The organism is Rickettsiales bacterium Ac37b (assembly GCA_000746585.2).
Classification (GTDB): domain Bacteria; phylum Pseudomonadota; class Alphaproteobacteria; order Rickettsiales; family Arcanibacteraceae; genus Ac37b.
Genome location: CP009217.2, coordinates 807,400 through 865,070, shown reverse-complemented (window position 1 = coordinate 865,070; position 57,671 = coordinate 807,400). Strand labels below are relative to the sequence as shown.

Sequence of the window (57,671 nt, the reverse complement as noted above, 5' to 3'; positions counted from 1 at the left end):
TAATACCAGCAACTTTTTCTGGTCTAAGTATAGAAGCAAGTAAAGCTAGCCACCCTCCCATGCTTGAACCAATAAAGATATGTTTATCTGTAGTAAGGTTATCAATAATAGAAAGGCAGTTTTCAAGCCATATCCCTATAGTACATTCATGAAAAATCCCTGAAGATAGCCCATGTCCTAAATAATCGAATTTAATAAAATTATAATTGTTATTTTGACAATATTCAGTTAAATTTCTAGCTTTGGTACCTTGCATATTGGAATTAAATCCAGAAAAAAAAATTATTCCTGGTAATTCATTTTGAGTTTTGCTATTTATTTTGCTATAAGCAATATAATTATTATTACTAAGTAAAAGTTTTTGAACATTAAAAGCTATATTCATTTTAAGCTCATAAAAGAAGAAATATGATAAATAATTCAAATAAAGATTCTTACCATAAAACAGGAATTTTGCAAGTTTTACCAGCCTTAATTTCAGGTGGGGTAGAGCGAGGGACCATTGAGATTACAGAAGCACTAATTAAAAATGGCTATAGAGCTTATGTTGTGTCTGCAGGAGGACCTATGATTTCGGCCTTATATCAGATGGGTGCAACTCACATAAAAATGTCTTTGGAAAGTAAAAATCCTTTTGTAATATACAAAAATAGCAAATTACTAGCATCAATCATCAAAGAATATAATATACAAATTATACATGCAAGATCAAGAGCACCTGCATGGAGTGCATATTTAGCTGCACGTAGGACCGGTTGTAATTTTATTACTACTTTTCACGGGGTGTATAAAATTACAAATTTTATAAAACGTGCTTACAATGCCATTATGACTAAGGGCCAATATATTATAGCTGTTTCAAATTATATTGATGATCATATTAAGAGAAATTATATAGTTGAGGAAAAAAATATTAAAGTAATTCATAGAGGAGTGGATTTATCATATTTTGATCCTAACACCATAAATGAACATAGAATAATGCAAATGGCAAAAAAATTGAATATTCAGTTAGATAAGCCATTAATCTTGTTACCAGCAAGAATTACGCGTTGGAAAGGACATTTATACCTATTACAGGCTTTAAGGCGATTGCCTGCAAATAGTTTTGCATGTATTTTTGTAGGAAGTGATAAAGGGCATGTAAGCTATAGAAAAGAAATAAAGCGTACTATAGCGGAATATGGTCTTAACCATGAAGTTGCTATAATAAATAATGTTTTAGATATGCCTGCTTTATATATGTTAGCTGATATTGTAATTTCGGCTTCAATTGAGCCTGAGGCTTTTGGTAGAGTGGTAACGGAGGCGCAAGCTATGGGCAGAATGGTTATTGCTACAAATTTGGGTGGTGCATGTGAAACTGTCTTACATGGAAAAACAGGTTGGCTTGTACCGCATGATGATGCAGAGATATTATACCAAACTATTGAAAAAGTTTTAAAATTAGCTCCACGTGAAAAAGATATTATTAGTGAAGCAGCTCGTAATCATATTAGGGATAATTTTTCTGTAGAAATGATGTGTAATAAAACAATTAACATTTATAAAAAGCTCCTTAAATGAAAATAAAGTTGCCTATTTCTGCCTTTATTATAGCTAAGAACGAACAAGATTTTATTGGTACAGCAATTAAAAGCTTAGTAGATTGGATAGACGAAGTTATAGTTATTGATAGTGGCAGTCAGGATAAAACTGTAGAAATTGCTACAAATTTAGGAGCTAGGGTTGTATATAATGAATGGTCTGGATATGTAAATCAAAAGATATTTGGTGAATCTTTATGTAGAAATAAATGGATAATTAATATTGATGCAGATGAAGAGTTTTCAGAGAACTTAAAAGAGGAAGTGTTTTTATTATTTTCCAAAAATACTTTAACTCCAAGCGCTTATTATATAAATGTAGTAATGGTGCACAGATTTAAAAAGAAATTTCTTTGTAAAATTGCCCCTAGAAATAAGGTTATTAGATTTTATAATATCGAAATAGCAGGATTTTGCTACGGGGATTTATCAAGTTTATATCGTGATTCTGTAAAATTAAACAAAAAAATGGAAGTTAGTCCTTTAGAGTTAAAAAATGTAATTTGGCATAGATCTTTTAGATCTATACAGCAAATGATGGATAAAATTAATTTTTATACTAATATTCAAGTTGAAGAAGATTTAAAAAAAGGTAGAAAAATAAATCCAATAAGGGTATTAATAGAGTTCTGGATGGTGTTTATAAAATTTTATTTATTGCGCAGATATTTTATTTACGGTATTGATGGTTTTATTGACAGCATGATATATGCGTTTTCTAGATTTATAAGATTAGCTAAATTAAGAGAAAAGACTATAAAAAATAAATATTGAGAGTGTTTCACGTGGAACAATATAACTATGATATAATAGTAATAGGAGGAGGTCATGCGGGTTGTGAAGCGGCAGCTGCTGCTGCACGTATGGGGGCAGCCACCTTGCTTATTACTTTAAAATATTCTAACCTTGGTGAAATGTCATGTAACCCAGCTATTGGAGGGGTGGCCAAAGGAATTATAGTAAAAGAAATAGATGCTCTAGATGGATTGATGGCTAGGGTAATTGATAAAGCTGGAATACATTATAAAATATTAAATAATAGTAAAGGTCCAGCTGTTAGGGGGCCAAGAGCTCAAGCAGACAGAAAATTATATCGTCATGCGATGCAAGAAGAGCTGTTTAATCAATCTAATCTTACTATAAAAGAAGCATCTGTAGAAGATATTATCTTAAATAATAATAAAGCTATTGGAGTGATTTTAAACGATAATGTAAAGATTTTTGCTCAAAAAATTATTTTAACTACAGGTACCTTTTTAAGAGGGTTAATTCATATAGGTAGTAAAAAAACATCTGCTGGTAGAATAGGAGAGCCTCCATCTCAAGGATTGTCTTTATTTTTGTTAAAAGCAGGCTTTAATTTGTCTAGATTAAAAACAGGCACTCCTCCTCGTTTAGATGGTAAGACAATAGATTGGAACCAATTGGAAGAACAAAAGGGTGATAATCCTCCAAAACCATTTTCTACCATGACAGATACAATACACATTCCGCAAGTTAGTTGTTATATAACTCATACTACATCAAAAACTCACCAAATTATAAAGCAGAATTTACATAATTCTCCTATGTATTCAGGGCAAATAGAAAGTAGAGGACCTAGATATTGTCCATCTATTGAAGATAAGATAGTGCGCTTTAGTAATAAAGAACAGCATCAGATTTTTTTAGAACCAGAAGGTTTAAATGATCATACTATATATCCAAATGGTATTTCAACCTCCTTGCCAGAAGAAATTCAATTAGAATTATTAAAATCTATTCCTGGATTGGAAAAAGCTTTAATGATTAGGCCTGGATATGCAATAGAATATGATTTTGTAGATCCTAGAGAATTGAAGGCAACTTTAGAAACTAAGCGTATAAATGGTTTATATTTAGCTGGCCAAATTAATGGCACTACTGGATATGAAGAGGCGGCTGGGCAAGGCATTATAGCTGGCATAAATGCAGCAGCTTCTCTTGCGGGTAAAGGAGATTTTGTGTTAGATAGAACAGAGGCTTATATAGGAGTTATGATAGATGATCTAATACATCTAGGTACAAATGAGCCTTACAGAATGTTTACTTCAAGAGCAGAATATAGATTAACTATGCGTCCGGATAATGCAGATCTTAGATTAACTGATAAAGGTATTCTGGTGGGATGTATTAGTAAAGCAAGGCAGGAAAATTTTGAAAATAAAAAAGCTAAGTTAGTTGAAGCAAAAGATAAAATGCGAGTTCTTTCTCTTACCCCTAATAAGCTTAAAAATTATAATATTAATATAAGTCAAGATGGTAGAATAAGAAATGCTTTTGAAATATTAAGTCATCCTAATATTTCAATAAAAAATATTGTAGATATATGGCAGGAAATAGCACATTTTAGCGATGATATTCAGGAGCAATTGGAAATTGAAGCAAAATATTTGTTTTATATAAAGCGTCAAGATGAAGATATAGAATTATTTAGAAAAGAAGAAAGTTTATTAATACCAAATAATTTTAATTATAAAATAATTAAGAGTTTATCTAATGAAGTTGTAGAGAAATTTATAAATTATCAACCTAAAAATATAGGAGATGCAAGACGTATACCTGGTATTACTCCAGCTGCAATAACAACTTTGATAATATATTTAAGACAATATGGAATTTAATGATTTTAAAGAATGTTGTAGGAAGCATGAGTTAGATGTTTCACGTGAAACATTTGAACAGCTGCGTTTATATATAAAATTACTTAAGAAATGGAATAATAAAATAAATTTAATAAGTAAAGGAACGATAGATGAAGTATGGTTACGTCATATAGTTGATTCTATGCAACTTCTCAAATATATTAATACTAAGAATTCTATAATTACAGATTTTGGTAGTGGTGCTGGGCTTCCTGGTGTTATATTATCAATATGCGGCATAAAAGAAATTCATTTAGTAGAAAGTGATATGCGTAAATCAGCATTTTTATTAGAAGCATCTAAATTAAGTAATCAAAAAATAATAATACATAATACACGAATAGAAAATTTGAAAGTATGGTATAACGATATAATAATAGCTAGAGCGTTTGCTCCATTAAAGAATATATTAGATATAAGTAAAGGTTTTATTGGTCATAATAAAAAATGGCTGTTATTAAAAGGTCATAATGTAATAAATGAGCTGAAAGAAGCAGAGAAAATATATAGTGTAGATTATATATTATATAATAGTATTACATTTGAAGATGCATATGTATTACAGATAAATTCTTATAAACATAAATGAGGAGAAAATGATGACTCAAATTATATCTGTAGTAAATCAAAAAGGTGGGGTGGGAAAAACAACAACAACAACAAATTTGGCAACAGCATTGGCTGCTGTAGGAAAAAAAACTTTGATTTTAGACTTTGATCCTCAGGGTAATGCTAGTACTGGGCTTGGTGTTACTAAAGAGCAGAGAATCCATACAATTTATGATGTATTAACTGACCAAATCAACATAGATGATGCTATAATTACAACAGAAATTCCTAAATTGCATATAATTACAGCGACTGTTGATTTATCAGCGGCTGAAATAGAACTCATAAATTTAAAACGAAGAGAATTTGTTCTAAAAAATAAATTAGATGAAAGCAAGCAACAATATGATTACATTTTAATTGATTGTCCACCGTCTTTAGGTATTTTAACTTTAAATGCTCTTGTCGCGTCTAAATCTATTATTATACCTCTTCAATGTGAATTTTTTGCTTTGGAAGGATTAAGCCATTTATTGCAAACAATACAACTAGTACGTAGTCGTCTTAATCCAATATTGGATATAAATGGGATAGTATTAACTATGTATGATAAACGCAATAAATTAACAGAACAGGTAGAATATGATGTAAGAGAATGTTTGGGTGAGAGTGTTTATAAAACAGTGATTCCGCGCAATGTTCGTATTTCGGAAGCTCCATCTCATGGAAAGCCAGCATTAATTTATGATTTAAAATGTTCTGGGGCTATAGCATATGTGCATTTAGCTAAAGAAATTTTAAATAAAGAACAGATGGTAATTGCAGCTTAATAGAGAGAAAAATATGATTAAAAATAAAGCATTAGGTAGAGGATTGTCAGCGTTGATTAGTGAAAATGTAGATAATAAGGATAATTATCTTGAGGATAGTATTGCTATTGAGATGATAATAGCTTCTAAAATTCAGCCAAGGCAAATTTTTTCAGAAGAACATATTTTGGAGTTAGCTGAATCTATTAAGAAGAATGGTATAATTATACCGATTATAGTTAGATTTTCAAAAATACATAATAAATACGAAATCATAGCTGGAGAGCGTAGATGGAGAGCAGCTAAATTGGCAGGATTATCGAAAATACCAGTCATTATCAAAGAAGTGGATGATAATCAAGCTTTAGAGATAGCATTAATTGAAAACGTACAAAGACAAGATTTAACAGTTCTTGAAGAAGCAGAAGGGTATAAAAAATTAATTGAAGAATTTAATTACACTCAAGAAAAATTATCAGAAGTAATTGGCAAAAGTAGGAGTCATATAGCGAATTTGTTAAGGTTGTTAACATTGCCAGATAGTATAAAAGAAATGATAAATAGGGGCGAATTATCTATGGGGCATGCTAGAGCAATAATGAGTGCTGAAAATATAGACGATGCTGCTAAAGAAGTAGTAAAAAACAAATTAAATGTAAGACAAACAGAATCGTTAGTAAAAAAAGAAAATAAATTATTCTCAACAAAATATGATAAAGCACATAATGAAGATATAATTAAATTAGAAGAGACAGTATCACAAACTTTAGGTATGAAAATTACAATAGAGGATAGTCCAGATGGTGGAAAAGTTACTGTTTTTTTCCAAGATTTAACCCAATTGGATACTATTTTACAAAGATTGAGCAATCATGGAATATAGTAATATAAAATCATATCAAGTATTATTAATAGACTTATTTGGAGTAATACATGACGGAAAAAACCTTTACCCCAATGTACAAAAAGCATTAGAAAGCTTTAATTATTATAATAAAGAAGTATATTTTTTGTCTAATGCTCCACGTAGAGCAAATAGCGTAAAGCAGGTATTAAAAAAATTAGGCATAGATAAGAGTTTGTATAAAGATGTAATTACTTCCGGAGAGTTAGCCTATCTATTATGCTTAGAATATAATTTATTAAAAGGAGATTATTTCTATATAGGTTTAAAGCAAGATTCTGATGTTTTTGAAGGATTAAGGTACAATGCTGTACAGAAAATTTCTGAGGCATTATGCATAGTTACCACAGGATTTTTTGATGATTACAAATTAGAAACTATCATACCGTATTTGAATGAAGCATTAAGTAAACAGCTAATAATGTTTTGTTTAAATCCTGATTTAGAAGTTATGAAACAGAATGGACAAAAAGAGTTATGTGCTGGTACTATTGCAGCCATTTATACTAAAATGGGTGGACAAGTAATTTATTTTGGTAAACCATATGATGCTATTTATGATTTTACCAGTAGAATTGCCAATATAACTAATAAATCTAAGATATTAGCAATTGGGGATGGCTTAGAAACAGATATTTTAGGAGCAAATAAATTTGGAATAGATTCACTTTTTATTGCAGGAGGAATGTTTAAAAGGGAAGTGTTAACTGATAATAAGATTGATCAACAACAGTTACAAAGGTTGTGTAAAAAATTTAATGTTATGCCTACTTTTGTAACTCCTTTATTATCATGTGATGATTGGGTCAATTTCGTATAAAAAGAAATTTTTGTAGATTATTTATGGTAAAACGATACAAAACTCTTGCGAGTAAGGGGATTAATTGGTATTAATTATATCAAATTAAATATAATGTAAAGATAGATGTATGGCAAAAGAAGAAGCAATTGAAACAGAAGGAACTATATTAGAATTATTACCTAATGCTATGTTTAGGGTTAAGCTTAGTAATAATTGCACAATTATTTGTTATACTTCAGGAAAAATGCGTAAAAACAGAATAAGAATATTAGTAGGTGATATTGTAAAAGTGGCAATCACGCCTTATGATAAGACCAAAGGCAGAATTACAGCTAGGAATAAAGAAGTTTATTAGTGATGTTAAGTAATAAAGAAGTGTTAGTATTAGCATCTTCCTCAGAAGGGCGTTTAAAATTACTTCACAGTATGCAAATTTATCCTGATCAAATATGTCATCCTGATATAGATGAAACACCTCTAAAAGACGAATTACCAAAAAGTCTTGCTCTAAGATTAGCAATAACTAAAGCTAAAAAGGTGAGTAGTGGTTTTTCTGATGCTATAATTATTGCCGCTGATACCGTGTCAGCATGTGGTAGAAGGATTTTACCTAAAGCATCATCGGATGAAGATGTGATGAATTGTTTAAAATTACTTTCAGGTAGAAGGCATAGAGTTTATAGTGCTGTTTCAGTTTTACGTATACATCAAGGTAAAATTGAAAAACAAATTTCTAAATTAACCATAAATATAATTAGATTCAAACAATTAGATGAGAGTGAAATTATCAACTATATACTCAGTAAAGAAGGTTTAAATAAAAGTGGTGGATGTAATATTGAGGGTATGGCGTCTGGATTCATAAAATGGATGAAAGGCACTGTTTCCAGTATAATAGGGTTACCACTTTATGAAACTATTTCTTTAATTAAGAGTATAAAGCACTTGTAATTAATAATAAATATAAAGTGAGTTAAAAGAGTGGCAGGTCATTCACAGTTTAAAAATATAATGCATAGAAAAAGTGCTCAAGATGCAAAACGAGCTAAATTATTTACTAAATTAATTCGAGAAATTATTATTGCAGTTAGGGAAGGTCAAGCTGATCCTGATTTTAATGCTAGATTACGTAGTGCGATATCTACAGCTAGATCATTGAATTTGCCTAAAGATAAAATAGAAAATGCTATTAAAAAAGGATCTACTATAGGAGAAGGCGATAATTATGAGGACATTCGCTATGAAGGATATGCGCCTGGGGGAATTGCCCTAATAGTGGAAGTATTAAGTGATAATCGTAACAGAGCAGCTTCAGAAATTAGATCATCTTTTACTAAATATGGAGGGAGCTTAGGTGAAACAGGTAGTGTAAGTTTTTTATTTGAACATATAGGTTTAATTATTTATCCTGCTAAGGTATCAACTGCAGAAGAAATGTTTGAGACAGCTTTAGATGTAGGCGCAAATAGTTGTGAAAGTGATGAATTAGTACATGAAATATGTTGTGAACCTGAAGCTTTTGGACTAGTTCAAAAAGAGTTAATAAATAAATATGGTGAACCTGAAGTTTGTAAACTAGCATGGAAAGCAAATTCATTAATTGATGTAGAAGGGGAACAGGCAGAAAAATTATTGAAGTTAGTTAGTGTACTAGAAGATAATGATGATGTACAGAATGTATATGGTAATTATAATATTACTGAAGAAATAATGAAAAAAATAGGATTGTGACTTTTATTTTAGGTATAGATCCAGGGTTAACTCGCACAGGTTGGGGAATTATTAGTAGCAATGGCCAGCATATTAGTTATATAAAAAGTGGTACTATTATACCTCCTGTTGTATCTGATATAAGCATAAAATTGGAGTTTTTATATAAATCCTTGACGGAAGTAATTCAAAATCATGAAATAGATGAATGTGCTATTGAAGAAAGTTTTGTAAATAAAAATGCTTCAACGTCTTTAAAACTTGGTTGTGCAAGAGGGGCTATATTATTAACTTTAAGATTAGCTGGGTTAGAAATAAAAGAATATGCTGCTAAATTAGTAAAAAAAACAGTCACAGGTGTTGGAAATGCTGAAAAAGTACAAGTTGAACTTATGGTAAAACACTTATTACCAAAGGCTATAGTAAGTTCAGCTGATGAAGCAGATGCTTTAGCAATTGCTATATGCCATTCTTCTTTTCAGAGAGTAAAATTATGATAGGTAAATTAACTGGTAAGGTAGATCATATTGACAAAGATACAGTATTAATTGATGTGATGGGGGTAGGATATATAGTATTTTGCTCTAATATGACAATTAAAAAATTATCTGTACAGCAGGAAAATGTTAGCCTTATTATAGAAACTTATGTACGTGAAGATCAAATTTCATTGTATGGTTTTTATGATACTCATGAAAAATACTGGTTTGGTGAATTAACAAAAATTAAAGGTGTGGGTCCTAAGCTCGCGCTTACAATTTTAGGCACTTTAACGCCAGACGCTCTTGTGAAGGCTATAGCTCTTCAAGATAAAACAAGCTTTGCTCCTATTACTGGTGTTGGGCCAAAATTAATTGAAAGACTTTTGACTGAACTTAAAAGTCATAAAAATATTTCAAATATTGTTATAAGTAGTGATGCAGAAACTCATGTAACTAATACTAGATATGACGCTCAAACAGATGCAATATCGGCTTTAGTAAATTTAGGATATGCTAAACATGAAGCTTATCAAGTTACTAATAGATTGATAGCCAATAATGATAACGTGACTACTGAGCAGCTTATAAAATTGGCTCTAAAAGAATTATCTAAATGAATACATTACCAGATTCCAGTAATTTAGTAAATTATAATGCGAGTGAGGAAGAAAAACAGCAAGAAAAGAAATTACGGCCACTCAATTTGAGTGATTTTATAGGGCAGCAAGGTACTAAAGAAAATTTACAAATATTTATTACAGCAGCAAAAGCAAGAAAAAGTGCTTTAGATCATGTTTTATTACATGGTCCTCCTGGTCTTGGCAAAACCACTATGGCACAAATTATTGCCCGAGAAATGGGAAGTAACTTTAAAGCGACAGCTGGGCCTTTATTAACCAAGGCTGGAGATTTAGCTGCGCTTTTAACTAACTTAGAGCAAGGTGATATATTATTTATTGATGAAATTCATAGGCTGCCTACGCAAGTAGAAGAAGTACTTTACTCAGCTATGGAAGATTTTACTTTAGATTTAATTATTGGAGAAGGGCCTGGAGCACGTAGTGTACGTATAGATATACCTCCCTTTACTTTAGTAGGTGCAACAACAAGACTAGGATTACTTACTAACCCATTGCGGGATAGATTTGGCATACAACTACGTATGAATTTTTATAGTTTTATTGAATTAGAACAAGTTATAGAAAGAGGAGCGAATATTTTAGGATTAAATACTACTATAGATGGTCATCATGAAATTGCCAAAAGGTCGAGAGGTACTCCGCGTATAGCACTAAGGTTATTAAGAAGAGTTCGTGATATTGTAGAAGTATATGAAAATGGTATAATTAATGCTAAGAGTGCAGAACTAGCATTACAAAGATTAGAGGTAGATAATTTAGGTTTGGATGTAAATGATAAACGTTACTTGAATTTTATTGCAGAGCATTATGGAATGAATCCGGTGGGTTTAGAAACCATTGCAGCAGCACTTTTTGAACAAAAGGATACAATTTGTGAAACGATAGAACCATATTTAATTCAACAAGGGCTTATTCAGCGTACTCCAAGAGGACGGATCTTAACTATACAAGCATTTAGTCATTTAGGTTTAGTGGTACCCGAGGTAGATAAGTAAATGTTTTATACATATCTAAAGTCAATACGTATCAAATATTTACCATTATTATTTGTATATTTTGCTAACAGTTTTTGCCTATTTAGCCAGATTGCTGAAACTTTTTGGTTTAAGAATGATCTTTTTCTTACAGCAGAACAATTAATATCAATTACGATTTGGGCTAACGTGCCATGGACTACCAAAATATTTTTTGGCCAACTCTTAGATTCAGTTAAAATATTCGGGAGCAGAAGACATATATATATAATAATAGCAGCTATTATAATGTTAAGTGGTAATGTTATTACTATATCTATAGCTAATCACTGGCCTTTCTTAAATCATTATTTTTCTACTTATCAATTGTTAATTATGTCTGGGGTCTTGATACAGCTAGGGTTAGTTATTCAGGACTTAGTAGCTGATACATTATGTTATGAAATTGTAGATAAGGTCGATAGTAGTGGTAATGTACGTAATGATGCAGAAATAAAACAAGAAATAGGGCATGTACAGATATTATCGAGAATATTTGAGATTACAGGTTCCATATTAGCTGCTTTAATTAGTGGAATTATAGCAAGTAAATTTTCTTATGGTACTATTAGCTATTTTATTCCAATAGCGTCTTTAATAAGTATATTGGGAGTATTAATAGCTAAAAAAGAACCGGCTAGTCAAACGGAGCCGGTTAATATATTATTATTTATTGCAGGGGTCATTTATTTAGTATTTATTGGGTTTATTTCTTTATCTAATTTTGAATATGGTCAAGAAATAATTTTCTTTACAGGTACAATTATAGTATCTTTGTCATTAAATATAATATGTAAACATCTTAGTGTGCAGCAAAAAAAAGAGATTTTTGGTATATTATTAGTGTTATTTACTGTGAGAATCATGCCTGTTTACAGTCCTGGGGTTGAATGGTGGCAAATTGATATACTAAAAATTACTCCTGAAGATTTTGCTATATTTAACCAAATTAGCATTATACTCGGTTTAATAGCAGTTATTTTTATTGCGAAGCGTGTATTAAGTTATAATTTGGTTATAGTATTATTATGTTTTAATATTATACACTGCATATTACAACTTCCTATGATAGGAATACATTTCGGATTGCAGGAATGGTCTATGGAGATCTTAGGTATAGGACCTAAGGTTTTTGTATTGCTAGATAAAATATCTGAAGGTCCATTTAAAAGACTAGAATTTTTGGTATTGTGTACGGTAATTACCTATTATTCACCCAAACATAACATAGCCAGTTGGTTTGCGTTAACTATGAGCTTAATGAGTTTATCCTTTGTTTCAGGTAGTAGAATTATAAAAAAGATGCTATCTAAAGAATATCTGATAGAACGAGGTTATTATGCTAATGTAGGTGAATTAATGATTACAACTACTGCTATTAATTTCTTAGTACCAACTATAGTCATTTTAGCAGTATGGTATACAATACTACGAGGCAAAAGGCATACTTACTTGAGTTCAGCTTTGCAAGAATAGCACGATTCATTCTGTATTCTTAAATAATTTTTAGTCTACGTTTGTGTGCGCTGCTTTAAAGTGCTCTGTAACGACAAAATAATAAATAATTACAGAAAATAATAATAAGACCAATAATACCATATATTGATGGCACTATTTTGGGGGTTATGGTTATTATATTATTAAAACCAATAAATAATACAATCATAGCTATTGCACATATAGAGGTAAAAGTTATGCGTTTAGCTTGTCCTCTACGACTAAAGTGACGTGGATATATAGCAATTAAAGCCATGATAGTTAATATAAAATTAAGTAGAGGCCAAGTTAATCTATAATGTGCTTCGGCCTTTAATTTATTGAACATTTCTGGTATCTCGTCTTGGGGAGGATATAAGAGTTCATTGAGGTAACGTTCTTGAGGTTCACGCCATCTTGTGGTGTAATTATTAGACTTTAGCTCTATATTATAGGAAAGATAATCAAAATATAGTATGTCTAATTCATTATATTTATTAACTTTCTGACGATTACCGTTATATAATTCAAAACTTATAAAATTATCTTTTGTAATTAATTTAGCAGTTTCTGCCATGAGAGTTGTGGTGTCCGTAGTACGAGCATCATAAATAAATATACCGTTGAAAGAATCATCCGCTGTGCGTTCAGCAATATAAATAGTGAGTCCCTTTTTTTCATTAAATACCCCATCTTCCAAGAAGATAGAGGTATAATTTTCTTTATAAAATGCTATTTTGTTTTTAAAAATATTATAAGAGATAGGTGATACATATAATGAAATGGTATAACTAATAATTAATATAACAAATGTCATAATAAAAGCTGGTAATGATAATGCAAATCTATTTAGTCCTGTACTGCTTAGTACTATTAATTCTCCATCCATAATGAATTTATTATAAACGTAAATAACAGATATAAAGCTGGCTATAGGTAATATTATCATTAATAAGTAAGGTACCATTAATATAGAGAGTTGTAAAAAATCTATAAAATATATACCATTATTTGTGACAAGAGTTAGATATCTTAATGATTGGCTAAGGAAAATAATTGCGGTAAGGGCAAAGCTTATCAATATTACTAAAGAAGTCAGTTCTTTTAAAATGTATTTAACATATAATTTCACGTAATATATCCTAAATAATATTATACATTTACTGCATTACAATAGTTTTTTGAAAACAGTTGGTGTTTTTGTTCTAGGTTAGCAGTTTATAAGGAACGCTACATTATAATTAGCAGAGTTATTATAGTCAAGCAGTCTGAAAATTTCTGAGCTATAAAGTAAATGAAATTTATACAGAGTTTATTTTAGGCTAAGGATATAATAGTGTTATATCCCAGTTCGTAGATTGTTTTACATATAAAATACGAGTATGCATTCTATTTTGGCCTTCATTCCAAAACTCTATAGATTGAGCTGCTAATCTAAATCCAGACCAAAATTCTGGTCTAGGTATATGCTTATTTTTAAATAAAGTTTCAAAGTGAGTGGTTCTAGACTGTAATTGTTCAAAATTAACTAATTTTGCTGATTGTTTAGAAGCCCATGAATTAATCTGAAAAGCTTTAGGACGGCTATTATAATATAGATCTGCTTCATCTGCAGAAATTAGTTCTATCTTTCCTTCTATGCGTATTTGTTTTTCAATGATAGGCCAATATATACATAAGGCCGCATGGGGATTAACATGTAATTCCTGACCTTTTCTACTGCTTAAATTGGTAAAAAAGACAAAGCCTCTTTCATCATATTGTTTTAGTAAAACAACTCGTGCGGAGGGTAAACCATCTTTAGTAGCTGTTGCAAGGACCATTGATTCAGGTCTTAAAGCTCCTGAACTTTCAGCCTCGTGTTTCCATTGTTCAAACAATAAGAAAGGATTGGTTTCAAAAAAGTGGTTATCGGACATATTTATATTGCAGCTTTAAATTATTATATATTATAATTTTATTTTAGGTATTTAAAACATTATGTCATTATTATTTTTAAATTATTTTTGAATGGTGTAAGATGCGTTGGGCAGATATTGAAGTAATAATAGAAGCTTTGGAAGAAAACTATCCTGAAGAAGATATAGAAAATTTAAGTTTACCTAGGTTACATAAACGTATTATATCTTTATTAGATTTTGATGATTATCCATCTACATCTAATGAGTTTATACTAGAGACAATTAAAAAAAAGTGGATAAAATTACGCGAAGATAATATTAACAACCAATAGATTGGTAGCGAAGGAGGGATTTGAACCCCCGACACATGGATTATGATTCCACCGCTCTAACCAACTGAGCTACTCCGCCATAGGAACTATACTTAAGGGTATAAATTTAGCTGATTAACATGTCAAGAGTTTACTATAAAAATATCACAAATTATATTTTTAAGTTCTAAAATGGTTGTCTATTTCATAAGTATTTTCGTTATATTTAATCAATAAAAGTTGCAGAAGACGGTTCAATAACTTCCAAATGTTGATCCAGAATTTTAATAATGGCTAAATTCCTTTCTGTAAGGCCATTGCTATTAAATCTAAATGTACCATCTACTCCTATAAATCCATTTTTATTTATAAGCGCTTCTTTGCTAAAATTCTTCTTATCGGCAAGTGTGCTAGCTAGTGCAATTGCATCATAAGCTAGAATTGATAAGCGAGGTGGTCTATAACCATACTCTCTATTAAACATGTTTTCTAAGAGTTCGCGTTCTTTATTATAGCTACCTGCGAACCACGCTCCATTTAATTCTGATATGGAAAAAGTGTCATAATCATCCCATTGACCAGTGCCAAGTAATTGTACTTGATCAAAATCTAATTTATACTTAGATAATAATGTTAAAATAGCTTTTAATTGATTTCCACCTTCTGGTATAAATAGTGCTTGTTTGTTGATGGAATCGTCTTGTCGGTTATTAAGATTATTGTTGATTGCCGTGACGATACTTTCTACGGCAATCTCGAGTTCAGCTATATTATGGGTATAAAATTCAGTTTTGACTATATTTCCACCGTTATTAATAACAATATCACGTAAAATTTGTGCAACAACACGCCCATAAGAAGTTGCAGGCAATAAGGTATAAAACTGATTAATGCCTTGATTCATAGTATACGCAGTAATTACCTTTATTTGTGCATCAGAAGAAAATCCTAATATAAAAATACCTTTATTGGTTAAATTAGGGTCATTAGAGAATGATATGAGATTTATTTTATTGTTTATTGCTATATCTTTAACTGCCATAGTAGTGTTAGAAAAGACCGGACCAATAATTAATTTTGCTCCATTATTTATTGCTTCTTTTATACGATTTTGTGCCATAAGAGTATCATCATTTGTATCGTACATTAAAAGCTTTATATTATTGTTATTTGTATGAAAAAGAGATAACTCTGCCATTTCTGACATAGCACGCCCTAGCTTTTGCGATTTACCTGAGAGAGGTAAGAGCAATGCTATCTTAACTTGTTCTTGGGTATTAGAAATGGGTTTAGACTTACTAGAAATAGAGTTAGATTTAGAAGCATTTTTTAGTTGGCAAGCAGGAAGTAATATTATACAAACAGCTAAAATAATCTTAATAACATATTTAAACATTATACATTCTATTATATAGTTAGTTCTAAAAATACTTTAATTAACATTAAAATGCTGCTTAATATTATGCAAGGTAAACTTACAGGATTATACATAGTTGCAACGCCTATTGGTAACTATGAGGATATTACGTTACACGCTATGCGTATTTTACGCTCTGTTGATTTTATTATATGCGAAGATACGAGAGTAACGGGTAGGTTATTAACCCATCTGAATATAAAAAAATCTATGTTTTGCTATAATGACTATAGTACAGATCAAGATCGATTTAAATTTCGTAAGAAACTTTCTGAAGGATTAAGTGCAGCGCTGGTATCAGATGCTGGGACACCTTTGATATCTGATCCAGGATATAAGCTAATTCAAACATTTAAAGAAGCTAATATAAAGGTAACGACTATACCTGGGCCTTCTTCTGTTATTGCAGCATTAACAGTTGCAGCGCTGCCCACAGATAGATTTTTATTTATGGGATTTTTACCTAATAAGCATGAAGCTAGACTTTCTAATTTGAAAGAAATAAAAGAGTTGAAAGCGAGTTTAGTATTTTTTGAATCAGCCAAACGTTTAAGAGTTACATTACAAGCAATGTTAGAAATATTTGGTTCGGATCGTAAAATTAGCATATTAAGAGAATTAACCAAGATTTATGAAGAGCATATACATGGCACTATAAGTGAGCTGCTTGAGAGGTACAATAATGTAGATGTTAAAGGAGAGATTGTAATTGTTGTTGGGCCTCCTATTATATATATAATTAAAGATGTAAATGATATTAATGCCCAAGAAATCTTAACATTACTTGCAGCAAATAGTGTAAAAGATACAGCAGCAAAATTATTAGCACGCTATCCTGATTGTATGAAAAAAGAAATCTATGACAAAGCATTATTGCTTTCTGGTAAAAAGGAGAATAGAAATTAGTAAAAAATATTATATAGTTGACTTGTATATGCTTTGGCACTTCCATGAGTGTTTAGGTCATTTAAGTTTATGTGTACCTAATATAAAAATAGTATTTTAAAAGTACCCAGTTTAACATTAATAATGCATTTCCGTTGTTTTGTTAAATAGTTTTGTTTCTATATAATTTTTAAATTGGGTATGATTTTCATATATACAATCTACGGCATAATCAGTAGGAACATGATTTCCATAATAAATTGCTGTACATGGTATATTTTTAGCACATTCTAAATCAAATTTATGATTACCTATAAGCCATATATCACGATTAAATGCACCTTCTTTATAAGTTATGCCGCAATTATTAAGTGCTTTAAATGCCATGTAAGGATCGGGTTTAATTTTATTAAAATCTTCAGCTCCTATTATAAATTTAAAGAACTGATTTACCTTTAGTAATTTTACTTCTTTATCAAGATATTCAAAAGGTTTATTACTCGTTAAAATTAAAGGTACATTTTGCTTTGATAAAAAATCTATTAATTCTTGCGCGCCTGGCTTGAAAATTTCCTCTATTTGTGTGTTTTCAAATGCGTTATAATATTTCTCTAAAAAAACTTTTTTATAATATTCATATTCGTCTTTAAAAGTTTCTTGAAATGTTATGTCAAATGAAGGACCGCGTAATTTCTGATCTAACTCTTCTTTTGTGCCATATTTACCTTGCGTTGTTTCATATACTTTAGTAAATGCATCATTTATGAATCTTAAGGTAGATACCAAAGTTTCATCGAAGTCGAATATAATAGCTTTGGGAGTAACTAATTCTTTACCTGGAATAACTTGCATTTTATTACCTCTATAATTGAATACAAACAAAACATTCCTTTCCCTTGATTTAATATCATATTTATAAATTTGGCAACTTAATGTTATTAAAATTGATTGATTTAAAGAGATAATTATGTCATTTTGAAAAAAATTTTATCATAAAAAGGAAAATGTCTATGCAGCAGCAATGGCAATTGCCACTACGTACAAATCAACATAAAAAAATAGCTTATATAAATGCTAGGTTATACGATCCAAGCACGGGGCTAGATGCGCAAGGAGCATTGCTCACTATCGGAGATCAAATTGCTGATTTTGGTAAGGATTTATTTCGAGATAATATACCGGATGGAATAGAGGTCATAGATTGTAAAGGCCATTTATTAGCGCCTGGTTTGATAGATATGCAAGTGCATTTTCGTGAGCCTGGTCAAACGCATAAAGAAACTCTTGCTACAGGTAGCAAATCAGCAGTGAGTGGAGGAATTACTACTGTAGTATGCCAGCCTAATACTGAGCCTGCTATAGATAGCGTAGAAGTGGTAGAATTGCTTAAAGCAAAAGCAAAAGATACTGCCTATCTGAATATATTAGCATATGCTGCAATTACTAAAAAAAGAAATGGTCAAGAGCTGACTGAGATGGGAAAGTTGGTGGAAGCTGGGGTAGTTGGGTTTACTGACGATGGCGGTCCGGTGATGAATCCTTTGCTCATGAGAAGAGCATTATCTTATTCAAGTATGTTTGGAGTTCCTATTGCCCAGCACGCAGAAGATCTCCACCTTTCTCAAGGTGGATGTATTAATGAAGGAGAGGTATCATTTAAACTAGGAGTTACAGGTATACCGAATATTTCTGAGTCAGTTATGGTGGAAAGAGATCTAGCTATTTTAGGAATTACAGGAGGCAAGTATCATGTATTACATATATCCACTAAAGAAGCTCTTAAGGCTGTAAAACGGGCAAAAGAAGAGGGATTAAAAGTTACCTGTGAAGTAGCTCCTCACCATTTTTTACTAACTGATAAGGCAGTTTTAGAGCATGGTAGCTATGCAAAAATGAATCCTCCTCTTAGATCGGAAGAAGATAGATTAGCTTTAATTCAAGGGCTCCAAGAAGGAATAATAGATGCCATTGCTACAGATCATGCGCCACACGATGAAGAAAGTAAGCAAGTGTCCCTAGCTAGTGCTAGTTTTGGTATAGTAGGTGTAGAAACAATGTTACCATTATCTCTGGAGTTGTATCATAATGGATTACTTTCTTTACAAGATGTATTATCAAAGATGACATCTAAGCCTGCAGAGATATTAGGTCTTCAGTCTGGAAGATTACTGAAGGGTAATAAGGCTGATTTAGTGTTAATCGATCTGAATCGTGAGTGGGTAATAGAGACAGAAAAATTTAGCAGTAAATCTAAAAATTCTCCATTTAATGGAAGGAAGGTAAAGGGCAGGGCAATCAAAACCATTGTTGGTGGAGAAATAGTATATAGCCTTATATACTAAAGTCATATATATTTGTTGCATTTTTAAAATATCAGTATACACAACCTTAGTTATTTAAATGAATTTTATAAATTATAGTCTTGTAATAGTTTCTTTTGTTATATATCTTGCTTAAAGATTTCTTTAATATTTTTACTAAATTTTCCTAACAAATTCTTATTATTTAAGCGTTGATTTCTTAAGTTGTTTTTGATATCTTAAATTAAGATATTAATTATATAATGCAGAAAAAGTTAATAATTTATGAAAAAAAAGTTTCAAAATATAATATCTAAAAAACCTTATAGCGCACAAAAAAGTATTCAGCCTGATGTTAGTAAGTCTGTATATGCTTCGCGAGAGCAAGATCAAGTAGATAACGTATTTGATTTACTAAATCAAGGTCAATATCAGGCAGCCTATGAACAATTAAAGGAAAAAGCAGGTTCTAAGGAGAAAAATATAGATAAAGGTAATATATATTTTACACTCGGCTTTATACTAGAATTTAATTTAACCAAGGATCGTAATATAAAGCCAGAAGACTTACCAGCTGTAATTAGAGGATATTATGAACAAGCTATAGATGCGGGGTGCATAGAAGCCAAGGCTAGAAAATGTTATTTTGATGAAAAAGAAAATATCTCTAATGTAAAAACAGAATATGAAAAATTAATATCAACATATGATAAGAAAAAAGATGATAAATCTGAAGGAGATAATTTAAAACTATTTGCAGGAAATGCGGCTTTTGCTTATTTTCGTCTAGGTAGAATGTGTGAGAAACAAAAACCAGTTGACGAAAATCAGGTAGACGAAGCATTATCTTATTATAAGAAATCTTTAGAACTTTATAATGAGTATGCTATTAATAATTTAGACAAAGCTAGAGTGCTGAATAGGATTGGTTGGATAGAAAGTGCAAAATTTGCAGAAAAATCTCAAAAATATAATACTGAAGAAGAATTTAATCGGGCTACAAAAGATATAGCCCTAAATTTTGAGAAAGCGCAAAAACTAAAGTTACATAAAGCTGATCTTGGCATATTAAATTTAAAAGTATTGCTCCATGAGCGTATAAATAAAAAAGTAAGCTTTGAACATTTAAAAACTAAAATAAATCAAGCCCTAAAAGTTTTTCCTACTCACATAAAAACTCTACTTAACAAGGCCAAGATTGAAGCTATAGCGCCTAGGTGTACAATTTCAAGGGTTGATGGAAGAAAAAAAGAGTATATAATAAGAGCTAGGGATATAATTAATTTGGAGGAATTGTGGGACAAATATTACATGGCTGCGCCACGACTACGCACGCAATTAGAAAAGAATTACAGCGATCGCAAGCTACGATCAAAGAATTAAGTGAACAATATAATATTAACCCTAAAACTGTGATAAAATGGCGTCAAAGAAAAGAAGAAGGAGTAGAAGATCGCTCTAATGCTCCTAAAAAAGCAACTACTATTTTGAAGCCCGAAGATGAAGCTTTGATTATTGCTTTTCGTAAGTCTACGCAATTACCTTTGGATGATTGCTTTGATGCACTTATTAAAGAAATACCTTATTTAACTCGTTCAAATCTTTACCGATGCCTTAAACGGTACGGTTTATCTTGTTTACCCAAAGAAGATAATATCAAAGAGAAGAAGAAATTTAAGGCTTATGAAATAGGATTTATGCATCTTGATATCACAGAAGTAAGAATTGGTGAGGGAAAATTTTACATATTTGTGGCAATATGTAGAGTGAGTAAATTTGCTTATGTTGAGCTGCATAATAATAGCAATGGCGATACTACAGTTAATTTTCTTGATAACTTGGTAAGTAGCTGTCCCTTTAAGATACATACCATATTAACTGATAATGGTGTTCAATTTGCTTACAATGGTTTAGCCAGGTACAGAGCTCCTAAAGCAAGACATAGATTTGATCTAAAATGTAAAGATTACGGTATCAGGCATCGCACAACAAGGCCTTATAGTCCAAGTACCAATGGTCAAGTAGAAAGAATGAATAGGACTATAAAAGAAGCTACTACTAAGAAGTATCATTATACTAGTAGAGAAGAGTTAGATAGTCATCTACAAGCTTTTGTTATGGCTTATAATTATGCTAAAAGGCTTTCTTCTATTGCTAGAAAAACGCCTTTTGAAATGATCTTGACTTGTTACACACAAAATGCTAATAATTTTAGAATTAATCCTAACCATCAACTACTGAAACCGTACAAGGCAAAGATTCGGACGCTTTGTGGCTCTAATTGAAAACACTTTAAAAAAAGTGTGTAATGAAGAAGTTCAATCTGAATTGGTTATGACTAAAGAGGAATATAAGTTAATGGATGCGCAAAGCAGGTTCCAGGCATTGATATGTGAAAAATTCAGAGTGGGTAGAGATACTATTGAAACAATAGCAGGTGGGAGAGCTTTACCACTTCCGGATACCATAGATGATATAAAATATATACTAGATCGTAGCCTTATGGCCATGAATATACCTCCTTTATGCTATATTGGTAATTTATTAGGAGGTAATGCGTTCACATACGTCATAGGTGCTTTTGCTACGGATGTAGCTTATAAATTTTATAAAGATGTTGTAATTAATGCTAATAAGGAAGTTGATGAAATGCTTCCACGAGGTCAAAAGTCACTAGATTTGATTGAAAAAATCTCAAAGGAATTAGCAAAAAAATATGGTTCTCAACTTGCAAATATTAAAGATGATAAATCACTAGAATTTCTTGCTGATGCGGCAGTAGAGCGAATGATGAACCATTTATTTTCTCATACAGGGATAATACAAAAGATAATGAAGAAAGTTGATCCAAAAGAGTGGTTTAATCGTATTATGGATAATGATCCGGTACCTCTGGATTATGAAAAAATGCTATATGAAGGTATATATAAAGGTGAATCAAATAATAAGAAAAGATTTTTATATACTGAAGTAGTACAAGGAAGATATGGTAAAGATTGGGTAGCAGACGGAATACTTAGTAAAGCTGGCGTCATGCTAGAGGATGGACGCATATTTGGTAAAGTTCGTGATATTGAAAAATATGGTTGTATTATAGGAACGGAAGATGAGGTTAAAAATAGAGGATTATCATCCATTAATCAAAGGGAATTATCGCCAGAGTTAATTGATGAAATAAATAAAGACCGTGATAAGCAAATTCACGCCCAAAATAAGTTAGAAAACATAATAAAGCCAGTCTCTAATCAGACCTGTATACATAAACAAGCTATTAAGCCTCGTCATAGTAGTAAAGCTCTCATAGCTGGTTTATTAGTGACAGGTTTATCATTGTTATTTTGGGCATTTCCAGAAGTTCCTATAATTGCTACCCTGATTCCAGGGGCTCTTCCCTTAATTGCCAATTTTGTTCCTGGAACATTTGTTTCTGGGATAGGAATCTCTGTATGGGGGTTAATAGGTAAAGTACGTAATACAGATGCGCCTCAAAATGTTAATGATGTAGAAAAAGCTCAGAATATAAAAGATGAGCCTTTAGAACTTATAGTACCTTTTATTAAAGAAAGGGTAAAAGGGCCAAGCTATGTTGATTTGGTAATGAAGAGTCGTGATAATAGTATGCAAGCTCTGATAAGCGGAAGTTAATGTGCTTAATTAAGGATATATAACTTAAAGATATATCCATATCAAAACCTAAAATTATTTATGAGATATTATTTACATTCAAGATCCCAAGCGTTTTTTATATGTACAGGCCATTTATAGGGAGATATGAAAATTGAAACGCATATTTGCGTTTATGAATTTCATATTAGTACTACTAAACAAAGTTGCTGCCCTAGTAATACGTTTTTTCTGTTTGTACGTTATTGCCTCATATAGATATACAGCGCTAGTTCTTAGCTTAACTTCTATAAAAATAAGTGTATTATTTTTATAAGCTATTATATCGATTTCTCCAAATTTATTACGTACTCTAGTTGCAATCACTCTATAAAGCTTAAATTTTAAGAACAATACAGCAAGTTTTTCAGATACTATACCTAAAAAATAATGCTGTTTCCGAGCATCATTCACTCTATTTATTAGTATTTTTGCGTCTTAAAAAAGCTGGTATATCAAACACATCTTCACCTAAACCATCTGCTGATACAAGCTCTTCTTCTCTTTCGTATGATTTATTGTGCTCTTCTACATTAGTACGTAATCCTACTGAGTTGGCCATACGCCCAAATAAACCTAAACGTGTATTTTTATCTGATAATTTATCATTAGCTTTTGAAGAAGCAGGAGTCGTATTATACCTAGTATTATATTTTTCTGTTTTTTTTACATTCTCACTATTTGGAATATCATATGAAAATTGTGATTCTACAGAACGATTAGATGAAAAAACCTCATTTTGATGCTCATAGCTATCAGTATCTTCTTCTGCTAATTTATTCTCATGTAATTCTGTAGTAGTAATTTTAGAAGATATTGCAGCTTTACTATTATTATCTACCATATCTTTGAGTAAATAATATTTATCATTTTCCTGATGGGAATGAGCATCTATTCCAGTCGCGACAACAGACACTCTTATACGCCCTTCCAATGCTGGGTTAAATGTAGATCCAAAAATAATATTAGCCTCTTCTGCATCTACTTCATCTCTAATACGGTTTGCTGCTGCATCTACCTCAAAGAGAGTCATATCAAGTCCACCAGTAATATTAATTAGGACTCCTCTTGCACCTTTCATCGAACAGTTATCTAATAATGGATTAGCAATAGCAGCTTCAGCAGCTTTAATAGCTCTATCCTCTCCTTCTGCTTCGCCAGTTCCCATCATAGCCTTGCCCATTTCACTCATCACAGCACGTATATCTGCAAAGTCTAAGTTAATTAATCCAGGCATAATCATTAAATCTGTTATACCACGTACGCCCGCATGTAACACCTCATCTGCCATACGAAACGCATCTGCAAAAGTAGTTTTTTCATTAGCAAGCCGAAATAAATTTTGATTAGGTATTACAATTAATGTATCAACATATTTTTGGAGTTCTAACAAGCCAAGTTCTGCCAATTTCATGCGATGTGCACCCTCAAAATGAAAAGGCTTTGTCACCACACCTACAGTCAAAATACCATGTTCACGTGCTATACGAGCAATTACTGGAGCAGCTCCTGTACCTGTTCCTCCTCCCATACCAGCAGTAATAAATAACATATTACTGCCTTGTAAATTATCTATAATTAGTTCAGCTGCTTCTTCTGCGGCTGCCCTACCTACTTCTGGTGAAGCACCTGCACCTAACCCTCTAGTAATAGTTTCACCTAATTGAATTCTGTTTTCTGAAAGTGAATATTCTAAAGCTTGAGCATCTGTGTTTGCTGTAACAAATTTTACACCTTCTAAATTAGCACTAATCATATTATTTACAGCATTACCACCAGCACCTCCAGCACCAAATACTGTAATACTAGGTTTTAATATGGTATTTTCTGGTAAACGTAAATTTATGCTCATAATATCCTCTAATTTAGAAACTTTTTACTATAATACTCAAAAATCGGTATTAAATACAAGTTTTATCTATAAATACTTATAATTTTGTATATCACTATATTCGTTATATCCTAATAAGTTATTAATGCTAAACAATCTAAGGGAAATTATTCCCATTCAATTGTACCTGGGGGTTTACTTGTAATATCATATACTATACGATTAATACCCTTAACTGAGTTTATAATCAAGTTACTTGTAGAACGCAGAAAATCATATGGGAGATCAAAAAAATCGGCTGTCATAGCATCACATGAAGTTACTGCACGTAAAGCACAAACATGCTCATAACTCCTACCATCTCCCATAACCCCTACTGTTTTAACAGGTAATAATACTGCAAACGCTTGCCAAATTTTATCATATAATCCTGCTTTTTTTAAAGATTCTATAAATAAATAATCAGCATTTTGTAACATAGATATTTTCTCTTTGGTTACCTCGCCTGGTATTCTAACTGCTAAGCCTGGTCCAGGAAAAGGATGTCTATTTAAATATTCATCAGAAATACCTAATTCTTTTCCCAGTAATCTAACCTCATCTTTAAATAATTCTCTAAGTGGTTCAATTAAAGTAAATGTCATATTTCTTGGCAATCCACCAACATTATGATGAGATTTTATAGTATTTGCTACTGTATGTCCTACTGAAGATTCTATAACATCTGAGTATAAAGTACCTTGTGCTAAGAAATCTATTTTACCTAATTTGGAGGCTTCTTGATCAAACGCCTCAATAAAAAGTTTACCTATGATTTTTCGTTTTTCTTCTGGGTCAGTAATACCTTTTAGGCTATTAATAAATAATTCGCTTGCATCAATATGATTGAGTTTTACCCCTAGTGATTCAAAAGTATTTTTAACTTCTCTAACCTCATTTTTTCTTAATAATCCTGTATCTACAAAAATACAATTAAGATTATCGCCTATGGCTTTATTTAATAAAATAGCAACAACTGTAGAATCAACTCCACCGCTTACACCACAAATAACTTTTTTATCACCAACCTTATTACGTATTTCATTTATAGATTTATCAGCAAAAGAAGCAATATTCCAAGAAGGGTTACATTTTGCAATTTTAATTACAAAATTTTCTAATAATCGCATTCCATTAATAGTGTGGGTTACTTCAGGATGAAACTGAACAGCATAAATACCAAGTTGCTCATTTGCAATTACCGCAAAGTTAGTGTGAGTAGTCGCTGCGAGCTTATGAAATCCTTGAGGAATTGCTACAACTAAATCACCATGACTCATCCATACATCATGTTGCTGACCTTTGGTCCATACATTATCAAAAAGTATAGAATCTTCAATAATATGTAAACTTGTTCTTCCAAATTCTCGGTGTTCTGCTTTCTCAACCTCTCCACCTAAAAGATGGCAAATTATTTGTTGTCCATAACAAATGCCGAGTATGGGTATACCTAAAGATAATATTTCTTTATTTAAGGTAGGAGAATTCTGTTCCAGTACAGATGCAGGACCACCTGATAAAATAATTGCTTTTGGATTAAATTTTTTAACTTCTTCAATAGTAATATTGTTTAATTTAATCTCTGAATAAATACCATATTCTCTGATTCTACGTGCAATTAATTGGGTAACTTGAGAACCAAAATCTAGAATTAAAACCTTATCTATAACTGTATCAATATTTAACATAGGTATAAAAATTTTGCTTAAAATTTAAGAAGAAAATTGAAACTAATTAATAGTTATCTTTATAACTCTTATGTAATATCAATATACGAGACATATTGCAATGCTAAAATACTAAATTTTAGTATATTTTAGAAAAATTATTTTTAAATAAAATACGTATTTTAATTATTATATATATAGATTATAGCGATATTTTCATCTTATAGTAAATAACGTTGAAACATGTATAAGATAGTTTCAAATGATGTATGGATTGTACAGCTACCGACCTACTACAAGTAAATAAAATGTAGCTCTGGACTATAAAAACATTTGAATTCTGGATGCAGTTAGCTCATAGTTTTCCTACTATTTGGATGTTTCGCTTATCGCTCCTAGCCTCAAATACAACTTAATTTACTAAATTTACTATATAATTTTTTAATTTAAATATGTGTGCGTTGTTCCTTGCAGATGTGCTAATTTTATACTATTCGCTACTCTCATGTTTCCTTCTAATTGAAATTACTTTACTACACTTTTACCCATAATCAATGAGATAAAAGCATCATATTGTGATTCCACTTTCAGTAGAAAAATTTTTGAATACAAAAGAGATTTATGAGCTTCCAAATGAAGCTCATAAGATGAAAAGAAAATTAACGTTTTGAGAACTGGAATCTCTTACGAGCTTTTGCTCTACCATATTTTTTACGTTCTACAACTCTACTATCTCGTGTTAAAAACCCACCTTGACGAAGTGGTTTATGTAAATTTTCATCAACTTGATCTAGAGCTCTGCTTATACCATGACGTATAGCACCAGCTTGACCAGATAATCCTCCACCTGTTACTGTACATAATACATCAAACTGCCCTACAGTTTTGGTAGCTTCAAAAGGCTGATTTACTATCATTTTAAGTACAGATCTACCAAAATAAGTATTTACTTCTTTACCATTAATAACAATTTTTCCACTGCCTGGGCTAATCCATACGCGGGCGACAGCTTCTTTTCTTCTACCGGTACCATATTTACGTAAAGCAGGCTCAACTTTATTAGTAGAACTCTTTTTTACTACTTTTACTGTAGATTTTTTAGTGGTTACTGCCATATATCCTCTTATTTTTTACTATTTTTATTATTCATAGATGCGATATCTAACAATTGAGGAGTTTGCGCCGCATGCGTATGTTGTGGTCCCTTATATACATAAAGATTTTTCATTTGTACTCTACCTAAAGGACCTCTAGTAATCATACGCTCTACAGCATCTCTAATGACTCGCTCGGGATATTTACCACTTAATATATCAGTAGCATTACGCTCCTTAATACCTCCAGGATATCCTGTATGATAATAATATTTTTTACCATGTTTTTGATCTGTTTTACGGCCAGACAAAAATATCTTTTCAGCATTAATAATAATTATATTATCACCACAATCCATATGAGGTGTAAAAGTAGGTTTATGTTTGCCACGCAACATCTTAGCAACTATTGTTGCCATTCTACCTAACACTAAGTCAGTGGCATCAACAACAAACCATTTTTTCTGAATATCAGAAATTTTTGCAGAATAAGTTTTTTTCATAATAAATTCTATTTACTCACAATCATTAATTATAAGGAGTAAATATTACAAAAACCCCCCACTTGTCAACCTATATTTTTAATTTGATGATTTTCTAATAGGTAATTGTCTATAATGTAGGGCTTCAGCAATATGTATTTTATTAATGTGATAAACATTTTCCATATCTGCTATAGTACGGGCAACACGTAATATTCTATTATATCCACGCATAGATAATTTAAGCTGCTCAGCAGCTTTATTTAACAAAGCTAATCCTTCTGTATTAGGGGTAGCAAATTCTAATAATAATTTACCATCTAAATCAGAATTGATTCTTATACCAAACCCATCATAACGCTTTTGCTGAATTATCCTTGCTTGTAGTACTCTATTTGCAATCGTTTTGGTATCTTCATTACTCACATTGTTAAAATTTCCAATATTAATATTGGAAAGTTCTACATTTAAATCTATCCTATCTAATAAAGGACCTGAAATACGTGATTGATAATCTACAGCACATCTAGGAGCTTTATTGCAATTACGCTCTATATCATCTAAATAACCACAACGACAAGGATTCATGGCTGCGATTAACTGAAATTTTGCAGGATATGTAATATGAGCATTCACTCTAGCTATCGATATCTCACGCGTTTCTATAGGTTGTCTTAAAGCTTCTAGTACTTGTGCAGGAAATTCTGGTAATTCGTCCAAAAATAATACTCCATTATGAGCTAATGATATTTCTCCTGGAACTAGTTTTCGTCCCATTCCTCCCCCTACCATAGCTGCTATCGAGCAAGAATGATGTGGATTTCTAAAAGGACGGATACGTTGTAATTTGCCATCTGATAATATACCAGCTATACTCGCAACCATACTACATTCAAGTATTTCTTTAGCATCCATTGGCGGCAATATTCCTTGCAATCTTCTAGCAAGCATTGACTTACCAACTCCAGGTGGGCCAGACATTAACATATTATGTCCACCACTAGCTGCTATTTCTAGGGCTCTCTTTGCTATTTCTTGACCTTTAATATCGTATAAATCTTGATGTTCTTCCGCATCCTCATATGGTGTAGTTTTAGGATAAGATAATAATTGCACACCTTTAAAATGATTAATTAAAGACAATATACTATCAGGAGCCAAAATATTCTCATTACCAGACCAAGCTGCTTCCTGGCCATTAGCCATTGGACAAATAATGCCTTTACCACGAGCATTAGCGCCCACAGCTGCAGGTAATACACCTACAACTTTAGAGATGCTTCCATCAAGTGATAGCTCTCCTAAAATAAAATAATTATCCAATTCTTCTTCAGGTAGAATATTTATGACACTTAGTAAACAGCAAGCTATAGCTAAATCGAAATGACTACCTTCTTTAAGTAAATCAGCAGGAGCAAGATTAACCGTAATACGTTTTGCAGGTAATTGTAATCCTATAGAACTAAGAGCTGCTCTTACTCTTTCTTTCGATTCAGCTATGGTTTTATCAGGTAATCCAACTATAGTAAAAGCAGGTAGTCCCGTTGCAATATGGGCTTGTACATTTACATCAACAACGGTTACACCTGCAAATGTAAGAGAATTTACATTAGAAGTCATAAAATTAATACTTATTTATAAATTATTTTATTTTAACAAAAATCCAATACTTGCTTTTATCACCAAATATTTATATTGCCTACAATTTTTTTTATATAACAATACTTACATTATTTTATTACATCACTTATTATTAATTCTACCCTTTCATTACCTTGCCATTTACTGATCTGTAATTGACCAATAATATCTAGGTCTCTACCCAAAGATGAAAGCAAAAAATTACCTATTAAAGTATTAACTGCATTAAAAATAATTCCTTTAATAACACCTGTACTACTTTGCGTTTTAAATAAACAGCTAATATGTTTGCCAGCTATTACATTTATTTTTATTAGCTTACTATTTTTGACAAGAAATTTTGGAGCAGGATTACTTGCACCATAAGGTTCAAGTTTATCTAATAATTTAGCTAACTCTAGAGTGATGGCTTCTAGTGATAGAAATCCTTCAAAATATCGTGTTCGACAATCATATTCTAAAAGAGCTGGAATATCTTGCAATTGCTCATTTAAAAATTGCTTTAATAAAATCACTTTGTCTAGCATAATAGTGAATCCAGCGGCCATAGCATGACCTCCACCCTCTATAACTAATCCCAAATTTTTGGCATTAATTATTAATGCTCCTATATCTATGCCAACAATCGAACGACATGAAGCTTTACCTATATTGTTTTCAACAGAAATAACTATAACTACTTTATCATATTTATCCTTTAATCTACTTGCTACTATACCTATTACTCCCTGATGCCACTTGTTACCTGTAATATATACAAATGGTAATTCTGATAAACTTTGCTCCGCAAGCACAAAGGCTTCCTCTAATGTCATGGTTTCTATAGCACGTCTTTCTTGATTTAAATGATTTAATGTCTTCGCAATATCATTGGCTTCATTAAAATCATCATTAGCTAATAATTTAGCACCCAGCCATGATTTACCTATTCTACCTCCTGCATTGATACGTGGACCTATTACATATCCAAGATGATAAATGTTCAATTCTTCGTTTATACCAGCTAGATCAATTAAAGAAGTTAATCCTATATTATTTCTCTTGGACATTACTTTGAGCCCTTGTTTAACAAAGGCTCTATTAAGCTCTATTAAAGGTACTACATCACATACTGTACCTAAAGCTACTATATCTAGGAATGATAATAAATCAGGTTCTGAAACCACCTTAAACCACCCTTTTTGTCTAAGTATAGAAGTGATTGCTACAACTAATAGGAAAGTTACTCCTACTGCAGCTAAATAGCCATATTTAGAAGTTTCATCATAACGATTTGGATTAACAATAGCTACAGCACGAGGCAATATTTCCCCTCCTAAATGATGATCAACCACAATAATCTCTAGACCTTTATCCGTTATTTTATTAATTGTATCAATTGCCGCTGTTCCGCAATCAACTGTAATCACTAATTTCACTTTTTCATCAAGCATTTGTTCAAAAGCTTGTAAATTAGGACCATAACCTTCTGTAAATCTATCAGGTATATAAATTGTATGATTATGAAAAGAAATTGCAGAAAAAAAGCGTTTTAATAATGCACTAGATGTAGCACCATCAACATCGTAATCTCCAAAAATTACTATCTTATGATTATATTCTATAGCTTCAACTATTCTATTTGCGGCCTTTTCCATATCAAGCAATATCATAGGATTGGGTAAAAAAGCACGTAAAGTGGGATTTAAATAATCATTTACCTGGTCCAGTTTCACCCCTCGATTAATAAGTAATTCTGCAATCATTGCTGGAATATTGTATTTTTGCTGTATATATGAGCAATTGCGTTCATCCACGTCTTTAAGGCACCAATAATGTCCTCTAATTGAATAATATAAATGATTTTTTATTTTTTCTTGCATAGTAAATATTTTAATTAAAATGTTATATAACAGTTTTGTCTCTATTTTCCTATTATATTTAGTTATCTGTTTACAATCATTACCACAATAATACCAATAATTATAAGTATAAAACTACTAAATATTATTTTTATTATTAATTTTCATTTATTTACTATTTGTTTACCATATATTAACGAATATTTATAATAATTATTTTTTGTTTATAAAAAATGTACAAAATAGCTTGGTGTATATTATGGCATATAACAGAAATAATTCTTGTTACATAGCAAAAGTTATATTGGGCAGAGAATTTGGTATATCATCAGATGTTTCAATTTTAGGAAAAATTCTTAATTTTTGGAATCAATCTTCAAATGTCAAGGTAAGCTTAGTCTTCCTTGGCACTTGGGATATAATCAATTCAAATAATTATGTTAATGTAAAATATTAAATATACATTAATAATATATTTAGTTTTATGTTTTAATGAAGAAAGGAGAAAAAATTGCTTGTTGTAAATACTATTTTTGGGCGCCGTAAAGGTGACATAGAACAAACATTTATTGATTATACAAAATGTTTAATAGACTTAGGTTGTAATACAGCACTCTTAGCGTATAAAGATGCGCCTATACTTAATGTTATTCCTAAAGATATACCTGTGCATACTATACCTAATTTTGGACAATGGGACCCGTTAGTAGGGTGGAAATTAAAAAATGCTATTCAAGAAATCAAGCCAGATGTAATAATAGCTCATGGCAATAGAACTAACTCTTTGCTTAATAAAACCATTACTGATATTCCAATTATAGGTGTATGTCATAATATCAATTTAAGGCAAGCAGCGGAACATAACCCTCTTATTACGGTTTCAGATGAATTGCGGCGTACATTAATTAAAAAAGGGCATAATCCTAATTATATATATACTATCCCACATATGGTATATATACCTACACATCTTACTGAAAAAAATAATACATGGCATAATCCGCCTGTAATAGGAGCACTTGGTAGGTTTGTGGCTAAAAAAGGATTTACTGTTTTCCTTAATGCGCTTAATATATTAAGAAATAGAAATATTCCTTTTAAAGCTATTTTAGGAGGAGATGGCATAGAAATGCTTAAGCTTAAACAATTAGCGCACGAGCTAAATTTAGAAAACCTAATAGAATTTCCAGGATGGATAGAAGATAAAAATAGTTTCTTTTCTGCAATCGATATATTTTGTTTGCCTTCTCTTCATGAACCAGTGGGCATGGTTATACTGGAAGCTTTTATGCATTCTATAACCGTTGTAACTTCTGATACAGATGGACCTATGGAAATAGTAAGGCCGCATATAGATGCCTTAATGGTTGAAGCAGGTGATGCTAATAAATTAGCTAATGCTTTGGAAAAATTAATACAAAATCCTAATTTTGCAACAAAGCTTGCTAAGGAAGGTTTTAATAATGTAACAACAAATTATGAAAGTAAAGCTATAGGTAAAAAATTATACAACGTTATTGAAAAAGTAATTAGTAACTATAATGCGTATAATAATGACATTTCTGCCAACAAAGAAAATTTGATGTCAGTATAGTAATCGATAGCCCCAACTATTAACTTGCTTTAGTGTAATAAGAGTTAAAGTAAGTTAATAGAATCAAAAATATTAATGTATTCATCCTATAATATTAATTATAGAATATTATAACTCTCGATAATGCAGGCATAAAATTAGGACATATATAGTAAATTGATTTGAACTTGCTGCGGATGGCGTCGCTCAATGTTCACCTAGCAATTAGTGGCTTTGCTCCTCATTTCTTGTATCAAACTTAAACTGTTTTTACTGTAGTTTTCTTATTATTCTCAGCGTCATTCTTGAGAACAATATAAAAAGGATGCTAATGAGCATTAATGAGATAAATGTACTGGTAGTAACTGTTTTTTAAGATAATTAAGATTTAAAAAAATCATCTTACCTATATCTTCATATTTACTTATCAGCATAAAAATTGCTTCTAGTAAACGGAAGATTTTTATGTATACTCGGTGGATTTCAAAAATAGACGTCGTCATCTTTGAAAATCTACGGTACTCACGTATCTATGTATGTCCCGTTCCTCGATTTCAAACTCCCTGTCTTTTATAAAATTGACCTTTGCATACTACTCTCTTCAGTTACTTGAGGTGTATAATAAGTTTTTGTTAAGACATTTTGTCAGATAAAGATTTATTATAAGTTAACTTCAGTTGATCTAACGTAATTTCTTCATCGTTAGCTTGAATTTTATCTCCACCAGTTTTACCTAAAATTTGATAATAAATATTATGTTCTTCTATAAGTTTTTCTATACCTGATAAGGATTCATTATTACAAGTAATAATATATCTACATTGATCTTCACCAAATAACCAATTATATTTATTAACATTAGAGGGAATTTGAATAATAGCGCCAATATTAGATTTCATAGCCATTTCTGCTAAAGATATATATAATCCGCCATCAGATACATCATGACAAGCAGTAATCATTTTGTGTTTTATAAGGTGTAATATAAATTCACCATATTTTTTTTCTTCAAATAAATTCACACTTGGTGCTTGCCCATCTTCCTCACCGTATATTTCACGTAAAAATAAAGAAGCGCCTAGATGTCCTTCTGTTTTACCAAGTAAAACTATAGTGTCATTCGCTTTCTGAAAACAGTTTCTTGTAAGCTTATCTATATCTTCTATCAAACCTACACTGCCTACTGTTGGAGTTGGATAAATTGCTTTATCATTGGTTTCATTATATAAAGATACATTCCCAGAAATTACAGGGAATTTTAATACTTTACATGCTTCTGCCATACCTTCTATACAAGCAACGATTTGCCCCATAATTTCAGGTTTCTCAGGATTACCAAAATTTAGACAATCTGTAATAGCTAAAGGCTTACTTCCTACACAAATCAAATTACGCCAGTTTTCTACAACTGCTTGTTTTGCGCCACCATAAGGATCTGCAGCACAATAACGAGGGGTGCAGTCACTTGTCATAGCCAGGGCTTTATTTGCATTTATACGTAACACGGCAGCATCCCCACCGGGGCCAGAGATAGTGCTTGCTCCTACTGTTGAATCATATTGTTCATAAATCCAGTTTTTAGCACATAAATCCGGGCTAGCAAGCAATTTTAGTAAAATATCATTAATATTATGATCTATATTAATATCTATTTTTATATCTTTCCTAGGAATAGGTTGTATAAATGAACGGTCATACTCAGGAGAGTTTTCATGCAAAGGATCGATTGGTATATCTCCAACAACTTGATTACCTGCTTTTAAAATTAATCTACCTGTAGTAGTAATAGTACCAACAACAGCAAAATCTAATCCCCATTTAGCAAAAATTTTATATGCCATTTCGACACATTCTGGTTTAAGTACCATTAACATACGCTCTTGGCTTTCAGATAACATGATTTCATATGGTATCATCTTAGGATCACGTACTGGTACTTTATCTAAATCTAATTCTATACCAGTCCCACCCTTACCAGCCATTTCTAAAGAAGCACAGGTGAGTCCTGCAGCACCCATATCTTGAATACCAAGAATAGCATCTTTAGACATTAACTCCAAGCATGCTTCGAGTAATAATTTTTCTGCAAAAGGATCCCCTACTTGTACAGTAGGTCTCTTTTGTTCTGATAAATCATCAAAAGAAGCTGAAGCCATAGTGGCACCATGTATGCCATCACGTCCTGTTTTTGATCCTACATAAACAACTACCGTACCCGGTATCGAAGCTTTTGAATAAAAGATTTTATCTTGATCAGCAATGCCAACTGTCATTGCATTAACTAAAATATTTCCATTATAAGAAGAGTGGAAAGTGCATTCCCCCCCAACCGTAGGTATACCCATAGCGTTACCATATCCACCTATACCAGCGGCAACACCTGCTAGTAAATACTTAGTTTTTGGATGGTTAAAATCTCCAAAGCGTAGAGAATTTAAATTAGCTATAGGACGGGCACCCATAGTAAATACATCCCTCATAATACCACCAACACCAGTTGCCGCACCTTGATATGGTTCAATAAAAGAAGGATGATTATGGCTTTCCATTTTAAAAATTATAGCCTTACCTTCGCCAATATCTATCACCCCTGCATTCTCTCCAGGGCCACATATAACCCACTCAGCTTCTGTAGGTAGCTTGCGTAAATGTAATTTGGTAGATTTGTAAGAACAATGCTCACTCCACATTACGGTAAAAATCCCCAGTTCCGTATAGTTAGGTTTTCTCCCTAATATCTCTAAAATCTTTTCATATTCTTCATTAGATAGACCTAATTCTTTAGCCACATCCTTGTTAATTTCTTCTAAATTCATCATCTTAGTTCTTTAGATAAATAGTTAAATAAATATTTGCCATCTTCACTGCCTGTTAAAATATCTACCGCTCTTTCCGGATGGGGCATAAGACCTAATATATTACCCTTTGCATTAATAATTCCTGCAATATTATTTAGTGAACCATTAATATTAGATTCTTCATTTACAACCCCTCGTTCATCAGAGTAACTAAATGCTATTAACTCTTGATCAATTAATTTCCTCAAAGTTTCCTGATCGGTAAAATAACACCCCTCTTGATGGGCAATTGGTATTTTAATAACAGGATGATCTTTATAAGCTTCGGTATATAATGACTTAGTTTTATTTACACGTAAATAAACACTTTTACTAATAAATTTTAAATGCTTGTTTCTAATTAATGTTCCAGGTAACAAACGTGTTTCGGTGAGAATTTGAAAACCATTACAAATACCTAAAATATATACACCTTTTTCTGCTTCCTTGATGACTTCTTGTATTATAGGAGAGTTAGCAGCAATTGCACCCGTACGCAAATAATCACCATATGAAAACCCTCCAGGTAATATTATTAAATCTAGCCCTTTAGGTAAAAAAATGTCATTATGCCAAATCTTTTGTGGAAAACACCCAGAATAAGATCCAAATACTTTAAATACGTCATGATCACAATTTGACCCGGGAAAAACTATTATACCTACTTTCATACTTTTCTCTCTTCTATGCTAGAATTATCCTAGTCTATAAGTTCTATCTTTAATCTCTTCAAATTAAGTTAGGTATTTTGTACAATTTCAAAATTATAATCTTCAATAATTTCATTAACTAATAATTTTTTACACATTTCGTGCACAATATCAGCAATTTTATCAGTGTTTTGTTCAGCTAGGGTTAATTCGAGTAATTTACCTTGTCTCACTTCTTGAAGATTTGAAAATCCGAGTGTGCTTAAAGAAGACATAATAGCCTTACCCTGAGGATCTAATACTTCTTTACGTGGCATTACATAAATTCTAACTTTCATATTTATCTTTATTCCTCTTCATTTGGATCAATATTCACTAATACACCTAATCTTCTAGCTACTTCTCTATAGGCTTCCTCTATATTTCCTAAATCTCTACGAAACCTATCTTTATCCATTCTTTCGTTAGTTTTAATATCCCATAATCTACAACTATCAGGACTAATTTCATCAGCTAGTACTATATGTTCCATATCATTTATATTGATACGACCAAATTCTATTTTAAAATCTATTAATCTAATGCCAACACCAAAAAACATTCCTATAAGAAAATCATTAATTCTAGTAGCAAAAGCCTTAATTTCTTCTAATTCTATTGGGTTAGCCCACCCAAATGTTATAATATGTTCTTCGCTAATGAGAGGATCGTTTAAATTATCATTTTTAAAACAAAATTCTATAATATTACGAGGTAACACCACGCCTTCTTCAAAGCCAAGCCTTTTTGCCATAGAACCAGCCACTACATTTCTTACAATTACTTCTACGGGTATAATATCAACTTTTTTGACTAATTGTTCTCGCATATTGAGCGTACGAATAAAATGGTTAGGAATACCAATCTCGCCTAATTTTAACATAACAAGCTCAGATATCCTGTTATTAATAACACCTTTACCTGATACTAAGCCACGTTTTTGATTATTAAAGGCTGTTACATCATCTTTAAAATGTTGAATGATAGTGCCAGGTTCGGGCCCCTCAAAAAGAATTTTCGCCTTACCTTCATATATTTGTTTCTTTTTAAACAAGACAATGCCTCTTATTATAAAATGATACATTAATTATTATTTAATGTAATAGCGGTATTTTTTTATTTAGTAAACAATTAATTATTACTTTGCTTTAATAAAAGTTATAGTATATTTACATCCTATAAAACTACCAAGGAGAAAAGAATGAATAAAATAGATGATCGTGAGCAAGCATATGAAAATAAATTTGCACATGATGCAGAAATTGAATTTAAAATTAATGCTCGTACTAATAAAATGCTTGGTCTTTGGGCAGCATCTCAAATGAAGATGGATCAAACTGCAAGTGATTCTTATGCAACAAAATTAGTTGAAGATAGCGTTAATAACAACTACAGTGAAGACGATTTAGTAAATAAAATATATAACGATCTTACCTCAGCAGGATTCAATATTGATATAAGTGAAATTAAATCTTCTATAGTACATATCAAAAAAGACGCAGAATATTATATTAAAAATTCATGAATTAACTTTCAAATGAAGATGCGTATGTCGTCATTAGTGCTTACCTAACAATTAGTAGGCTTCGATGCCTCATCCCTAATGTCATCTCCATTTGAAACTATTATACTTTCTCTTTGAAAATCCAGTATTATTATTTTTTATGGTTTCTACAAATTATGTTTTTTTTCATATTCGCATAAGTCTTGTACTATGCATTTGCTACATTCAGGTTTTCTAGCTTTACACGTATAACGCCCATGTAAAATAAGCCAGTGATGTGCTTTAGTTTTATATTTTTCTGGCACTACTTTACATAGTTGTTTTTCGGTATCCAGTACATTACCTGTATTTACCAAACCTAATCTATTACTTACTCTAAAAACATGTGTATCAACCGCTATAGTAGGATGATCATAGGCACAGTTTAAAAATACATTGGCTGTCTTTCTGCCTACACCTGGTAAACTATATAATAAATCAAAAGAAGCTGGTACTTGACTATTATAGTCTTCTAGTAATATTTTACTTAAAGCTATTATATTTTTAGCTTTATTATTAAACAACCCTATAGTTTTAATGTAATTTTTTAAGCCTTCTTCACCAAGAGTTAATATTTTTGAGGGCGTATCTGCGAATGCAAATAATTTAGCAGTTGCTTTATTTACACCTATATCAGTACTTTGGGCTGAAAGTATAATAGCTACAAGCAAGGTAAAATCATTGGTATAATTTAATTCAGTTTTAGGATCTGATAAACTCGCAGAAAACCTTGCAAAAATTTGTTCTATTGTGTTAGGGTGCATGTTCTCGTAGTATTTTCTATAGAAAGAATAATTTATATCACTATATAAATTTTAATTTAAATTAGCAATACTACTATTCTGGCTGAGAAATTAAATTTTATAAAAGTTATATTTACCTTGCCCATGCTCTTTTTCTTTCACTCACAAAATCTTGGTATTTTCTTTTACTTGTAGTGTCTAATTGATGGTTATCAATGAGATTTTTAATGTTGGTATCTTTTGAATTATATCTACCCTGTAATAATATGTTATCAAACACCGAGTGTGTCATTTTGGGTAATATTCTCTCTATTGTATCGTGGTCATTTTTTTCTATGCTTGTATTAAATTTTTTCTTTATTGTAATAGCGCTTCTTACGTACTTATCTACATTTTCTTCAAAAACGTTATAACCAAAAATTTTCTCTAAAATCATAACAGGCATAGCCTCTAAAAAAGGATATTTTTTATTTCCAAAATCTATGTTATTGATAGAAATCCCTGGTTGACATTGTTTCCTTACTTTTAAAAGTTCAAGAGTATATTTAGCACGAGCAGGCATCAATGCTTCTTCTACTAATTTAGTAGCTTCATGACTGCTGATATTGAATGAAGTTTCTTCTAATATATATTCTACTGCGGATTTCTGCTGAAAAATCGCTAACGTTTGTGTATTAGATAAAGATTTGTGTTCAATAATAAGAAGTGCTGTATTATAAGCTTGTATATTATTAAATTGCAAATATAATTCTTTCTCTATACAAATATTTTGAGATAATGATACCTTTAATAAATTTCTATTTTCTTTTAAAGCCCAAGCAAAAATTATTTCATCAAAAATATCTGTGTTTTTGTTATTACACTCAAGCCTACACAAAGTGCTGTTTCTAATGAGCGCTAATCCCAAATGCATGATCCATCGAGTAAAAGTATAATTATTATTTAAAATAAGAGATTTTAATCCTTTATTTACGGTTAACATCCTGGCAAGATGTTGAAAACCTTGTTCTCCTAAACACTTATTTTCATTAAAAATATCTGTAACACTTAAATCATTATCACTATTATCACCAAGACCTGATAAATCAAGAATTTTTAATGAATTATTTAGCTTTAGCGCATATGTAATAGATTGAATACTATCCTTACCGAGAGGGTTATGGCTTAAGTTTAATGCTTCTAAATTAAAATTATTGCATAACATATATGCTATGGTGGTTCCTATATCGTTAGATAGCATGGTATGTGATAAATCTAGACGCTGTAAGGCTTTATTATGTGCTAACGCGCTGATAATATTATCTATCCCACTCTCTTTTTTTTGAGTTATTCTGCATAAGTTTAATGATCTTAGAATATAATTTTTTCGTAACCCATCTGCTAAACAGATCATATCACTTTTATTTAAGAAAGTATTTTCTAGACTTAAATGTAATAATGGAGGATTAGTTATTAAATAATTTACTACAAACTGTATATTATTATAAATATTTGTACTATTTTTTAAATCAAGGTGTATTAAGGAACGATTAAACGACAAACTCTCCATTAGCATTTTAAGTTGTTCTCTATTGCATATACTATGATCAAACTTAAGGAATTTAATAGAATTATTTATTTTTAAAAATTGGCATATAGCTTCTATAAGCCAATTTTCTTTTCTATGTACTATATTTAGATGAGTTAAATTAGGAACACTAAGAGTTTTCTCAACTTGCTGCGGTGAATGGGTATGGTCAATAATATAAAGCATTTTAATTCCTATATTAAATAATTAAGAGTACAGCTATAATAGTTATTCATGAATAATGATTAACTATTGATCATAAAATATCAAAAAACTAGCAATAAAAAATATTATATGATATTAATGTCAAATATTCTTATCCAATATCATCATAAATGAGGCAACGTTATAGTGCATTTTCATCAAGTGCTAATTACTGAACAAGAAGCAGGATCACGCTTAGATCGTGTTATTAGAAGACAAGGTATAACTCAAGCTATTATAGAAAAAAGCTTGCGCAAAGGATTGATTAAAGTAAATAATATGCTAGCTCTTGCAAATGATCGTTTAAAAGAAGGCGATATTATTAATATTGATCATACTATAAAAATTCAAGCCCCTACGAGTATAAATCATCCTCAAATTGACTCCAAGTTACTTCAGCAAGTGAAAGATAGTATTTTATACAAAGATACTAATATTATAGTGCTTAATAAAGCTAATAATTTAGCTGTACAAGGAGGCAGTAAAATTAAATATAGTATAGATCATATGCTAGACCATTTATGTTTTGAATTATCAATGCGTCCTAAATTAGTACATAGACTAGATAAAGAAACTACAGGTATTTTACTGGTTGCACGCCATGCGAAAGCTGCGGCAATACTCGCTGAACATTTTAAAAATAAAAATATAGAAAAACAATATATAGCTGTTATCATAGGCAAGCCTAAAAATCGCGTTGGTAAAATCGTATCCACTATTGATAATAGTGAAGCTTTAACTCATTATAAAGTTTTAGGTTCAGTAAATAATGAATTTTCTATTGTAAGCCTATTACCTGTTACTGGCAAAAAACATCAATTAAGAATACATTGTCAGTTACTTGGATATCCTATTTTAGGGGATAAGAAATATGGAGTAAGAAGTAAAAAACCTCTACACTTACATGCATATAAAATACTATTAAATAATTTTATGAATAACAAATCTCTTGAATTCATAGCCCCTCTTCCACTGTATATACAGAATATGTGTGAATTAGCTGGTATAAAAATATGACCCAAATGAAATTAGGTATTAATATAGATCATGTAGCAACATTGCGTAATGCACGTGGTGGTATACATCCTGACCCAATACAAGCTGCGCAACTAGCTATGGCTCTAGGCGCTGATTTTATTACTGCTCATTTACGTGAAGATCGCAGGCATATAAAAGATCCAGATATAGCATTACTTAAAGAATTAAATATACCTCTGAATCTTGAAATTGCCCTAGCTGAGGAAATGCTGAATATTGCTATATATACCCAACCTATGTATGTTTGTATTGTACCAGAAAAGAGAGAAGAGCTTACCACAGAGGGAGGACTAAATGTTGTCAAATATTATAATCAATTAGAAAACTTTATAAAACAGCTCAAAGCTCAAGAAATTACTGTATCTCTTTTTATAGAGGCAGAACAGGAGCAAGTGAAGGCAGCAAGGGATCTATGTGCTGATATGGTTGAATTACATACCGGTTCATATTGTAATAGTAAACATCATGAACAGTTATTTCACTTTGAAAAAATAGAGAAAATGGCTCATTATGCCGTAAGCTTAGGTTTAAAATGTGCTGCTGGACATGGTTTAAATTATGAAACAACTTCGCAAATTGCTAGTATTTTACCTATCTCTGAACTAAATATTGGCCATTTCATAATAGGTGAATCAATTTTTAGTGGCCTAAATGCAGTAATACAGAAAATGAAAACTATTATAGCTACTGCACGAAATAATATATGATTGTAGGTATAGGCACTGATATCGTAAATATTGAAAGGATAGAGAATTTAATAACTAAATTTGGTTATAAATTCTTAAACAGAGTCTTTACTCATAATGAAATAATTGAAAGCCAAAAATTTTCCTCTCCAAAACGCTCTTCATATTATTTAGCAAAAAGATTTGCAGCAAAAGAAGCGTACGCAAAAGCTACAGGCCTTGGAATACGTAATAAAATAACTTTTAATCAAATTGAAATTTTGAATGATAGTTATGGACGCCCCTTTATTATTTTGCATAACAATACTAAAGAACAATTAACTAATGCTATGCCTTCAAATCATGTACCAAGAATTCACTTATCCTTGAGTGACGAATATCCATTAGCGATTGCATATGTGATAATTGAAGCTATATAATACTATAGTAAATTGATTTGAATCCGGGACGCGTTTATAGCTGTGGCAATTAAATATTACTTTGTTGTTCGTTGCCTACAATAGTATTTCTACGCTTTCTGCCTCACGCCTCGTATTTTTAAATTGCCTTTGCTATAGCTCAAAGCTCTACTAGTAATTGTAGGATTCGCTTATCCCTACTAGTACCAAATACAACTTAATTTCCTATAATGCAAGAGACAACATACTTAACAAGGTGGGCGATTGTAATCGCCCCAACTCTACTTTTAAAGACTTAGTAAATCACTTTTTTGCTATAAAATTAAATATCTAAGTTTAATACTTTTAGAGCATTATTTTGTATAAATTCACGTCTTGGTTCAACTAAATCGCCCATTAAAGTTGAACATAAGGCTTCTGCATCTTCCTCATGCTGAATTTTTACTTGCAATAATGTACGTGTTGTAGGATTTAAAGTAGTTTCCCATAATTGTTCTGGATTCATTTCACCCAAACCTTTAAATCTTTGCAAAGAAATACCCTTCTGGCCCCATTCAATCATAGTGTCTAAGAGTTGTAATGGTGAAGAAATATTAGCTTCATTATCTTTATATGATAAAGTTAATTGACTTTCTAATAATTTGCGCATTTCCTCCGCTAATTCATTTAATTCTATGATCAATGAAGTTTGTATAAAATGTTTTTCAATAGTATTTTGCTCAACAAATTCATTAAAAAACTGTTTGATTAAAATTTTATCTTCAAAAATCTCTATATCCCATTTGCTATCATTATTTATTTCCTGCATTTTTTTAATAAAATATTGTATTGATTGTTCCATTAAGGCCTTATCTTGCCAAGTCTTAATAGAAAATATTCTCGACAGAGCAAGATACTGTAATACTTCTCTATGTAATTTTATATTCATAGATTTGATAATATCACTAAACCTTTTAACTTTTTCGACAAATGAACTAAGTTGTATAGAGCCTATGTTAGTATCTGCACTAGAAATAGTAGCAGAGTCAATAATATGATTAAATAAATGATTACGTAAAGCTTTTTCATCTTTTAGATAAATTTCGCTATTTCCTCTCTTGATTTTGTATAAAGGAGGCTGAGCAATGTACAAATATCCTTTTTCTATAAGAGTACGCATTTGTCTGAAAAAGAAAGTAAGTAATAGAGTGCGTATATGAGAACCATCAACATCAGCGTCTGTCATAATAATAACTTTATGATAACGTAAATTATCTATATTAAATTCCTCGCCAATACTAGTACCAAGCGCTGAAATCAGCGTACCAATTTGTTCAGAACCGAGCATTTTATCAAAGCGAGCACGTTCAACATTTAGTATTTTACCACGTAAAGGCAAAACTGCTTGATACAACCTATTTCTACCTTGCTTAGCAGAACCACCAGCACCATCTCCCTCAACAATAAACAATTCGCTTAAAGCTGGTTGTTTTTCCTGACAGTCACCCAGTTTTCCAGGTAAATTAGATATTTCTAACACTCCTTTGCGTCTTGTTAATTCACGAGCACGTCTTGCAGCTTCTCTAGCGCGTGCTGCTTCAACTATTTTTGTAATAACAATTTTTGCTTCGGCGGGATGTTCTTCAAACCATCTTTCTAATTTTTCATTCACTATTGATTCAACTACGGGTCTTACCTCGGAACTTACAAGCTTATCTTTAGTTTGGGAAGAAAATTTTGGATCTGGTACTTTTACCGATAATACGCATGTTACGCCTTCTCGTATATCATCACCAGAGAATTCTATTTTTTCTTTTTTTAGAACATTATGGGTTGAAACATAGTGATTCACTGCACGTGTTAAAGCAGCTTTAAACCCTATAACATGTGTTCCTCCATCGCGTTGTCGAATGTTGTTAGTAAAACTCATCAAATTTTCATTATAGCTATCATTCCATTCCATAGCTATCTCGACAACCATATTATTTTGTTCTCCGTTAATCACGATAGTTGGGTGTAAAGCATTTTTAGATCGATCTAAATATTTTGCATAAGCCTCTACTCCTCCTTCATAAAATAACTCTACTTCTAAGGTTTCTGCGCCGCGCAGATCTCTTAAGATAATATGTACTCCTGAATTTAAAAAAGCTAATTCTCTAAGCCTATGTTCTAATACAGAAAAATCAAAATTAATATTGTCAAAAATTTCTTTTGATGGAAAGAACGAAACCTGTGTGCCTTTACGGTCAATATTATCCTGTTTTTGGGCAAGAGGAGCTTCTGATACGCCTTCCCTAAATTTCATATAATATTCTTTATTATTACGCCAAATAGTGAGTTCTAGCCATTCAGATAATGCATTCACTACTGAAACACCCACCCCATGCAATCCTCCAGAAACTTTATAAGAGTTTTGGTCAAATTTACCACCTGCATGAAGTTGAGTCATAATTACTTCAGCGGCTGAGATACCCTCTTCTGAATGTATATCTGTTGGAATACCCCGTCCATTATCAGATACCGTGACGGAGCCATCTGCGTTTAAAATTACTTCAACTAAATCACAGTGACCTGCCAAAGCTTCATCTATAGCATTATCTACAACTTCATATACCATATGATGTAAACCTGAGCCATCTCCAGTATCCCCTATATACATACCTGGACGTTTCTTAACAGCTTCAAGTCCACGTAATACTTTTATAGAATCTGCACCATATTCTATATTTTGTTGTTCTAAAACCGACTCGTTCATAATCACCTTTACTTACTAATAATACTTTACAATAATAATTTTCAGTGTAACACTAAAATAAATTTCCTGCATCAACTATAATTCTATAAATTGAGCATTATTTTTTAAACTCTCAAATATATTGGCTTTAGTACTTGTCATCCATACTTGGGTTTTTAAATCTAGTAGCTCAACAAATAATGCTTCTTTCCTTATGTCATCAAGATGAGCTACGATTTCATCAAGTAATAATATAGGTACTGATGCAAAAAGCTCTATTTTTGCTTTAACTAAAGCTAAAATTATTGAAATCAATAATGCTTTTTGTTCACCAGTTGAGCAAGAACTAGCCTCTATATTTTTTTCTTCATGATATACTAACAGATCACTTCGATGAATGCCAGTAGTTGTACGACCAGATAGTACATCTAAACTCCGCGCACTACTAAGCTCTGCTCTAAAATTTTCTTCCAGCGCTGTAGCAGATATTTTTACTATAGCTGTTTCTAATGTACCACTAATATCTAATAATGCTTTTGGAAAACAACTATTTAGCCTCTTCATATAACTCTTTAAATATTCAAGAACTTGTACGCGTGCAGAAGCAATAGCAACACCTGTTTCTGCCATTGTGTGTTCTAGAGCGTTAAGCCAATAATTATCATATCTATTTTCTTTAAGTAATTTTGCACGTTCACGCATAGCATTTTCATAATTAGTTAAATATTCTGCATGATCAGGAAAAAAATTAAAAACTAATCTATCAAAAAATTTACGTCTTGTAGAACTCCCTGATAAAAATAAATAATCCATTTGTGGTATTAACCATATTATATTTAATAGTTTAGTTAATTCCGATTGTTGTTTCAAAGGTTTATCATTGACCTTTATAACTCTTTTATTACTATTCTCTAGGTCACTATATGCACGATGAGTAATGATCTCTGTAATACCAAAACTACTTGCGGCTATTGATTCAATGGACCAATTCTTTATTTTTTGTTCATCATTCGTGAGATATTGATCTAACTCAGTTAATTTAGCATTACGCATACCTCTACCAGGAGCAAGTAATGATACTGCTTCTAGAATATTTGTTTTGCCTGCTCCATTTTTACCAGTAATCACAATGGGCTTTTCTGTTAGATTCCAATTAAGATCATTGTGATTACGAAAATTCTTCAGCACTAGCTTATTAATTGCTAAGATATTATTCATTATATACGAAATTCTCACACACTATAGTAGTTTCAAATAAAGATACATATTTGTTATTCGTCGCTCTCCTAGCTATAGTAGGCGTAGGCTCCTCATTCCGAGTGTCATCTCCTTTGAAACTACATATAATAAGTAGTACTAAATTTCTAAATATTATGCAAAAGATTTTATTTACAACAACAACTGGCCTTGACTGGCTCTGCTTTTTCAAATTTTAATTTTTGAACAAAACTTTTTACATTTTCTGATAGATGGCTGTTAGCTTCATTCATAGCATGTTTAAACCCTTCTTGATGCCAATTATATATAAATTTTTCATTAAAGCACATAACATGACTAGCAAGAGAGGTAGTGGCAATAAAACCTAGCATTTTTGCATGTACTTTATATTCATCTGGAGCTAAACTTTCAAACGTGTTCATAGCACTACTGATAGTAGCACAGCATATACCTCCATGGATGCCTCCTACCAATGCACCTAATACAGGTGATGTACTAGCTAATTTTACTTGCCAACTACATTCGGAGTTACCTTGTATGGTAGCACCCACTATTATACCTGACATATGCTTACTAATAATGTTAGGTAAAAAAGATTCTCCGAGAGATGGTAATAATGATTTTAATCCTCTAATTTCTAAACCAAAAAAAGCATAGTTTACATACCATTTTAAAGAATCTTTACTGATTAAATTGAAGATGTTAGCTTTATTAAGGATAAAGGCTGAAGTACTTACTACTACATCATGCATATTTTTAAGAAAGTTATTTGGGCTACTCTTTGCCATTATATTTTTGACGTTATTTGTTATATGTGATAAAGTGCTTTGAACATCTTTGCTGATAGAAGAAAAAATGCTAGTAGTATTGTTTTGATGCATGATTTGTCTCCAAATATTAATACATATTAACTAAGATTCTCGTTACATGGTACTATAAGATAATTAGACAAATAATCAATAGACAAACAGCCAAAATTATTAAATTATGCTATAAAATTTTTTGAGATGAGTAATTTAATTTATTGAGTATATGAAAAATAAATCTCTTCCCTTATTATCCTTGCAAGACATTCAGTTAGCCTTTGGTGGTAAACCACTATTTACTTCTGTATCGCTACAAATATTTGCTGGTGATAAAATTGCCTTAGTTGGTAGAAATGGTTCAGGTAAAAGCACTTTAATGAATGTTATTGCTAGTAAAATTGAATATGATAAGGGGGTCGTATATAAAAAACCAGGAATAATTATAGGTTATTTATCTCAAAGCTTATCTCCTTCTCAAGACATTACTGTGCGCGAATATGTGATTCAAGGTATAATTACAAATTCGTTGCAAAGTAAAGAAGAATTATATTATAAGGCAGATATTATACTAGAAGCTCTTGATCTTAATGGAAATGATTTATTATCGGAATTATCAGGAGGGAAAATACGTAGAACTGCTTTAGCGCAGGCACTAGTTTCAGAACCAGATATACTCTTACTTGATGAACCAACCAATCACTTAGATATAGCATCTATTAATTGGCTTGAAAATTTTCTGAAGCGTTATAAGGGAGGAGTTTTATGTATTAGTCATGATCGTGAATTTTTAAAGTCTATTTCCACAAAAGTATTATGGTTAAATCAAGGTAATGTTAGAACGTGTAATCAGGGTTTTGCTTCATTTGATGAATGGTCTACTGAAATAATAGAACAGGAAATAAAAGAGCTAGAGAAATTAGGTAAAAAAGTAGATGAAGAAAATCTTTGGCTTGCACATGGAGTAACGGCAAGACGTAAGCGTAATCAGGGACGCTTAAGGAAATTGTTTGAGCTTAGATCAAAACTTAGAATTGATAGAAACAATTATACCAAGGCAAGTAGCTCAATAAAGCTTCCTCCTTTACCGAGTAGTATGGCCTCTAAAATGGTACTTGAGATGGATAATGTAAGCTATGCTTTTAATGATATTTCATCTACAAAACCGATATTAAAAAATTTCTCCATGCGTATTATTAAAGGAGAGCGTATAGGTATCATTGGTAAAAATGGCACTGGTAAAACTACTTTTTTAAAACTCATCACTGGTGCTCTATCAGCACAGCAGGGAAGTATCAAATTAGGTCCTACTGTTAACTTATCTTATTTTGATCAAAAACGAGAGTCGCTAGATCCAGAACAAACTTTATGGCAAACATTATGTCCAGAAGGAGGAGACACTGTATTTTTGTATAACTCTTCCAGACATGTGGTAGCATACTTAAAAGATTTTCTTTTTGACCCAAAACAAGCTAAATTTCCTGTAGGTAGTTTATCAGGCGGGGAAGCAAATAGATTGCTGCTTGCCAAAATATTAATCAATCCTGGGAATTTATTAATTTTAGATGAACCTACCAATGATTTAGATATAGATACGCTTGATATGTTACAAGATATGCTAAGTAATTATGAAGGAACATTAATTATTGTTAGTCATGATCGAGACTTTTTAGATCGTATAGTAACCCGTACTATGGTGTTTGAAGAGAAAGGTGTTATCAATGATTATATAGGAGGGTATAGCGATTACCGTCTAGAAGCAAAAAATTCTCATCTGATCAGCAAAAATAGTGATACTAAGTTATCAAAAGATAAAATTAGCCATAATAATACTCCTAAAGAGAATAAACTTTCTTATAAATATAAGCGAGAATTAGAGCTTTTACCTTCAAAAATAGAAGCATTGTCTTTAGAAATAAAAGCATTAGAAGAAAAAATGGCGACGGTAGATCTATATAATATTAACCATAATGTATTTTTAGAAACTACCGAAAAACTGGTAGCCAAAAAGCAAGAATTAGAAGAATCGGAAATAAGGTGGATAGAGCTTGATGATATGGCAAAAGACTAAGCTACCTATAGCTAAAATTGGACATTCAGTAATACATTGATGTAACAGATTGTATAGGAATATCAAAGATTTCCTAATCGATAATTCAGGTAATTTATGGCTGATATAATGACTTCTTACATAACTAAGTTTGTCGCGGAGTTTTTTCTTAACTCTTCCATTAGCTTATCAACAAATCTTTGTTTACCTGCAGAAGACATTTCAATTTTCTTAGATTCTATAATTTATTTTTGTAAATTAGCCTTAGTATAATATACCTCTTTCCCATCCAGGTCAGATAACACTGATTTTTTTATCCAGATATTTAATGATTTGGCTATAACATGCTAGAAAGTCATAAATTTTACTATAGTAAATTGATTTGAATCTGGGACGCGGTTATAACTGTGGCAATTTAAATATTACTTTGTTGTTCGTTGTCTACAATAGTATTTCTACGCTTTGCGCCTCGTATTATTTTAAATTGCCTTTGCTATAGCTCAAAGCTCTCTTACTATTTGTAGGCTTTGCTCTATCTGCCATAGTCGCAAATACAACTTAATTTACTATAAAACTAATACTTGATTATAAAGCTTTTCAAAAATAGAGTGCAATTTTAAAGATAGCTTCATGAGCATGATACTTTTTGCTAAATTTTCCACTATATCCTGCGCCAAATATTAAACCATTACTTTTATGCCATTCAACCAATAACGACGGTGATATCTCATTTCTTACATTCACGTCATTATTACTTATATAATCTCCTAATATGCCCACAAAATTTGCTCTTATTCTATCATATTTCTTGATAGGCTTCTTGTTTATGTAGCTAAGCTTACCAGTAATATATAGCTCTTCGAGTGCTTCGGTTATCTCGTTAGTGAGTTTATATTTTTTACTTATTTTGGCTCCTATTTCATTTGACCATTCTTGATATTTGCCTCCTTTAACACGCATATTTAATGCTCCGGCCCCCTTCTCAGTGTAGCCTTTTGCAAACAGCATACCATATTCGCTTGCTACATATGGGGTTATAACTGTATTATTACAGAATCTATAATTATAGCCTAGTTCTATCCTAGGATTTAAGCTATATGACGCATAATTGCTCTCTGCGATATAATCTTCTTCCTTATTTAATTCTATATACCTTTTTAAATTATTTCTATTATAGCCTATATATATTGAACCTTTGACATAATAATCGTCTACCTTATTTTCCCATTCTTTTTTACCATATAACGTACCAAATAATCCTTTAATTTTGTTATCATTTTTTATTGAGTTTTTATAATCTATTTTTGATTCATAATAACCTAATGATCCTCCCAGGATTATATCTTTTGTATATTTGGTATCATATCCTACTACTATCCCCCCAGTCTTTGCGTCATAACCATATCGGTTATTATCAGTGTCTTGATCTACCAAATAGCCAAAAGGTGTAAACCATATTTGATGTTTAGAAGAATCTAGCGTATTACTACATAATAATTCTCCTATGCCCATGGTTAAACCTGTTTTGGTTCTATTGGTTAGCTTTATTCCTGTATGGTTATTATAGCTAAAACTTACTGGTTCGGTTATGTTTTCATCTTCTATATAGTGTGCTGTATCTAACCTAGAATGTACTATACTATTTACCCAACTACCCACATCATGGCTTACATAATTAGCTACTAAATTACGATGAGGAGATATACTATCTAACGTTTTATCTAAAGCTTCTCTACTATTCATATTATGGAGATCGCCTATGACTATATCTAAATCATAATCGGCTTCATCTACTATACTATCTATATAACTTGCAAGCTTATAATTGGTTGAAGTATTAAAATCTGAATTTTCATTACTTACCTCTATTAAATCTACTAAATCGGTTTTTTTTAATAATAGAGATACTTTATTTTCGCCATATAATAAGCTACCTGTATATGGACCAACTATGTCTAAGATATGTTCTCCAAATTCTCCTTCAATGCCTCCCTCTGCTTCTAACAAAGTATATTTTGCCTCATCTTCATAGTGGCCATCCAGCGCAGTGATGAGCAGCTTACTACCTTCTATAGTTGTCTTACCCGATATTGATAAGAAACTGTTATCAACTCCTGCTACAGGATTAGATACTACTGATATAGTACTACTTAAACTACCCCCAATACCTTGGTGATAATCTCCACTTACTTTTAATACCCCAAGCGGTAGTCCTGGCGATATTTTGCCTAAATTATCTATATTACCAGTAATTTCGCCTATACCTTTTAATTCCCCTCCTGCCTGGATTTGTACGCTACCTAGTAGCTTAGCATTATTTAATGTGAAACTTCCTTCTCTAATATCTGTATTACCTTTGTGATTAAACTCACTTCCTACTATAAGATTACCAGTTCCTGTCTTTAGTAGTATGTTAGAGCGTTCTGAACTCACTTTGCCTAAAGTTACAACACTTGCTTGTCCAACTGATATTTCGTTACTTGGAGCGCTTAAAGTAAGTGGTATACTCAAATCCATAATTTGATTAAATGCAAGTTTTCCTCCAGCAAGCTCTATTTCTGATGCATGCATACTACTGCCAATTTCTGACGTTAAGCTTCCCCCTGATTCTATCGTTAATTTACCATCAGATTCTGTAGGGTGATTTGCTATAGTTACGTCTCCTGCTAATTTCTTTACATTTAAATGATATCCTTCTTTCAACTTTAAATCTTGATTCAACGATAAATTTCCTATAGTTACCTCTCCTGGCTCTATCCAGGCTTTTGGATCAAATAATAACACTACACGGTTATTGCTATGATCTGCTACATAAAATAAACCTGTTTTACTAATAGCAATGCCAAAAGGGTTTCTAAATCCCATTTTTTTAATTCCTCTACTACCTAGTTGTTCTAAATAGTTACCTTCAGGATTAAAAATTTGTATTCGGTTATTACCATAATCCACTACATATAAATTATTGTTCCCATCTAAGGCAATGCCGTGTACATATTGAAATTCACCTTCTTGGTCTCCTTCATGTCCTATAGATTTTAAAAAATTACCTTGTGAATCAAATACTTGAACCCTATTGTTACCATAATCTCCAACATATATTTCTTTTGAATCTTTATGAGCTATATCCCAAGGTTGATAAAATTGACCATTCTTATTTCCAGCAGAACCAAATTGTTCTATATGTGTATGGTTTTTATCAAGGATTTTAATAAGGTTATTAGCATAATCAGCTATATATATACCATGTTTAGTAAACATTATACTAGATGGACGATACAACCTTCCTTCCGAATCATTGCTGCCAAATGGCTCTATATAATAATTGGTAGTATTAACTGTTTGGATACGGTTATTTAGAGTATCAACTACATAAAGCATGTTAGTAGCCGGATCTATAGCAATTTTCCTAGGTTTATTGAATTGATTATCGCTGCTACCTATAGTTCTGATCTGGTGTTTGGGGCTATAATTTTTATCAAAAATATTAATATAATCATTCGTAACGTAAATATCTTGATTATTATCTATGGCTATAAATGTAGGTTCTTTAACCTGGAATGCTCCTGTCCATGTAGGAACAGTAGCATGGAGGTTTGTTAAAGGTAGTATATAAATAACTAAATATAATAATAAATACCTTATGAGTTTCATAATTAATAATATTGATAATCTATTATTTAATAGATCAACTATTACTAATTAAGATTAATTAAGTTGTTAGCTTTTATGTATTAATCGATTACTGGCGATTAAATATATTAATTTTAATATAGTTGCTGATACAATTTTACATCATATACTTATATACTTAATATTTTAACTATTTTATAGTGTATTGTTAGTCATTATCTCCTTCGGTGAGTAAGGCCTGGGCTTGTAATTTATTTAGCTCATCTCGGTAGCTAGCCGCTTTTTCAAATTCTAATTCGCTTGCAGCCTTAAACATTTTTTTTCGTATTTCTTCTATGCGTTTTTTTAAGTTCTTGCCTTGTAAGATAACTTCATTATCAAAATCAATAATTTTACTATCGTGTTCATAAACACTACTTAAAATTTCAGTAATATTTTTCTTGATTGTGACAGGGGTTATATTATGTTGTTTATTATACTCAAGTTGTAATTGTCTACGTCTTTCGGTTTCAGATAAAGCTCTTTGCAAAGAGCCTGTCATTTTATCTGCATATAAAATTACTCTGCCTTCTATATTACGCGCAGCTCTACCAATAGTTTGAATAAGACTCGTTTCTGAACGTAAAAAGCCCTCTTTATCTGCATCTAAAATTGCCACTAATGCGCATTCTGGTATATCTAAACCTTCTCGTAATAAATTCACACCAACTAATATATCTATATCACCTTTACGTAATTTCTTAATAATCTCTATACGTTCTAAAGTATGCACTTCTGAATGTAAGTATGAGACTTTAATATTAAGTTCTTGTAAATATTCTGTTAATTGCTCAGCCATTTTTTTAGTTAAAGTTGTCACTAATATACGTTGATTGTTCTTTACTATGTGTTGCGCTTCATTAAGCAAATCTTCAACCTGATTATGTGCAGGACGTACTTCACATAACGGGTCTATTAAACCAGTAGGCCTCACAATTTGTTCTACTACATTGTTGTTTACTAATTCCATTTCATATTTACCTGGAGTGGCTGAGACGAAAATAGTTTGGGGACGCATTTTATCCCATTCTTCAAATTTAAGAGGTCTATTATCTAAAGCAGAAGGTAACCTAAAGCCATACTCTACAAGATTACTTTTTCTTGCTCTATCCCCATTATACATAGCCATTATTTGTGGCACTGTTACATGGCTTTCGTCTATAAATAATAACGCATCTTCAGGTAAATAAGAAAATAAAGTTGGAGGAGGGGCACCAGGCTTTTGTCCAGATAAATGTCTACTATAATTTTCAATTCCTTTACAACTACCTGTTTCAATTAACATTTCTATGTCGAATTGTGTACGTTTTTCTAATCTATGTGCTTCAATATTTTTAGTTAATTGCTCTAACTCTACTAGCCTTTCTTTAAGTTCTTGCTTAATTGTTCCTATTGCACGTTCTACCGTGGCACGTGGTGTAATAAAATGGCTATTTGCATAAATTACTACTTGATTTAATTTAGTAATTTGTTCTCCTGTAATAGCATCAAACTCTGTAATGCGTTCTAGCTCTTCACCAAAAAATGATAATCTCCAAGCACGTGTTGAATAATGGACAGGTAAAATATCGATACTATCTCCTCTGACTCTAAAACTTCCTCTCTCAAACTCTAAGTCATTTCTTTTATATTGTAGTTCTACTAGCCTCTTTAATAACGTATCTCTACTGATTATTTCCCCTTTTTTAAGTAATAAGACCATTTTGGAATAAAATTCTGGAGAACCTAAACCATAAATGCAAGAAACTGATGCGACCACAATAACATCTCTCCTCTCTAGTAAAGAGCGTGTTGCAGAATGGCGTAATAAATCTATCTGATCATTAATAGAAGCATCTTTTTCAATATATGTATCAGTTCTTGGTATATATGCTTCAGGCTGATAATAATCATAATATGAGACAAAATATTCAACTGCATTTTCGGGAAAAAAACTTTTCATCTCACTATATAATTGGGCTGCTAAAGTTTTGTTATGAGCCATAATTAAAGCTGGACGATTGGTTTTTGCTATAACGTGAGCCATAGTAAATGTTTTACCTGAACCAGTTACCCCAAGTAAAACCTGATTTTTATTACCACTATTTATAGATGCAGAAAGCTTTTTCAGCGCTTCCGGTTGAGCTCCAGCCAATTTATAATCAGATATTATTTTAAACATATATTAATAGAATTTTTAGATTTATTTAAAATATATAGTATTTAATTTAAATTATGTGTGCATTGTTCCTGGATCATGTACTACTTGCTCTATCTGATCCTATCTCTAATTTAAATTAATTCATTATAGTACATTACACAACTATATTGTTTAGTTCAAAATTTTAATTATATAATTAATAATTAAGAATGGTTTTTGCAAGAGCAAGAACATACACTTCCGATGCTCCAGCTGCTAATAAGAGTTTAGTACATTCATTAATAGTAGCGCTTGTTGTAATAACGTCATCAATCAACATAATTTTTTTACCAACAATTTGAGCTTTATATTTTTCCGGTACCAATAAAACATTTTTTATATTATGTATGCGCTCCTTATACTTTAATCCTGTTTGAGAACGTTTGTAATAACGTCTCTTTAAAATATAAGGAACAGTAGGTACTTTGCATAATAGACTTAGTTCTTGAGCAAGTAATAGAGATTGATTATACAATCTGGTCAATAATTTAAGTTTATGCAAGGGAACTGGTACTAATATATCTATAGATGGTAATATATCCTTAGCAGCTCGAAATAACCATTTTGCTAAATAAGGAGACAAATAAGTTTGGTCACTATATTTAAATTTGTAAATTATGTTTTTACTGTGTTCACTATATTTGAATACTATATAGGATTTTTTATACAAAGGTTTCTGGGTTAGACAGTGGCCACATAGCATAGCTTTTCCTGTGTCGTATTCAAAAGGGTGGCTACATATAGCACAACTAGGATTACAATGAAAATCTATTTTTATCCAGCATTCAGAACACAATCCCCCTATATCATGTGTTATATTATTGCATATAATGCATACCGGAGGAAATAGTATTTTTGCTATATTCTGAAATAGCTCAACTATAGGATAAGATAAGAGCTGCATTTCTAGAATGGAGAGATAATATCTAAAACTTGAGAACCTAAGCGTGGTTGCTGTAAATTAGAAATATTACCTTTACCACCATATGAGATTCTAGCCTCAGCAATTAAATCTGAACTAATAATGTTATCAGTTGTTAAATCTTCAGGCCTAATAATGCCTTCTACTATAATTTCTCTTAATTCATAATTTACTCTAACTTCTTGGTGACCACGTATTACTAAATTACCATTGGGTAATATCTGGGTTACTATAGCAGCAATTTGTGTTTGAACTGCTTCAGTACGTGCAACAGTACCTGAGCCAGACATATTATTACTAGTACTTAAATCTACAAGATTGGCTGGGTTGATGTTAGCAGAAATAGCTTTCTGTACAGTTTTTTCCAAGCCAAAAAGACTATTTACACCATCTTTTTCTTTATTGCTTCTGACCTGTTCCGTTTTATTAGCCAAATTAGCTGTATCATTAATATTGATATTAACTTTTAAGATATCTCCTATCTTCCTTGCACGTTGATCTCTGAAAAAAAACCTACTTCCAGGAGTCCATAAAGAATTAGGATTGCTTTTTTCTACTATAACTTGCTCATGGGGTTCAGTAGGCCATTTTACTGGTGAATAATCTTGCCGGTCTGTGGGCATTTCTAATTTTCTAATCTCAGGAGGTTTACCTATATTCTTGAATCTTTCAGTATAATATTCACATCCTACTAAAGAAAACAATGCTATGATATAGTATAAACTGTAACTTCTTAATATATGATTCATATATGTCCCTTTTTTGTATACATGGAACCTTGTTCCTTGTATTATAGTAAATTGATATGAACTTGCGGACGCGGTTAACTCAAAGGTCTCCTACTATTTGTAGGTTTCGCTTATCGTTCCTAGTCCCAAATGCAACTTAATTTACTATACTCTCAACTAAATAAGCTATTGCTATATTTTACAAGTAAAGTCAATTATTTTACACGTACTTTATCTCTATCTTCAACAATAGCATTTAATATTGCGTTACTACGTTGATTTTTTACTTTAATTAATTCTCCTCTTGCTCCTGCCTCGAGCGCAATAACTTCTAGCTTTAGCATTAAATTGCCGCGTTCATATATAGCTGTCACTATATCATTTTTATTAATTATTTTAGGGGC

At 31.4% G+C, this 57,671-nt stretch carries 54 protein-coding genes and 1 tRNA gene (2 of these 55 only partly in view); 28 read left to right on the top strand and 27 right to left on the bottom strand.

Features of this window, described 5'->3' with window-relative positions:
- On the bottom strand, window positions 1-385 hold the 5' portion of the coding sequence (locus NOVO_04310; protein AIL65244.1) for an acyl-CoA esterase. Its footprint begins 398 nt before the window's first position; the window shows 385 of its 783 coding nt (coding positions 1-385); its start codon is at window positions 383-385; its stop codon lies beyond the left edge, outside the window.
- A gap of 23 nt (window positions 386-408) precedes the next feature.
- Between NOVO_04310 and cotSA the strand changes: the two genes are divergently transcribed.
- The 14 genes from cotSA (at window position 409) to NOVO_04240 (ending at window position 12,635) form a co-directional block, all read left to right on the top strand.
- Window positions 409-1,566 (top strand): GT1 family glycosyltransferase, encoded by a 1,158-nt coding sequence (gene cotSA, locus NOVO_04305; protein ID AIL65243.1) that lies wholly within the window; start codon window positions 409-411, stop codon window positions 1,564-1,566.
- Complete coding sequence (locus tag NOVO_04300; protein ID AIL65242.1) at window positions 1,563-2,360, top strand: beta 1,4 Glucosyltransferase; 798 nt, start codon at window positions 1,563-1,565, stop codon at window positions 2,358-2,360. The genes cotSA and NOVO_04300 overlap by 4 nt, the downstream gene beginning before the upstream one ends.
- Window positions 2,361-2,371: 11 nt before the next feature.
- Window positions 2,372-4,228, top strand: a complete 1,857-nt coding sequence (gene mnmG, locus NOVO_04295; GenBank protein AIL65241.1) for a Glucose-inhibited division protein A — start codon at window positions 2,372-2,374, stop codon at window positions 4,226-4,228.
- Window positions 4,218-4,838, top strand: coding sequence for a Ribosomal RNA small subunit methyltransferase G (gene rsmG, locus NOVO_04290; protein AIL65240.1), 621 nt, complete (start codon window positions 4,218-4,220; stop codon window positions 4,836-4,838). The genes mnmG and rsmG overlap by 11 nt, the downstream gene beginning before the upstream one ends.
- A 10-nt stretch (window positions 4,839-4,848) precedes the next feature.
- On the top strand, window positions 4,849-5,628 hold the full coding sequence (gene parA, locus NOVO_04285; protein ID AIL65239.1) for a Chromosome partitioning protein ParA: 780 nt from the start codon (window positions 4,849-4,851) through the stop codon (window positions 5,626-5,628).
- A gap of 13 nt (window positions 5,629-5,641) precedes the next feature.
- A complete protein-coding gene (gene parB, locus NOVO_04280; GenBank protein AIL65238.1) occupies window positions 5,642-6,490 on the top strand; it encodes a Chromosome-partitioning protein ParB in 849 nt (282 codons plus the stop codon).
- Window positions 6,480-7,331 carry an HAD hydrolase gene (locus tag NOVO_04275; GenBank protein ID AIL65237.1) on the top strand — a complete coding sequence of 284 codons (852 nt, stop codon included), beginning with the start codon at window positions 6,480-6,482 and terminating at the stop codon, window positions 7,329-7,331. Before parB ends, NOVO_04275 begins: the two co-directional genes overlap by 11 nt.
- 109 nt (window positions 7,332-7,440) lie before the next feature.
- Complete coding sequence (gene infA, locus NOVO_04270) at window positions 7,441-7,668, top strand: Translation initiation factor IF-1 (GenBank protein AIL65236.1); 228 nt, start codon at window positions 7,441-7,443, stop codon at window positions 7,666-7,668.
- A 2-nt stretch (window positions 7,669-7,670) separates the two neighbouring features.
- On the top strand, window positions 7,671-8,264 hold the full coding sequence (gene maf / locus NOVO_04265; GenBank protein AIL65235.1) for a Septum formation protein Maf: 594 nt from the start codon (window positions 7,671-7,673) through the stop codon (window positions 8,262-8,264).
- A gap of 30 nt (window positions 8,265-8,294) precedes the next feature.
- The gene (locus tag NOVO_04260) at window positions 8,295-9,044 is read left to right on the top strand and encodes a putative transcriptional regulatory protein (protein ID AIL65234.1); all 750 of its coding nucleotides are present in this window, start codon (window positions 8,295-8,297) and stop codon (window positions 9,042-9,044) included.
- Window positions 9,041-9,520 carry a Crossover junction endodeoxyribonuclease RuvC gene (gene ruvC / locus NOVO_04255; protein ID AIL65233.1) on the top strand — a complete coding sequence of 160 codons (480 nt, stop codon included), beginning with the start codon at window positions 9,041-9,043 and terminating at the stop codon, window positions 9,518-9,520. The genes NOVO_04260 and ruvC overlap by 4 nt, the downstream gene beginning before the upstream one ends.
- Window positions 9,517-10,122: a Holliday junction ATP-dependent DNA helicase RuvA gene (gene ruvA, locus NOVO_04250; GenBank protein ID AIL65232.1), complete on the top strand. Its 606-nt coding sequence runs from the start codon at window positions 9,517-9,519 to the stop codon at window positions 10,120-10,122. The genes ruvC and ruvA overlap by 4 nt, the downstream gene beginning before the upstream one ends.
- The gene (ruvB, locus tag NOVO_04245; protein AIL65231.1) at window positions 10,119-11,141 is read left to right on the top strand and encodes a Holliday junction ATP-dependent DNA helicase RuvB; all 1,023 of its coding nucleotides are present in this window, start codon (window positions 10,119-10,121) and stop codon (window positions 11,139-11,141) included. Before ruvA ends, ruvB begins: the two co-directional genes overlap by 4 nt.
- Window positions 11,142-12,635: a hypothetical protein gene (locus tag NOVO_04240; protein AIL65230.1), complete on the top strand. Its 1,494-nt coding sequence runs from the start codon at window positions 11,142-11,144 to the stop codon at window positions 12,633-12,635.
- A 55-nt stretch (window positions 12,636-12,690) separates the two neighbouring features.
- Here NOVO_04240 and NOVO_04235 read toward each other — a convergent pair whose 3' ends face one another.
- Window positions 12,691-13,767, bottom strand: coding sequence for a lipopolysaccharide ABC transporter permease LptF (locus NOVO_04235; protein ID AIL65229.1), 1,077 nt, complete (start codon window positions 13,765-13,767; stop codon window positions 12,691-12,693).
- A 190-nt stretch (window positions 13,768-13,957) separates the two neighbouring features.
- On the bottom strand, window positions 13,958-14,554 hold the full coding sequence (gene pdxH, locus NOVO_04230; GenBank protein ID AIL65228.1) for a Pyridoxine/pyridoxamine 5'-phosphate oxidase: 597 nt from the start codon (window positions 14,552-14,554) through the stop codon (window positions 13,958-13,960).
- A gap of 101 nt (window positions 14,555-14,655) precedes the next feature.
- On the opposite strand from pdxH, the gene NOVO_04225 reads away from it, so the two are divergent.
- Window positions 14,656-14,868, top strand: coding sequence for a hypothetical protein (locus tag NOVO_04225; protein ID AIL65227.1), 213 nt, complete (start codon window positions 14,656-14,658; stop codon window positions 14,866-14,868).
- Between the two features lie 2 nt (window positions 14,869-14,870).
- Here the strand turns inward: NOVO_04225 and NOVO_04220 are convergent.
- Together NOVO_04220 and NOVO_04215 are read right to left on the bottom strand one after the other, a co-directional pair.
- A tRNA-Met gene (locus NOVO_04220) sits at window positions 14,871-14,947 on the bottom strand.
- 126 nt (window positions 14,948-15,073) lie between these two features.
- The gene (locus tag NOVO_04215; GenBank protein AIL65226.1) at window positions 15,074-16,243 is read right to left on the bottom strand and encodes a Periplasmic binding component of lipoprotein LppC; all 1,170 of its coding nucleotides are present in this window, start codon (window positions 16,241-16,243) and stop codon (window positions 15,074-15,076) included.
- 66 nt (window positions 16,244-16,309) lie between these two features.
- Between NOVO_04215 and rsmI the strand changes: the two genes are divergently transcribed.
- Window positions 16,310-17,170 (top strand): Ribosomal RNA small subunit methyltransferase I, encoded by an 861-nt coding sequence (gene rsmI, locus NOVO_04210; protein AIL65225.1) that lies wholly within the window; start codon window positions 16,310-16,312, stop codon window positions 17,168-17,170.
- A gap of 117 nt (window positions 17,171-17,287) precedes the next feature.
- On the opposite strand, the gene NOVO_04205 is transcribed toward rsmI, so the two are convergent.
- Complete coding sequence (locus tag NOVO_04205; protein ID AIL65224.1) at window positions 17,288-18,001, bottom strand: phosphoglycolate phosphatase; 714 nt, start codon at window positions 17,999-18,001, stop codon at window positions 17,288-17,290.
- Between the two features lie 158 nt (window positions 18,002-18,159).
- Here NOVO_04205 and pyrC point away from each other — a divergent pair, with 158 nt between their 5' ends.
- The 4 genes from pyrC (at window position 18,160) to NOVO_04185 (ending at window position 23,094) form a co-directional block, all read left to right on the top strand.
- A complete protein-coding gene (gene pyrC, locus NOVO_04200; protein ID AIL65223.1) occupies window positions 18,160-19,491 on the top strand; it encodes a Dihydroorotase in 1,332 nt (443 codons plus the stop codon).
- A 243-nt stretch (window positions 19,492-19,734) separates the two neighbouring features.
- On the top strand, window positions 19,735-20,832 hold the full coding sequence (locus NOVO_04195) for a hypothetical protein (protein AIL65222.1): 1,098 nt from the start codon (window positions 19,735-19,737) through the stop codon (window positions 20,830-20,832).
- A 29-nt stretch (window positions 20,833-20,861) separates the two neighbouring features.
- On the top strand, window positions 20,862-21,734 hold the full coding sequence (locus tag NOVO_04190; protein ID AIL65221.1) for an Integrase core domain protein: 873 nt from the start codon (window positions 20,862-20,864) through the stop codon (window positions 21,732-21,734).
- Window positions 21,721-23,094: a hypothetical protein gene (locus tag NOVO_04185; protein AIL65220.1), complete on the top strand. Its 1,374-nt coding sequence runs from the start codon at window positions 21,721-21,723 to the stop codon at window positions 23,092-23,094. The genes NOVO_04190 and NOVO_04185 overlap by 14 nt, the downstream gene beginning before the upstream one ends.
- Before the next feature lie 114 nt (window positions 23,095-23,208).
- Here NOVO_04185 and NOVO_04180 read toward each other — a convergent pair whose 3' ends face one another.
- From NOVO_04180 to recJ, 7 genes are all read right to left on the bottom strand, one after another.
- Entirely contained in the window at window positions 23,209-23,526 is a 318-nt protein-coding gene (locus tag NOVO_04180) for a hypothetical protein (protein ID AIL65219.1), read from the bottom strand.
- 1 nt (window position 23,527) lies between these two features.
- Complete coding sequence (gene ftsZ / locus NOVO_04175) at window positions 23,528-24,964, bottom strand: Cell division protein FtsZ (GenBank protein ID AIL65218.1); 1,437 nt, start codon at window positions 24,962-24,964, stop codon at window positions 23,528-23,530.
- Window positions 24,965-25,110: 146 nt separating this feature from the next.
- Complete coding sequence (gene guaA / locus NOVO_04170) at window positions 25,111-26,670, bottom strand: GMP synthase [glutamine-hydrolyzing] (protein AIL65217.1); 1,560 nt, start codon at window positions 26,668-26,670, stop codon at window positions 25,111-25,113.
- A gap of 638 nt (window positions 26,671-27,308) precedes the next feature.
- Window positions 27,309-27,764: a Ribosomal protein S9 gene (gene rpsI, locus NOVO_04165; protein ID AIL65216.1), complete on the bottom strand. Its 456-nt coding sequence runs from the start codon at window positions 27,762-27,764 to the stop codon at window positions 27,309-27,311.
- Between the two features lie 8 nt (window positions 27,765-27,772).
- Window positions 27,773-28,246 carry a Ribosomal protein L13 gene (gene rplM / locus NOVO_04160; GenBank protein ID AIL65215.1) on the bottom strand — a complete coding sequence of 158 codons (474 nt, stop codon included), beginning with the start codon at window positions 28,244-28,246 and terminating at the stop codon, window positions 27,773-27,775.
- A 78-nt stretch (window positions 28,247-28,324) separates the two neighbouring features.
- Complete coding sequence (gene comM / locus NOVO_04155) at window positions 28,325-29,845, bottom strand: Competence protein ComM (GenBank protein ID AIL65214.1); 1,521 nt, start codon at window positions 29,843-29,845, stop codon at window positions 28,325-28,327.
- Between the two features lie 110 nt (window positions 29,846-29,955).
- A complete protein-coding gene (gene recJ / locus NOVO_04150; GenBank protein ID AIL65213.1) occupies window positions 29,956-31,728 on the bottom strand; it encodes a Single-stranded-DNA-specific exonuclease recJ in 1,773 nt (590 codons plus the stop codon).
- Between the two features lie 238 nt (window positions 31,729-31,966).
- On the opposite strand from recJ, the gene NOVO_04145 reads away from it, so the two are divergent.
- On the top strand, window positions 31,967-32,164 hold the full coding sequence (locus NOVO_04145) for a hypothetical protein (GenBank protein ID AIL65212.1): 198 nt from the start codon (window positions 31,967-31,969) through the stop codon (window positions 32,162-32,164).
- Window positions 32,165-32,218: 54 nt separating this feature from the next.
- The gene (mfpsA, locus tag NOVO_04140; GenBank protein AIL65211.1) at window positions 32,219-33,301 is read left to right on the top strand and encodes a GT1 family glycosyltransferase; all 1,083 of its coding nucleotides are present in this window, start codon (window positions 32,219-32,221) and stop codon (window positions 33,299-33,301) included.
- 611 nt (window positions 33,302-33,912) lie between these two features.
- On the opposite strand, the gene purL is transcribed toward mfpsA, so the two are convergent.
- From purL to purC, 4 genes are all read right to left on the bottom strand, one after another.
- The gene (purL, locus tag NOVO_04135) at window positions 33,913-36,099 is read right to left on the bottom strand and encodes a Phosphoribosylformylglycinamidine synthase 2 (protein ID AIL65210.1); all 2,187 of its coding nucleotides are present in this window, start codon (window positions 36,097-36,099) and stop codon (window positions 33,913-33,915) included.
- Window positions 36,096-36,788, bottom strand: coding sequence for a Phosphoribosylformylglycinamidine synthase 1 (gene purQ, locus NOVO_04130; protein ID AIL65209.1), 693 nt, complete (start codon window positions 36,786-36,788; stop codon window positions 36,096-36,098). Before purQ ends, purL begins: the two co-directional genes overlap by 4 nt.
- Window positions 36,789-36,856: 68 nt before the next feature.
- Window positions 36,857-37,105 (bottom strand): phosphoribosylformylglycinamidine synthase, encoded by a 249-nt coding sequence (gene purS, locus NOVO_04125; GenBank protein ID AIL65208.1) that lies wholly within the window; start codon window positions 37,103-37,105, stop codon window positions 36,857-36,859.
- Between the two features lie 8 nt (window positions 37,106-37,113).
- Window positions 37,114-37,860 carry a Phosphoribosylaminoimidazole-succinocarboxamide synthase gene (purC, locus tag NOVO_04120; GenBank protein ID AIL65207.1) on the bottom strand — a complete coding sequence of 249 codons (747 nt, stop codon included), beginning with the start codon at window positions 37,858-37,860 and terminating at the stop codon, window positions 37,114-37,116.
- 147 nt (window positions 37,861-38,007) lie between these two features.
- On the opposite strand from purC, the gene NOVO_04115 reads away from it, so the two are divergent.
- Window positions 38,008-38,331: a hypothetical protein gene (locus tag NOVO_04115; GenBank protein AIL65206.1), complete on the top strand. Its 324-nt coding sequence runs from the start codon at window positions 38,008-38,010 to the stop codon at window positions 38,329-38,331.
- Window positions 38,332-38,477: 146 nt separating this feature from the next.
- On the opposite strand, the gene nth is transcribed toward NOVO_04115, so the two are convergent.
- Window positions 38,478-39,113 (bottom strand): Endonuclease III, encoded by a 636-nt coding sequence (gene nth, locus NOVO_04110; GenBank protein AIL65205.1) that lies wholly within the window; start codon window positions 39,111-39,113, stop codon window positions 38,478-38,480.
- Window positions 39,114-39,225: 112 nt separating this feature from the next.
- The gene (locus NOVO_04105) at window positions 39,226-40,845 is read right to left on the bottom strand and encodes a Leucine-rich repeat protein (protein ID AIL65204.1); all 1,620 of its coding nucleotides are present in this window, start codon (window positions 40,843-40,845) and stop codon (window positions 39,226-39,228) included.
- A gap of 165 nt (window positions 40,846-41,010) precedes the next feature.
- Between NOVO_04105 and rluC the strand changes: the two genes are divergently transcribed.
- Genes rluC through acpS form a run of 3 tightly spaced genes read left to right on the top strand, consistent with a single transcriptional unit; the run spans window position 41,011 to window position 43,006 of the window.
- Window positions 41,011-41,880 (top strand): Ribosomal large subunit pseudouridine synthase C, encoded by an 870-nt coding sequence (gene rluC / locus NOVO_04100; protein ID AIL65203.1) that lies wholly within the window; start codon window positions 41,011-41,013, stop codon window positions 41,878-41,880.
- Window positions 41,877-42,608, top strand: a complete 732-nt coding sequence (gene pdxJ / locus NOVO_04095) for a Pyridoxine 5'-phosphate synthase (GenBank protein ID AIL65202.1) — start codon at window positions 41,877-41,879, stop codon at window positions 42,606-42,608. Before rluC ends, pdxJ begins: the two co-directional genes overlap by 4 nt.
- Window positions 42,605-43,006, top strand: a complete 402-nt coding sequence (acpS, locus tag NOVO_04090; protein AIL65201.1) for a Holo-[acyl-carrier-protein] synthase — start codon at window positions 42,605-42,607, stop codon at window positions 43,004-43,006. Before pdxJ ends, acpS begins: the two co-directional genes overlap by 4 nt.
- A gap of 301 nt (window positions 43,007-43,307) precedes the next feature.
- On the opposite strand, the gene gyrB is transcribed toward acpS, so the two are convergent.
- From gyrB to NOVO_04075, 3 genes are all read right to left on the bottom strand, one after another.
- Complete coding sequence (gene gyrB / locus NOVO_04085) at window positions 43,308-45,719, bottom strand: DNA gyrase subunit B (protein ID AIL65200.1); 2,412 nt, start codon at window positions 45,717-45,719, stop codon at window positions 43,308-43,310.
- Window positions 45,720-45,794: 75 nt separating this feature from the next.
- Window positions 45,795-46,916, bottom strand: coding sequence for a DNA replication and repair protein recF (gene recF, locus NOVO_04080; protein AIL65199.1), 1,122 nt, complete (start codon window positions 46,914-46,916; stop codon window positions 45,795-45,797).
- A 167-nt stretch (window positions 46,917-47,083) separates the two neighbouring features.
- Entirely contained in the window at window positions 47,084-47,797 is a 714-nt protein-coding gene (locus tag NOVO_04075) for a hypothetical protein (protein ID AIL65198.1), read from the bottom strand.
- A gap of 151 nt (window positions 47,798-47,948) precedes the next feature.
- Here NOVO_04075 and NOVO_04070 point away from each other — a divergent pair, with 151 nt between their 5' ends.
- Window positions 47,949-49,790: an ABC transporter ATP-binding protein gene (locus NOVO_04070; protein AIL65197.1), complete on the top strand. Its 1,842-nt coding sequence runs from the start codon at window positions 47,949-47,951 to the stop codon at window positions 49,788-49,790.
- A 96-nt stretch (window positions 49,791-49,886) separates the two neighbouring features.
- Complete coding sequence (locus NOVO_04065; protein ID AIL65196.1) at window positions 49,887-50,042, top strand: hypothetical protein; 156 nt, start codon at window positions 49,887-49,889, stop codon at window positions 50,040-50,042.
- Window positions 50,043-50,366: 324 nt separating this feature from the next.
- Here the strand turns inward: NOVO_04065 and NOVO_04060 are convergent, their stop codons facing one another.
- From NOVO_04060 to NOVO_04040, 5 genes are all read right to left on the bottom strand, one after another.
- Window positions 50,367-53,420, bottom strand: a complete 3,054-nt coding sequence (locus tag NOVO_04060) for an NHL repeat-containing outer membrane protein (protein AIL65195.1) — start codon at window positions 53,418-53,420, stop codon at window positions 50,367-50,369.
- Window positions 53,421-53,607: 187 nt separating this feature from the next.
- Window positions 53,608-55,599 carry a UvrB gene (gene uvrB / locus NOVO_04055; GenBank protein ID AIL65194.1) on the bottom strand — a complete coding sequence of 664 codons (1,992 nt, stop codon included), beginning with the start codon at window positions 55,597-55,599 and terminating at the stop codon, window positions 53,608-53,610.
- Between the two features lie 175 nt (window positions 55,600-55,774).
- Entirely contained in the window at window positions 55,775-56,521 is a 747-nt protein-coding gene (locus NOVO_04050; protein ID AIL65193.1) for a ComFC type amidophosphoribosyltransferase, read from the bottom strand.
- 2 nt (window positions 56,522-56,523) lie between these two features.
- On the bottom strand, window positions 56,524-57,288 hold the full coding sequence (gene flgH / locus NOVO_04045; protein AIL65192.1) for a Basal body L-ring protein: 765 nt from the start codon (window positions 57,286-57,288) through the stop codon (window positions 56,524-56,526).
- 194 nt (window positions 57,289-57,482) lie between these two features.
- Window positions 57,483-57,671, bottom strand: partial view of a flagellar basal body P-ring biosynthesis protein FlgA gene (locus NOVO_04040; protein ID AIL65191.1) — the final stretch only. It continues 558 nt past the right edge of the window; the window shows 189 of its 747 coding nt (coding positions 559-747); the start codon falls outside the window, past its right edge; it ends in the stop codon at window positions 57,483-57,485.

Bases quoted from the DNA above. Each gene is read 5' to 3' on its own strand.
- cotSA (AIL65243.1), top strand. From the start codon at position 409: ATGATAAATAATTCAAATAAAGATTCTTACCATAAAACAGGAATTTTG.
- NOVO_04300 (AIL65242.1), top strand. From the start codon at position 1,563: ATGAAAATAAAGTTGCCTATTTCTGCCTTTATTATAGCTAAGAACGAA.
- rsmG (AIL65240.1), top strand. From the start codon at position 4,218: ATGGAATTTAATGATTTTAAAGAATGTTGTAGGAAGCATGAGTTAGAT.
- parA (AIL65239.1), top strand. From the start codon at position 4,849: ATGACTCAAATTATATCTGTAGTAAATCAAAAAGGTGGGGTGGGAAAA.
- parB (AIL65238.1), top strand. From the start codon at position 5,642: ATGATTAAAAATAAAGCATTAGGTAGAGGATTGTCAGCGTTGATTAGT.
- NOVO_04275 (AIL65237.1), top strand. From the start codon at position 6,480: ATGGAATATAGTAATATAAAATCATATCAAGTATTATTAATAGACTTA.
- infA (AIL65236.1), top strand. From the start codon at position 7,441: ATGGCAAAAGAAGAAGCAATTGAAACAGAAGGAACTATATTAGAATTA.
- maf (AIL65235.1), top strand. From the start codon at position 7,671: ATGTTAAGTAATAAAGAAGTGTTAGTATTAGCATCTTCCTCAGAAGGG.
- ruvA (AIL65232.1), top strand. From the start codon at position 9,517: ATGATAGGTAAATTAACTGGTAAGGTAGATCATATTGACAAAGATACA.
- ruvB (AIL65231.1), top strand. From the start codon at position 10,119: ATGAATACATTACCAGATTCCAGTAATTTAGTAAATTATAATGCGAGT.
- NOVO_04240 (AIL65230.1), top strand. From the start codon at position 11,142: ATGTTTTATACATATCTAAAGTCAATACGTATCAAATATTTACCATTA.
- pdxH (AIL65228.1), bottom strand. From the start codon at position 14,554: ATGTCCGATAACCACTTTTTTGAAACCAATCCTTTCTTATTGTTTGAA.
- NOVO_04225 (AIL65227.1), top strand. From the start codon at position 14,656: ATGCGTTGGGCAGATATTGAAGTAATAATAGAAGCTTTGGAAGAAAAC.
- NOVO_04215 (AIL65226.1), bottom strand. From the start codon at position 16,243: ATGTTTAAATATGTTATTAAGATTATTTTAGCTGTTTGTATAATATTA.
- rsmI (AIL65225.1), top strand. From the start codon at position 16,310: ATGCAAGGTAAACTTACAGGATTATACATAGTTGCAACGCCTATTGGT.
- NOVO_04205 (AIL65224.1), bottom strand. From the start codon at position 18,001: ATGCAAGTTATTCCAGGTAAAGAATTAGTTACTCCCAAAGCTATTATA.
- pyrC (AIL65223.1), top strand. From the start codon at position 18,160: ATGCAGCAGCAATGGCAATTGCCACTACGTACAAATCAACATAAAAAA.
- NOVO_04195 (AIL65222.1), top strand. From the start codon at position 19,735: ATGAAAAAAAAGTTTCAAAATATAATATCTAAAAAACCTTATAGCGCA.
- ftsZ (AIL65218.1), bottom strand. From the start codon at position 24,964: ATGAGCATAAATTTACGTTTACCAGAAAATACCATATTAAAACCTAGT.
- guaA (AIL65217.1), bottom strand. From the start codon at position 26,670: ATGTTAAATATTGATACAGTTATAGATAAGGTTTTAATTCTAGATTTT.
- rpsI (AIL65216.1), bottom strand. From the start codon at position 27,764: ATGGCAGTAACCACTAAAAAATCTACAGTAAAAGTAGTAAAAAAGAGT.
- rplM (AIL65215.1), bottom strand. From the start codon at position 28,246: ATGAAAAAAACTTATTCTGCAAAAATTTCTGATATTCAGAAAAAATGG.
- comM (AIL65214.1), bottom strand. From the start codon at position 29,845: ATGACTTCTAATGTAAATTCTCTTACATTTGCAGGTGTAACCGTTGTT.
- recJ (AIL65213.1), bottom strand. From the start codon at position 31,728: ATGCAAGAAAAAATAAAAAATCATTTATATTATTCAATTAGAGGACAT.
- NOVO_04145 (AIL65212.1), top strand. From the start codon at position 31,967: ATGGCATATAACAGAAATAATTCTTGTTACATAGCAAAAGTTATATTG.
- purL (AIL65210.1), bottom strand. From the start codon at position 36,099: ATGATGAATTTAGAAGAAATTAACAAGGATGTGGCTAAAGAATTAGGT.
- purQ (AIL65209.1), bottom strand. From the start codon at position 36,788: ATGAAAGTAGGTATAATAGTTTTTCCCGGGTCAAATTGTGATCATGAC.
- purS (AIL65208.1), bottom strand. From the start codon at position 37,105: ATGAAAGTTAGAATTTATGTAATGCCACGTAAAGAAGTATTAGATCCT.
- NOVO_04115 (AIL65206.1), top strand. From the start codon at position 38,008: ATGAATAAAATAGATGATCGTGAGCAAGCATATGAAAATAAATTTGCA.
- nth (AIL65205.1), bottom strand. From the start codon at position 39,113: ATGCACCCTAACACAATAGAACAAATTTTTGCAAGGTTTTCTGCGAGT.
- NOVO_04105 (AIL65204.1), bottom strand. From the start codon at position 40,845: ATGCTTTATATTATTGACCATACCCATTCACCGCAGCAAGTTGAGAAA.
- pdxJ (AIL65202.1), top strand. From the start codon at position 41,877: ATGACCCAAATGAAATTAGGTATTAATATAGATCATGTAGCAACATTG.
- acpS (AIL65201.1), top strand. From the start codon at position 42,605: ATGATTGTAGGTATAGGCACTGATATCGTAAATATTGAAAGGATAGAG.
- gyrB (AIL65200.1), bottom strand. From the start codon at position 45,719: ATGAACGAGTCGGTTTTAGAACAACAAAATATAGAATATGGTGCAGAT.
- recF (AIL65199.1), bottom strand. From the start codon at position 46,916: ATGAATAATATCTTAGCAATTAATAAGCTAGTGCTGAAGAATTTTCGT.
- NOVO_04075 (AIL65198.1), bottom strand. From the start codon at position 47,797: ATGCATCAAAACAATACTACTAGCATTTTTTCTTCTATCAGCAAAGAT.
- NOVO_04070 (AIL65197.1), top strand. From the start codon at position 47,949: ATGAAAAATAAATCTCTTCCCTTATTATCCTTGCAAGACATTCAGTTA.
- NOVO_04065 (AIL65196.1), top strand. From the start codon at position 49,887: ATGGCTGATATAATGACTTCTTACATAACTAAGTTTGTCGCGGAGTTT.
- NOVO_04060 (AIL65195.1), bottom strand. From the start codon at position 53,420: ATGAAACTCATAAGGTATTTATTATTATATTTAGTTATTTATATACTA.
- uvrB (AIL65194.1), bottom strand. From the start codon at position 55,599: ATGTTTAAAATAATATCTGATTATAAATTGGCTGGAGCTCAACCGGAA.
- NOVO_04050 (AIL65193.1), bottom strand. From the start codon at position 56,521: ATGCAGCTCTTATCTTATCCTATAGTTGAGCTATTTCAGAATATAGCA.
- flgH (AIL65192.1), bottom strand. From the start codon at position 57,288: ATGAATCATATATTAAGAAGTTACAGTTTATACTATATCATAGCATTG.